Source organism: Chromobacterium haemolyticum DSM 19808 (genome assembly GCF_000711885.1).
In the GTDB taxonomy this organism is placed as follows: domain Bacteria; phylum Pseudomonadota; class Gammaproteobacteria; order Burkholderiales; family Chromobacteriaceae; genus Chromobacterium; species Chromobacterium haemolyticum.
Genome location: NZ_JONK01000017.1, coordinates 57,022 through 114,692, shown reverse-complemented (window position 1 = coordinate 114,692; position 57,671 = coordinate 57,022). Strand labels below are relative to the sequence as shown.

Annotated in this window: 45 protein-coding genes (2 of these 45 only partly in view); 29 read left to right on the top strand and 16 right to left on the bottom strand. The window is 64.1% G+C overall.

Features of this window, described 5'->3' with window-relative positions; translation table 11 throughout:
* On the top strand, positions 1–223 hold part of the coding region annotated (locus BR71_RS11890) for a transposase (RefSeq protein ID WP_043637446.1) (this coding region is incomplete at its 5' end). 55 nt of the annotated region lie to the left of the window's left edge; 223 of 278 annotated nt are visible.
* Between the two features lie 23 nt (positions 224–246).
* Here BR71_RS11890 and BR71_RS11885 read toward each other — a convergent pair.
* Entirely contained in the window at positions 247–1,161 is a 915-nt protein-coding gene (locus tag BR71_RS11885; protein WP_043637443.1) for a LysR family transcriptional regulator, read from the bottom strand.
* A gap of 154 nt (positions 1,162–1,315) precedes the next feature.
* Here BR71_RS11885 and BR71_RS11880 point away from each other — a divergent pair, with 154 nt between their 5' ends.
* Together BR71_RS11880 and BR71_RS11875 are read left to right on the top strand one after the other, a co-directional pair.
* Positions 1,316–2,722, top strand: coding sequence for an MFS transporter (locus BR71_RS11880; protein ID WP_043637440.1), 1,407 nt, complete (start codon positions 1,316–1,318; stop codon positions 2,720–2,722).
* Between the two features lie 83 nt (positions 2,723–2,805).
* Positions 2,806–3,177 (top strand): VOC family protein, encoded by a 372-nt coding sequence (locus BR71_RS11875; protein ID WP_043637437.1) that lies wholly within the window; start codon positions 2,806–2,808, stop codon positions 3,175–3,177.
* 169 nt (positions 3,178–3,346) lie between these two features.
* On the opposite strand, the gene BR71_RS11870 is transcribed toward BR71_RS11875, so the two are convergent.
* From BR71_RS11870 to BR71_RS11850, 5 genes are all read right to left on the bottom strand, one after another.
* Positions 3,347–3,712: a VOC family protein gene (locus BR71_RS11870; RefSeq protein WP_043637422.1), complete on the bottom strand. Its 366-nt coding sequence runs from the start codon at positions 3,710–3,712 to the stop codon at positions 3,347–3,349.
* Between the two features lie 67 nt (positions 3,713–3,779).
* Positions 3,780–4,364, bottom strand: coding sequence for a HutD/Ves family protein (locus BR71_RS11865; protein ID WP_043637421.1), 585 nt, complete (start codon positions 4,362–4,364; stop codon positions 3,780–3,782).
* An 8-nt stretch (positions 4,365–4,372) separates the two neighbouring features.
* Positions 4,373–5,578 carry a sodium/glutamate symporter gene (gene gltS, locus BR71_RS11860; protein WP_043637418.1) on the bottom strand — a complete coding sequence of 402 codons (1,206 nt, stop codon included), beginning with the start codon at positions 5,576–5,578 and terminating at the stop codon, positions 4,373–4,375.
* Positions 5,579–5,800: 222 nt separating this feature from the next.
* Complete coding sequence (gene hutG, locus BR71_RS11855) at positions 5,801–6,742, bottom strand: formimidoylglutamase (RefSeq protein ID WP_043637417.1); 942 nt, start codon at positions 6,740–6,742, stop codon at positions 5,801–5,803.
* A gap of 25 nt (positions 6,743–6,767) precedes the next feature.
* Positions 6,768–7,496, bottom strand: coding sequence for an IclR family transcriptional regulator (locus BR71_RS11850; RefSeq protein WP_043637415.1), 729 nt, complete (start codon positions 7,494–7,496; stop codon positions 6,768–6,770).
* 510 nt (positions 7,497–8,006) lie between these two features.
* On the opposite strand from BR71_RS11850, the gene BR71_RS11845 reads away from it, so the two are divergent.
* The 5 genes from BR71_RS11845 (at position 8,007) to BR71_RS11825 (ending at position 12,431) form a co-directional block, all read left to right on the top strand.
* Complete coding sequence (locus BR71_RS11845) at positions 8,007–9,722, top strand: ABC-F family ATP-binding cassette domain-containing protein (RefSeq protein WP_043637413.1); 1,716 nt, start codon at positions 8,007–8,009, stop codon at positions 9,720–9,722.
* A gap of 153 nt (positions 9,723–9,875) precedes the next feature.
* Positions 9,876–10,178: a hypothetical protein gene (locus BR71_RS11840; RefSeq protein ID WP_043637411.1), complete on the top strand. Its 303-nt coding sequence runs from the start codon at positions 9,876–9,878 to the stop codon at positions 10,176–10,178.
* The gene (locus tag BR71_RS11835; protein WP_019103695.1) at positions 10,171–11,076 is read left to right on the top strand and encodes a sensor histidine kinase; all 906 of its coding nucleotides are present in this window, start codon (positions 10,171–10,173) and stop codon (positions 11,074–11,076) included. The genes BR71_RS11840 and BR71_RS11835 overlap by 8 nt, the downstream gene beginning before the upstream one ends.
* A 29-nt stretch (positions 11,077–11,105) precedes the next feature.
* Positions 11,106–11,858 (top strand): LytR/AlgR family response regulator transcription factor, encoded by a 753-nt coding sequence (locus BR71_RS11830; protein ID WP_043637408.1) that lies wholly within the window; start codon positions 11,106–11,108, stop codon positions 11,856–11,858.
* Between the two features lie 63 nt (positions 11,859–11,921).
* Positions 11,922–12,431 (top strand): GNAT family N-acetyltransferase, encoded by a 510-nt coding sequence (locus BR71_RS11825; protein ID WP_143330261.1) that lies wholly within the window; start codon positions 11,922–11,924, stop codon positions 12,429–12,431.
* Between the two features lie 43 nt (positions 12,432–12,474).
* Here the strand turns inward: BR71_RS11825 and BR71_RS11820 are convergent, their stop codons facing one another.
* Positions 12,475–13,236 (bottom strand): alpha/beta fold hydrolase, encoded by a 762-nt coding sequence (locus BR71_RS11820; protein WP_043637406.1) that lies wholly within the window; start codon positions 13,234–13,236, stop codon positions 12,475–12,477.
* Between the two features lie 61 nt (positions 13,237–13,297).
* A complete protein-coding gene (locus BR71_RS24625) occupies positions 13,298–13,519 on the bottom strand; it encodes a hypothetical protein (protein WP_043637404.1) in 222 nt (73 codons plus the stop codon).
* A 17-nt stretch (positions 13,520–13,536) separates the two neighbouring features.
* Here BR71_RS24625 and BR71_RS11810 point away from each other — a divergent pair, with 17 nt between their 5' ends.
* Entirely contained in the window at positions 13,537–14,754 is a 1,218-nt protein-coding gene (locus BR71_RS11810) for a 6-phosphofructokinase (RefSeq protein WP_081555686.1), read from the top strand.
* A gap of 239 nt (positions 14,755–14,993) precedes the next feature.
* Here BR71_RS11810 and BR71_RS11805 read toward each other — a convergent pair whose 3' ends face one another.
* The 3 genes from BR71_RS11805 to BR71_RS11795 form a co-directional block, all read right to left on the bottom strand.
* Positions 14,994–16,301 carry an MFS transporter gene (locus BR71_RS11805; RefSeq protein ID WP_043637391.1) on the bottom strand — a complete coding sequence of 436 codons (1,308 nt, stop codon included), beginning with the start codon at positions 16,299–16,301 and terminating at the stop codon, positions 14,994–14,996.
* A 75-nt stretch (positions 16,302–16,376) separates the two neighbouring features.
* Entirely contained in the window at positions 16,377–17,555 is a 1,179-nt protein-coding gene (locus BR71_RS11800) for a porin (protein WP_052370523.1), read from the bottom strand.
* A 79-nt stretch (positions 17,556–17,634) separates the two neighbouring features.
* Positions 17,635–18,825, bottom strand: a complete 1,191-nt coding sequence (locus tag BR71_RS11795; RefSeq protein ID WP_043637388.1) for a M20 aminoacylase family protein — start codon at positions 18,823–18,825, stop codon at positions 17,635–17,637.
* 95 nt (positions 18,826–18,920) lie between these two features.
* Here BR71_RS11795 and BR71_RS11790 point away from each other — a divergent pair, with 95 nt between their 5' ends.
* Positions 18,921–19,817 (top strand): LysR substrate-binding domain-containing protein, encoded by an 897-nt coding sequence (locus tag BR71_RS11790; RefSeq protein WP_052370522.1) that lies wholly within the window; start codon positions 18,921–18,923, stop codon positions 19,815–19,817.
* Positions 19,818–19,863: 46 nt separating this feature from the next.
* Here the strand turns inward: BR71_RS11790 and BR71_RS11785 are convergent, their stop codons facing one another.
* Both BR71_RS11785 and rlmD read right to left on the bottom strand, forming a co-directional pair.
* A complete protein-coding gene (locus BR71_RS11785; protein ID WP_043637385.1) occupies positions 19,864–21,048 on the bottom strand; it encodes a NupC/NupG family nucleoside CNT transporter in 1,185 nt (394 codons plus the stop codon).
* Between the two features lie 258 nt (positions 21,049–21,306).
* Entirely contained in the window at positions 21,307–22,845 is a 1,539-nt protein-coding gene (gene rlmD, locus BR71_RS11780) for a 23S rRNA (uracil(1939)-C(5))-methyltransferase RlmD (protein ID WP_043637381.1), read from the bottom strand.
* Positions 22,846–23,344: 499 nt separating this feature from the next.
* Here rlmD and BR71_RS11775 point away from each other — a divergent pair, with 499 nt between their 5' ends.
* Entirely contained in the window at positions 23,345–24,319 is a 975-nt protein-coding gene (locus tag BR71_RS11775) for a L,D-transpeptidase (protein WP_081862635.1), read from the top strand.
* Here BR71_RS11775 and BR71_RS11770 read toward each other — a convergent pair whose 3' ends face one another.
* Entirely contained in the window at positions 24,320–25,741 is a 1,422-nt protein-coding gene (locus BR71_RS11770) for an aminotransferase-like domain-containing protein (RefSeq protein WP_043637378.1), read from the bottom strand.
* 208 nt (positions 25,742–25,949) lie between these two features.
* Between BR71_RS11770 and BR71_RS11765 the strand changes: the two genes are divergently transcribed.
* Positions 25,950–26,579: a LysE family translocator gene (locus BR71_RS11765; RefSeq protein ID WP_043637376.1), complete on the top strand. Its 630-nt coding sequence runs from the start codon at positions 25,950–25,952 to the stop codon at positions 26,577–26,579.
* Between the two features lie 148 nt (positions 26,580–26,727).
* A complete protein-coding gene (locus BR71_RS11760) occupies positions 26,728–27,360 on the top strand; it encodes a class I SAM-dependent methyltransferase (protein ID WP_081862634.1) in 633 nt (210 codons plus the stop codon).
* 183 nt (positions 27,361–27,543) lie between these two features.
* Here the strand turns inward: BR71_RS11760 and BR71_RS11755 are convergent, their stop codons facing one another.
* Together BR71_RS11755 and aroA are read right to left on the bottom strand one after the other, a co-directional pair.
* Positions 27,544–27,930 (bottom strand): nucleoside triphosphate pyrophosphohydrolase family protein, encoded by a 387-nt coding sequence (locus BR71_RS11755; RefSeq protein ID WP_019104290.1) that lies wholly within the window; start codon positions 27,928–27,930, stop codon positions 27,544–27,546.
* A gap of 151 nt (positions 27,931–28,081) precedes the next feature.
* On the bottom strand, positions 28,082–29,374 hold the full coding sequence (aroA, locus tag BR71_RS11750; protein WP_043637370.1) for a 3-phosphoshikimate 1-carboxyvinyltransferase: 1,293 nt from the start codon (positions 29,372–29,374) through the stop codon (positions 28,082–28,084).
* A gap of 229 nt (positions 29,375–29,603) precedes the next feature.
* Here aroA and cmk point away from each other — a divergent pair, with 229 nt between their 5' ends.
* From cmk to yfcF, 16 genes are all read left to right on the top strand, one after another.
* Positions 29,604–30,272 carry a (d)CMP kinase gene (cmk, locus tag BR71_RS11745; protein ID WP_043637369.1) on the top strand — a complete coding sequence of 223 codons (669 nt, stop codon included), beginning with the start codon at positions 29,604–29,606 and terminating at the stop codon, positions 30,270–30,272.
* 92 nt (positions 30,273–30,364) lie between these two features.
* Positions 30,365–32,056, top strand: a complete 1,692-nt coding sequence (gene rpsA / locus BR71_RS11740; protein WP_085951937.1) for a 30S ribosomal protein S1 — start codon at positions 30,365–30,367, stop codon at positions 32,054–32,056.
* 7 nt (positions 32,057–32,063) lie between these two features.
* Positions 32,064–32,378 carry an integration host factor subunit beta gene (locus BR71_RS11735; RefSeq protein WP_019104286.1) on the top strand — a complete coding sequence of 105 codons (315 nt, stop codon included), beginning with the start codon at positions 32,064–32,066 and terminating at the stop codon, positions 32,376–32,378.
* Positions 32,379–32,513: 135 nt separating this feature from the next.
* The gene (locus tag BR71_RS11730) at positions 32,514–32,807 is read left to right on the top strand and encodes a LapA family protein (RefSeq protein WP_019104285.1); all 294 of its coding nucleotides are present in this window, start codon (positions 32,514–32,516) and stop codon (positions 32,805–32,807) included.
* A 120-nt stretch (positions 32,808–32,927) separates the two neighbouring features.
* Positions 32,928–34,088 (top strand): lipopolysaccharide assembly protein LapB, encoded by a 1,161-nt coding sequence (gene lapB, locus BR71_RS11725; RefSeq protein ID WP_043637474.1) that lies wholly within the window; start codon positions 32,928–32,930, stop codon positions 34,086–34,088.
* A gap of 286 nt (positions 34,089–34,374) precedes the next feature.
* The gene (pyrF, locus tag BR71_RS11720; RefSeq protein ID WP_043637366.1) at positions 34,375–35,112 is read left to right on the top strand and encodes an orotidine-5'-phosphate decarboxylase; all 738 of its coding nucleotides are present in this window, start codon (positions 34,375–34,377) and stop codon (positions 35,110–35,112) included.
* Between the two features lie 3 nt (positions 35,113–35,115).
* Entirely contained in the window at positions 35,116–36,435 is a 1,320-nt protein-coding gene (locus BR71_RS11715) for a UDP-glucose dehydrogenase family protein (protein WP_043637364.1), read from the top strand.
* 8 nt (positions 36,436–36,443) lie between these two features.
* Entirely contained in the window at positions 36,444–37,406 is a 963-nt protein-coding gene (gene rfaE1 / locus BR71_RS11710) for a D-glycero-beta-D-manno-heptose-7-phosphate kinase (RefSeq protein WP_052370521.1), read from the top strand.
* Positions 37,407–37,427: 21 nt separating this feature from the next.
* A complete protein-coding gene (locus BR71_RS11705; RefSeq protein WP_043637471.1) occupies positions 37,428–38,006 on the top strand; it encodes a DUF924 family protein in 579 nt (192 codons plus the stop codon).
* Between the two features lie 54 nt (positions 38,007–38,060).
* A complete protein-coding gene (gene rfaD / locus BR71_RS11700; RefSeq protein WP_043637361.1) occupies positions 38,061–39,056 on the top strand; it encodes an ADP-glyceromanno-heptose 6-epimerase in 996 nt (331 codons plus the stop codon).
* A 385-nt stretch (positions 39,057–39,441) separates the two neighbouring features.
* Entirely contained in the window at positions 39,442–40,143 is a 702-nt protein-coding gene (locus BR71_RS11695; RefSeq protein WP_043637358.1) for a hypothetical protein, read from the top strand.
* Positions 40,144–40,235: 92 nt separating this feature from the next.
* A complete protein-coding gene (locus BR71_RS11690; RefSeq protein WP_043637355.1) occupies positions 40,236–40,925 on the top strand; it encodes a hypothetical protein in 690 nt (229 codons plus the stop codon).
* Entirely contained in the window at positions 40,922–44,464 is a 3,543-nt protein-coding gene (locus tag BR71_RS11685) for a hypothetical protein (RefSeq protein WP_043637352.1), read from the top strand. Before BR71_RS11690 ends, BR71_RS11685 begins: the two co-directional genes overlap by 4 nt.
* A 14-nt stretch (positions 44,465–44,478) precedes the next feature.
* Positions 44,479–56,172, top strand: a complete 11,694-nt coding sequence (locus tag BR71_RS11680; protein WP_156038964.1) for a LysM peptidoglycan-binding domain-containing protein — start codon at positions 44,479–44,481, stop codon at positions 56,170–56,172.
* Between the two features lie 167 nt (positions 56,173–56,339).
* A complete protein-coding gene (cysM, locus tag BR71_RS11675; protein ID WP_043637334.1) occupies positions 56,340–57,224 on the top strand; it encodes a cysteine synthase CysM in 885 nt (294 codons plus the stop codon).
* 291 nt (positions 57,225–57,515) lie between these two features.
* Positions 57,516–57,671, top strand: the 5' end (the start) of a protein-coding gene (yfcF, locus tag BR71_RS11670) for a glutathione transferase (protein WP_043637320.1). The gene runs 468 nt beyond the window's last position; the window shows 156 of its 624 coding nt (coding positions 1–156); it begins with the start codon at positions 57,516–57,518; the stop codon falls past the right edge of the window.

Here is a 57,671-nt window from a genome sequence, read left to right as displayed (position 1 = left end):
GCAGGGAGTGCGGGAGATTCTGGGCGGGTATGTGACGGTACAGATCGCGAAGAGAAGCGAGCTGCATACGTTCAAGGTGATGCCAAAACGATGGATTGTGGAGCGCAGCTTCGCTTGGTTGGAAAAGAGCAGAAGGCTGTGGAAGAACTGTGAGCGGAAACTCAATACCAGCTTGCAGTTCATCCACTTGGCTTTCCTGGCTCTATTGCTCCGGAGATCGTAAACAGGTTCTTAGAGCGGCGGGCTTCAAACGGCGGCTTCCGCCGCCAGCTGCTCATCGCACACTGCCTTGACGCAGGCGCGCAGCCATTGCTGCGCAGGGTCCGCGTCCAGACGCGGATGCCAGATCATGGAGATGGTGATCTCCGCCACCGTCAGCGGCAACGCGAAACTGTGTAGGCCGGCGCGCAGACGGCCGGTATGACGTTCCGGCACGGTGGCGATCAGGTCGCTGGCGCTGGCCAGCGCCAGCGCGGTGGCGAAGCCGCCCACGGTAACCGCGACATCGCGGCTCAGACCTTGCGCGCTCAGCGCTTCGTCCACCGGCCCAAGCAGTCCGCCGCGGCGGGCCACCATCACATGGCGGCCGGCGGCGTAGCGGGCGGCGTCGATGGCGCCGGTCGCCAGCGGGTGGCCGGCGCGTACCGCGCCGACGAAGCGGTCGCGGAACAGCATGCGTACCCGCAACTCCGGCCCGGCTTCGTGGCCCACCACTCCAGTGTCCAGATCCACCGCGCCGTCGCGCAGCGGCGCGTTGTCCTTGTCGCGCTTGGGCAGAAAGTGCAGCCGCACGCCCGGCGCCTCGCCTTGCAGCCGCTCCAATAGCCGCGGTCCGAAGTTCTCGGCGAAACCGTCGCTGCAGCGCAGCGTGAAGCTGCGTTGCAAACTGTCCAGCCGCAGCGTCCCGGCCGGGCGCAGCGCGCTTTCGGCGTCCAGCACCAGGGCATGCACCCGCTCGCGCAGCTCCAGCGCGCGCGGCGTCGGCGTCAGGCCCCGCCCGGCGCGCACCAGCAGCGGGTCGCCGGTGACGTCGCGCAGCCGCGCCAGCGCCCGGCTCATCGCGGAGGGGCTGAGCCGCAGGCGTTGCGCGGCGCGGGCCACGCTGCCTTCGCTCAGCAGCGCGTCCAGGGTGATCAGCAGATTGAGGTCGGGCATGGACATGGCCTCACCTTAGCACAAGGATATATGGCGTCAAACGCAACTATTCAGTGCAAACCATGCGTCTTCCGCCCGCTATGGCGGCGGCGTAGCCTGTGTCGAGTCCGTGTTGACGGCCCCGGCGTTTCGGGGCCGGACGCGGCGGGGAGTCGTCGTCATGCCTGTTTCCACATCTTCCACATCTTCCGCCGCGCTGGCCGGCCTGGCGCTGGCGATTCTGCTGGCGTCTCTGGGCGGCAGCGTCGCCAATGTCGGCCTGCCGGCGCTGGCCGCTGCTTTCCGGGTCAGTTTCCAGCAGGCGCAATGGGTGGTGCTGGCGTATCTGTTGCTGATCACGCTGGCCAGCGTCAACGCAGGCCGGCTGGGTGATCAATTCGGTCGTCGACGCGCGTTGTTGGCGGGCATCTGCCTGTTCGTCGCGGCTTCGGCCGGCTGCGGCGCGGCCACGGCGTTTTGGGCGCTGATCGCCGGGCGGGCCTTGCAGGGCGTCGGCGCGGCGTTGATGTTGGCTCTAGGCATGGCTTTTGTCGCGGACATCGCGCCTGGCGACAAAGTGGGACGGGCGATGGGGCTATTGGGCGCCATGTCCGCCGTCGGCACCGCGCTGGGGCCGTCGCTGGGCGGCGCGCTGATCGCGGGTTTTGGCTGGCGCGCGATGTTCTGGCTCATGCTTCCGCTGGGAGCGCTGGCTTTCGCGCTGGCCTGGCGCGCGCTGCCGTCGGAGCGCGGCTCCGTTGCCGAGCGCGCCGGTTTCGACATTGCCGGCAGCGGCTGGCTGGCGCTGACCCTGGCCGCTTGCGCGCTGGCCATGACTCTGAAGTTCGGCCAGGGGCTCGGGCATTTCGGCGTGTTCAATATCGCCTTGTTGCTGGCTGCCGCCGTCGGTTGCGGGGGCTTTGTCCGGGCCGAGTCCAAGGCCGCCGCACCCTTGCTGAACCTGGCCCTGCTGCGCGATCCGGCGTTGGCCGCCGGCTTGTTTAGCAACGCCTTGGTGTCCACGGTGATGATGGCCTCTCTGGTGGTGGGCCCCTTCTATTTGACGCGCGGCCTGGGGTTGGACACCGCAGGCGTCGGTTTGGCGATGTCGGCGGGGCCGATGGTGGCGGCCTTGAGCGGTGTGCCGGCCGGACGGATGGTGGATCGATATGGCTCGGGCACCGCGGCGCGCTGCGGTTTGGCGGGCATGGGCGCCGGCGCGTTGGCGCTGGCTCTGCAACCGTCCGGCCTGGGCCTGGCCGGTTATTTATTGCCGCTGATGCTGATGACCGCGGCCTACGCCGTATTCCAGGCCGCCAACAATACCCAGGCGTTGACCGGCGCGGCGGCGCGGCAGCGCGGCCTGGTGTCCGGCTTGCTCAATCTGTCGCGCAATTTGGGTCTGATTACCGGCGCGTCCTTGATGGGGGCGGTGTTTGCCGCGGCTTGCGGAGCTGCGGACATCGCCGCCGCCGCGCCGCCGCAAGTGACCGCCGGCACGCGCGCCGCCTTCGGCCTGGCGGCGGCACTGATGCTGGCCGCGTTGTTGGCGTCGGCGCGCGGGCGCGGAAAGACCGCGCCCTGCTGACGGCACGTTGTCAGCAGGGGGGTTTTAGACTGGCGTGGTCCGGCGGCGAGGACCGCGGCCGGCACCCATTTCAGGAGAAAGACATGAGCCTGGCCCCCAAGCCCAATCTGCAATTGATCTATGTTGCCGACATCCTGCGCTCCACCGCGCTGTACCGACGCCTGTTCGCTGCCGAGCCGGTGTTTGTTAGTCCGCGTTACGTCGCCTTTGATGCCGGCGGCGAGGCCTTGTTCGCGTTGTGGAGCGGCGCAGGCGAGCCGGATGCCGATGTCCCGAGATTTGTTGAAACCGGTATCATGCTGGCATCCGGCGCGGAGGTGGACCAGCTCTATCAAGCCTGGCGCGACGATCCCGATTTGCGCATCGCGCAGCCGCCGAGCACCGAAGTCTTTGGCCGCACCTTTGTGGCGCTGGACCCGGACGGGCATCAGATCCGGGTGTGCCAACGGGATTGAAGGCTGCCGGGAACGGCCCCGTTTCAGAACGTTTTTACGATCTCGCGAGCAAGAGCGAGACAAGGCGAAAACGGCTGAGAAAGCGGAATGTACGCGTGGTACATGAGCATTTCGAAGTGGTACTCACCGTGGCAAGTTTCACGAAGCGCAGCAGATCGTAAACAGGTTCTTAGCTTGAACTGGACGCCGTGGAGGAGGCCTCGGGCTGATGCAGGCCAAAGCTCAGGCCGCCCGGCGCATGGCATTGTGCGAACTTGCCGAAGCCCGGCTCTTCCGCTATGCCCCCGTCGACTTGGCCGCCCAAGGCCCGCACCCGCTCAACGGCCGCAGCCAGGTCCGGCACCTGAAAAAAGAGATCGATCCGTGGCGCGGCTTCGCCTCCATGCAGGCCGGCTTTGATCGAGCCGGCTTGAAACCAGCCATCGCCCTCCGTGCCCATGGGGTGGAAGCTCCAGCCGAAGAGTTCGGCGAAGAAGACCCCGACAGAGCTGGCGTCTGCGGCGCCGATCTCAATGTAGGAAACAGGTGATGCCATAAGAATCTCCTTAGGAGTTAAAAAGCCTATCGGCCTATTTCAACAACCTAAATGATTATAGATCGCATCAGCTTGGGGCGATGGCTTCCAACTCCACTTGCAATAGCGCGAGCGGCCGCGCGGCGTGCAGCCGCAGCGTTTCGCCGCGGCGGGCGACGGCGGCGTCCCAGGCCGCCAGCGGCATCAGATGGCCGTTTTGCAGGATTTGCGCGCCATCCTCAAGCGCCAGCAGCAAAATCAGCTCGGCATCGGCTCGCAGCTCCAACGCGTCGTCCACTGTCAGATAGTCCAGTCGCGATTGGTAGCGACCGCGCCGCGTCATCACGTTGAAATCAGTCAGCGGGCCGTCCAGCAGCCGGCTTTGCGCCGGAGTTTCCCCTGCGAAGGCCAGCGGCGCGTCGCCGGGCGTAAGCCGCAGGCTGTCCCGCCCGTCCAGTTTCAGTTCCAGCCCCGCGCCTTGCAGGATCAACAGCTGGCGGTCCACCCCGTCGAAGCGCGAGAACGGCCCGTCGCTGGCCACGCTGGCCAGGCTGACGCGGTAGTCGAAATCGTCCAGGCCGGCCCCGGCGGGGGAGATCAATAATTGCCGAGTGCTGCCGCCGCCGTTTTTCCATGGGCTGGGCGGGCAGTCTTGCAGGCGGATGAGCGTCATGGCGGGCCTCAATGCAGGTAGTTGATGATCCAGGCGTGGAAGGGAATCGCCACCAAGTCTATCAGCACCGCGCCGCACAGCGGGATGATCAGGAAAGCCTTGTACGAGGTGGCGCCGTGCCTTTGGCACACCGCGCTCATATTGGCCACCGCGTTGGGCGTGGCGCCCAGGCCGTGCCCCATCAGGCCGGCGCACATCACCGCCGCGTCGTAGTTCTTGCCCAGCAGGCGGAAGGCGATGAAGACGCTGATCGCCGTCAGCGCGACCACCTGCAAGGACAGCACGCCCAGGAGCGGCAGGGCCAGGTCGTACAGCTCCCAGATCTTCAAACTCATCATCGCCATGGTCAGGAAGACGCCCAGAGAAATGTCCGCGATGGCGTCAATGGCGGCGGCATTGAGCCGGACCAGCCGCACGCGGTCGTTCAGATTGCGAAACACGATGGCGGCGAACATGGCGCCTACATAGGCGGGCAGCACGAAGTCCCAGCGCTGCTGCACCTGGCTGGCGATCAGCGTGCCGGCGGTCATCAAAACCAGTATCAGGCCCATGGAGGAGATCAGGGAGTCGCTGTTGACGGTAATGTTGGCTTCGTGATCGTGATAAGCCGGCGCTTGCATGGCGCTGGCCTCGGCTTGTATCGGCAATTGGTGACGGCGGATCAGCCAGCTGGCCAGCGGTCCGCCCAACACGCCGCCGGCGATCAGGCCGAAGGTGGCGGAGGCCAGCGCCACCGCGGTGGCGCCCTGGGTGCCGAGTTGTTCCGCCATCGGGCCGAAGGCCGCCGCCGCGCCGTGGCCGCCTTCCAGCGACACCCCGCCCGCCATCACGCCCAGCGTGGGGTCCAGGCCGAACATGGCCGCCGCTCCGGCGCCGAACACGTTCTGAAACACCGCCAGCGCCCAACAGATGCCCAGATAGATCAGCAGGGCGCTGCCGCCGGTGCGCAGCAGCGCCAGGCTGCCGCCTATGCCCACCGTGGTGAAGAAGGCCACCATGAAGGGCGTTTGCAAGGTGGTGTCAAAGCTGACGGCGGCGATGCCGCTCTCGCGCAGCAGCAAGACGGCGATGGAGACGGCGAATCCGCCTATCACCGGAGCCGGGATGCAGAAGCGTTCGAAAAAGCGCACATGGCGCTTGAGCCAGTAGCCGGCCAGCAGGGCCGTCACCGCCAGCGCGGTGGTGGCGATCAAATCCAGTTTCCATTGCTGCATGGTTTCTCCTTTGCAAAGGTGCGGTTTGCCGCTGTGCCGCGGCTTGTTGCGCCAAGCCTTGGGCCTGGCGGATCTTTTAGAGCCTGTTCACGATCTCGCGAGCAAGAGCGGGACAAGATGAAAACGAGCAAAAAAGCGGAATGGTCGAGTGGTACATGAGCAATTTGAGCTTGTACTCACCGTGCAACGCTTCACGAAGCGCAGCAGATCGTGAACAGGTTCTTAGAGGGGCCTCGTCAGCCGGTGTATAAGCCGCGCGGCGGTCCGCGCGGTCAGTTGGTCCTGGTCCAGCTCCGGGTTGAGTTCGGCGATATCGGCCAGCCGCAATTTGCCGCTGGCGCGGATGACGTCGATCAGCGTTTCCAGCGTGGCCAAGGGCACGCCCAGCGCCGCCGGCGCGCTGACGCCGGGCGCTTGCGCCGCCGGCAGCGCGTCCAGGTCTATGGTCAGGTACAGGTCGTCGCAGGGCGCGATGAAGTCCCGCAGCGTTTGCAGCGGCTGTTCCAGCCGCCACGGTTGCAGCTCTTCGTCGAACAGCAGTTGGGCGTCCAATTGTTGGGCGGTGGCGAACAGCGCGGCGGTATTGGCGGTTTCCGCCACGCCGGCGCACAAGTAATGAAAGGACCAGCCGCGTTGCTCGCAGTCGGCGGCGATCTGGGCGAAGGGGGTGCCGGAGGAGGCGCGCGGGCTTTGGCGCAGGTCCAAGTGAGCGTCGATGTTGACGATGCCAATGCGGGGCGCACGGCCGGCGGTTTCCAGGTGACGGGCTAGCCCAAGAAAGCTGCCGTAAGCCACCTCGTGGCCGCCGCCGAGCACGATGGGGAACTGGCCGGCGTCCAAGAGGCCGGCCACCTGTCGGCCCAATTCGGCCTGAGCGGCTTCCAGTTCGTCGTTCAAGCAATGGACGTCGCCGGCGTCGTAGGCGGTTTGCTGCTGATGCCAGGCCAGGTTGGCCAGCGCCCGGCGGATGGCGCGCGGCGCGGCGGCCGCGCCCGGACGGCCCTGGTTGCGGCGCACGCCGGCATCGCAGGCAAAGCCCAGCAGGGCGAAGCCGGCGGCGGCGCCGGGCTGCCATGGGCGCACGCGTTGATGCCAGCGGCGAGCCAGTTCGCCTTCGGCGTCGATGCGGCCGCTCCAGGCCGCGGGAGGAGTGTATTGCGTCATGCTCGGTCTTTCGGTTTGGGGCCGCTCAGTCGCAGCCCAGATAAGCGCTGATGTTGCGCGCGGCCTGCCGGGTTTGCTCCACCAATTGGGCGCGGCGTTGGGCGCGTCCGGAGGGCGCCATCAGCGTCAAGGCGCCCAGCAGCTTGCGGCGGCCCTGCAGCAAGGGGGCGCTGACGCCCCAGATGCCGGGGTCGATGGCGCTGTCGCTGGTGGCGTAGCCTTGGCGGCGCACCTCGGCCAGCGTCTGGCGCAAGGTTTCGTGTTCCTCCGGCGGCAGCATGCTGTCCAGGGAGGCCTGGCTTTGCGCTGCCGGCATGAAGGCCAACAAGGTCAGCGCCGACGCTCCGCGCGCCAGCGGCTGCCCCTTGCCGGCGGCGAAGGCGCAACGCAGCGTCTGCTGGCTTTCCATCATCTCGATGCAAATCACCTGCTGGCGGGTGGCCACCATCAAGGCCACTGTTTCATTGCTTAGCCGCGCCAGACGCTGCATTTCCGGACGCGCTTGCGCCGCCAGCGTGTTGTGCTGCTGAAACCCCATCGCCAACTGCAGGCCCAGCGGGCCGGCGTGGTAGGCGCCGTCCTCGCCGGGCTGCAGCAGTCCCCACTGGCTCAAATGGGTTAGCTGGCGGTATAGCGTGGACGGCGGCAAGGCCAGTCTCCGCGCCATTTCCTTGGCGCTCAGCGGCTGGGGCGAGGCCGCCACCAGTTGCAGGGTTTGCAGCAGACGATCGGAGGAAGAACTGAGGGTGGGCATGTCTGGTCCTTATTAGGATTTTCTAACCTTATCTATTGCGACTGTCGCGAAGAAGCCTGGTTTCTCATGTGGCGGTAATTGCCTGGAGATTTTTGTTTTTCATTCCCGTATTGCGGGAAATGCGGCTTTGGACGGAGGGCGGGGACGGCTGGCGCGGACTGGCGGCCATGGTTTACACTGCCGGCCTATATCCGCTATGGATGAAAGAGAAGCCGTTCCCTCTAGGCGAAGCGGCGACGACGCGGAACGCGCCGACTGTGGAACGGTTCCGCGCCATCATTAAAGAAAGGAGGTAAATATGGTTCAGTTTGCGCGCCCAGAAATGTTGGCTCGCTTGTATGGCACATTTGCCGGCTCTTGCCCGAGTTCCATCGCGCTGCGATAACCGGGTCGGAGCAAAGCCACTCTTCATTTCGAGTTTTACTCGCCGAGTCTTTTCCGACTCTCATGTTGTCGCCAGCGCTCCTGTTGACAGGGACTTTCACGTCCCAAAGAAACGAGAGCAAGAGCATGACAACCCTGATTTCCGCGCAATCCTTGCAACTGGACGCCGGCCACGGCCCGCTGTTCCAGGACCTTTCCTTTACCGTAAAACTGGGCGACCGCATCGGCCTGCTGGGCCATAACGGCTGCGGCAAGAGCAGCTTGCTCGGCGTGTTGGCCGGCCAGCGAGAAGCCAATGCCGGCATGGTGCAATACGCCGGCCTGTGCCGGCTGCAATATGTGGAGCAACACCTGCCGGCGCGGCTGGCGGCCTTAAGCGCGCGCGCGGCGCTGCTGGAGGCGGTGGATCGCCAGCCGGAGCAGCATTGGCGGGTGGACAGCCTGCTGGACGAACTGGAGTTGTCGGCCGCGGCCGATACCCCGGCCGCCAGCCTCAGCGGTGGTCAGCACACCCGGCTGCTGCTGGGGCGCGCGGTGCTGCGCCAGCCCAATCTATTGCTGCTGGACGAGCCCAGCAACCACCTGGACCTGCCGTCGCTGCTGTGGCTGGAAGACTTTCTGCGCCGCTGGCAGGGCGGCTTCATCTTGGTGTCCCACGACGCGCGGCTGCTGGACGCCGTGACTTCGCACAGCTGGATTCTTCGCGACCAGCGCTTGTACCGCTTTGAACTGCCGTGCAGCCAGGCGCGGGCCGCGCTGGCGGAGGCCGACGACGCCGCTCGCGCGCGGCGCGCCGGCGAGCAAAAAGAAATCGACCGCCTGACCGTCAGCAGCAAGCGCCTGGCGGTCTGGGGCCGCGAGCACGACAATGAAAAACTGGTGCGCAAGGCCAAGTCCATGCAGAAGCGGGTGGAGAGGCTGAAGGAGGAGCAAGCCTTCGTCAGCCGCGGCAGCCCATGGCGCTTGCGGCTGCAAGGCCTGCCCTTGGCGGCGGACCGCTTGCAGGTCTTCGAAGGCCTGCGGGTGCGCGCCGCGCCGGGCCTTCCAGCGCTGCTCGAGGCCGACGAGTTGAGCTTGCGCAGCGGTGACAAAGTCGCCCTGCTCGGCGCCAACGGCGCGGGCAAGTCGTCTTTGCTGCGCCAGTGTTGGCGGGACTGGCTGCAAGGCGAGGCCGGCGCTGGTTGGAGGCCGCACCCGGCGGCGCGCATCGCTTATTACGACCAGTCGCTGCGCCGGCTGGACGACGCGGCTACGCTGCCGGACGCGCTGTATTCGTTCGCGCCGCTGAGCGACGCGGAGCGGAGGCAGGCGCTGATTTCCGCCGGTTTCGCCTATGCGCGCCACGGCCAGACCGTGGCCACCCTCAGCGGCGGGGAGCGCGCGCGGCTGTTGTTCCTGGCGCTGTCGCTGGCCAGCTACCACCTGTTGTGGCTGGACGAGCCGACCAACCATCTTGATCTGGACGGCAAGCGCGAGCTGGCCGAGGAGCTGGCTGGTTTTGCCGGCGGTTTCCTCTTGGTGTCGCACGACCGCGAGCTGATCGAGCAATCGTGCAACCGCTTCTGGGTGGTCAGCGACGGCCGGCTGCGAGAGTGGCCGGACGCCGCCGGCGCCTACGCCCAGCTGTTCAGCCCGCCGGCTGTCGCGGCCGCGACCGAGCCGCCGCCGACAGTGGGAGAAGCGCCCGCCCCAAGCGGAGCGGAGCGGCAGTTGGAGCGCTTGTATCAGCTGGAGGCGCTGTTGAGCGCGGACCTGGCGCGCAAGCCCAAGCATCAGAAGCCGCAATTGCAGCAGCAATGGCGGCGGGAGATGGGCGCCTTGGAACGGGAGCTAGGCTTGTAACGCGAAGGGCGGCGTTAAAAACGCCGCCCGTTCGTCGCCCGTTCGGCCGTTTCGTCCATCGCCCCGGGCGTTTCGTCGCAAGCCGCTATCGGCCGCGTTTGGCGCTGGCTACAGTGAGCAGCGTTAACCACAACGCATCACTAGGAGCTAGACATGGACCGGGAAAAACACGCGGAAGCTTTGGATGGACTGAGCGGCGTCAAGCACAAGATCACCATTTACTGGCGGCTTTATGTAGACTGGCTGGCCGGGCTTGGCTGGGGGCGGCTGGCGCTGATCTCCCTGCTGGCCTTGATTTTGAGCGGCGTGCTGGCGCTGAGCGGTGCCGTGGTTTTTTTGATACTGATGTCCTTCCTGGTCAAGGCCTGCGTTGCGCCGAAACCGTCGAAGCCGGCGGCGCTGACGGAGAGGACCGAGGAAGAAATGAAGCAAGACCGGGGGGCGTATCATGGATAGGCAAAGACATGCGGAGGCGCTGGCGGGCATTGACCTCGTCAGCCACAAGGCCTCCATCTACTGGTGGCTGTTTTTCGATTGGCTGGCCATCGTCGGCTGGGGGCGGCTGCTGTTGATCTGCTTCTTGGGACTGATCATGGGCGGCATCATCGGAGTGCCGGTGCTGGCCTTTTTCCTGGGCGTGGCTGTCTGCGTTGTCAAGATCGTGGCCGGCGGCAAGCGTCGGGCGGAGCTGCGCGCGGACGAGGCGGTGGTTCGCAGCCAGCAAGCGGAGGAACTGGCCGAGGTGGAGGCGCTGCAACGCCAGTTGGCGGAAGCGCGGATGGGAGCGCTGCAGGCGCAGATCGAGCCGCACTTCCTGTTCAACACTTTGTCCTCGGTGTGCCAATTGATGGAAACCGCGCCGGAGCGCGCCTTGCTGATGCAGAAGGCGCTGATCCGCTACCTGCGCTCCTCGCTGCCGGAATGGCGGGATTCTCCAGCGGAAACCAGCCTTGGCCAGCAACTGGAGTTGTCGCGCGCTTACCTGGACATCATGCAGTTGCGCATGGAGGACCGGCTGCGGGTGAGGCTGGAGGTGCCGGAGTCGCTGCTGGATGCGCGCTTTCCGGTGATGATGCTGCAAACTTTGGTGGAAAACGCCATCAAGCACGGCCTGGAGCCCAAGGCCGAGGGCGGCGACATCGTCATTGGGGCCAAGGTGCTGACCGGCGAATTATTAGTGACGGTGAGCGACAGCGGCGTCGGTTTTCCGGAGCAGCCTGGGCAGGGCATGGGTTTGAGCAATATCCGTGAACGGCTGGCCATGCTGCACGGCGAGCGCGCGCAATTGCAGTTGGAAGTGTTGCCGGAGGGCGGCACCCGCGCCACCATAGCCCTGCCGTTCGCGCTGGTGTGAGCGGCTAGCCTGGCGGAGGACAGCGATTGATGACGAAACTAAGCGCGGTGATCGCCGACGACGAGCGCCTGATGCGAGAGCAACTGCGCATGGCCTTGCAGAGAGTGTGGCCGGAGTTGAGGATAGTGGCGGAGGCCCATGACGGCGCCGAGGCGGTGGAACGGGTGCGCGAGCACCGGCCCGACCTCGCCTTCCTGGATATCACCATGCCGGTGCAGAACGGCATCGCCGCCGCGATGGAGATCGACGGACTGTGTCCGGTGGTGTTTGTCACCGCCTACGATCAGTACGCGATCAAGGCCTTCGAGGAAGGCGCGGTGGACTATCTGCTCAAGCCGGTGGAGGACGAGCGGCTGCTACGCACGCGTCAGCGCTGGGAGCAGCGGCAATTGGCGCTGCCGTCGCACTGGCAGGCCTCCTTGCAGCAACTGAGCCGCCAGTTGGCGCGGCCGGACTACCTCCGCTGGATCAAAGCCTCGGTGGGCAACAGCCTGCGCATGATCAGCACCAGCGAGGTGTTATTCTTTCAGTCCGACGAAAAATATACCCGGGTGCAGACCGCCGGTTGCGAGGCCTTGATCCGCATGCCGATCAAGGAGCTGTTGCAGGCGCTGGACCCGGACGAATTCTGGCAGATTCACCGCTCCACCCTGGTGCGGGTGGACGCCATCGAACAGATCAAGCGCGACGACGGCCAGCGCGGCCTGTTGCTGCAATTGCGCGGCTATGCGGAGCCGCTGGAAGTCAGTCGCAGCTACGCCCATCTATTCCAGCGTATGTGAACGGTCCGCCGCAGCCGGCATGAAAGCTGCTTGTCCATGCCCATGATCCAATGGGAGACAGAAATGATGCGTATCAGACTCGCACCGGCGCTGGCGGCCGGCGATTACTCGCGCTTAAGCGCTTTGTTGGCGGACAGCGTGGCCGGCGGCGCTTCAGTGGGTTTTCTCGCGCCCTTGCGGGTATCGGAGGCCGCCGCCTATTGGGCGCAGGTGGACGCGCTGCTGGGCGCGGGCTTGCAATTATGGCTGGCGGAGGAGGACGAGGCGTTGTTGGGCTGTGTGCAGCTGGCGCCTTGTCAGCGCGGCAACGGCCGTCACCGCGCCGAGGTGCAGAAACTGCTGGTGCATTCCGCATGCCGCGGCCGCGGCGTGGCGCGCCAATTGATGGCGACGCTGGAAGATCATGCACACAAACAGGGCATCCGCCTGTTGGTATTGGATACCGAGGCCGGCTCCGGCGCGGAAGAGGTCTACCGCAAACTGGGCTGGAGCAAGAGCGGGGAGATCCCGGATTACGCCGTCAGCCCGGACGGGCGTCTGCATCCCACCGCTTATTACTTCAAGTGCTTGTGACGCGTTGACGGACCGCTCGCAGAGGCGGCCACGGTGCGGTTTTTCAGCTTGCGGCGATGGCGGCCAGCGCGTCGTGCACCGCGGAGACAACCCGCTCTGGCTCGGAGAGCTGCGGAAAATGGCCGCTGCGGGCGGCGATGACGTGGCGGCCGCGCGGCGACAATGCCGCCAGCCGGCGCTGGCCTTCGGCGCGCGCGTCCAGCACCGCTCTGGGGGTTAGCCAGGACAAGCTTGGCGCGCCGCCGCTGATCACGCACAGGGGGATGTCGGGGAAGGGCGGCGCTTCGGCGATCTGCTCCGCGCTGCGTCTGAGGTGCCCGGTTTCGTTCAGGGTATCGCGGTCCTGAGCCAAGTCCAAGGCCCGGCGCATCAACTGGCCCAGCCGCCCCCGGCGCGCGTCCAGCGCGCTGATGTCTTCCGGCGCCGCGGCGTCCAGCAATACGGCGGCGGCCACTTCGCCGGCGTAGCTGCGGGCGAACAGATTGGCGATCAGGCTGCCCAGCGCATGGGCCACCAGCACATAGGGCGGGGTCAGGCCGGCCTTGAACAGCAGCGCGCGCAAGGTTTCCATCATCGCGGCGCTGGTCTGAGCTTCGCGAGTGTTGCCGCTGTTGCCGATGCCGCAGCGGTTGTAGGCGAACACGCCGCTGAGCGCTTCCAGCCCCGGCAGCACTTTGTACCAGCTTTCCATCGGCGCGCCGGCATCGTTGATCAACACGATGGGCGGCGTCGCGTCGCCGACGGCGATGTACTCCATGGCGACGCCGTCGATGGCGGCGATGAGCTTTGGGGGCAGGGTGGTCATGGTGCAAGCCGGCGGCGGTCGCCGAAAAATAGTCTATCCAATTGTTTTTGTAAGTGAAAAATTAATTCAGTTCCTGAAAGTCATTATGGAATCGAATTTTCCGGCGCCAAAGGAAGCGGAGCCCGCCCGCCGTCTGTAGCGTGGCGGCAACTTGCGCGCGGATTTGCCGTTGGTCAAGGAAATGGAGAATGGCGGCGCCGTCCCGCTTGAGGCGGCTTTCCGGCCAGTGGTATGTTTGTGGTATTCCCGGCCCGGCCGCGCGCCGCGCCGTTTGATTCTCCATTTCTCCAGGTGGCGATGATGTCCAAACCCCGTGCCGTATATTTGCAGTCGGGCGGTCCGACTGCGGTGTTGAACGCTTCCGCGCAGGGCGCGATTGAAACCGCGCGCAAGCGCGGCCTGTCGATGTACGGCGCTTTCGACGGTCTGGCCGGCTTGCTGGAGGACCGTTTGTGCGATACCGACGCGGTATCGGACGAGGCCATCGCCCAACTGGCCTTCATGCCCGGCGGCAGCTTCGGCGTCAGCCGGCGGATGATAGGGAGCTTCGCCGAGGCCGGCGACGACTGGAGACGGCTGCGCGAGGTTCTGGCCCGGCACGACATCCATTATCTGCTGGTCAACGGCGGCAACGGCTCGTTGGGCTGCGCCGAACGGCTGGCGGAATTTGAACGCCACATGGGCTACCCGCTCAAGGTGGTGGGCATTCCCAAAACCATAGACAACGACCTGGTGGGCACAGACAACAGTCCCGGCTACGGCTCCTCCGCCAAATTCCTGGCCAGCGCGATGCGTGAAGTGGGCCTGGATATGACCAGCATGGGCTGGGGCCGGGTGTTCATCATGGAAACCATGGGCCGTCACACTGGCTGGCTGGCGGCGGCCTGCGCGGCGGCGGCGCGCAACGAACGCGAAGCGCCGCATTTGCTGCTGCTGCCGGAAGTGGCTTTCGACGCCGAGCGTTTCCTCGCCGCGGTGGACGACAGGTTGGCGCGCTTCGGTCAATGCGCGATCGCTGTGGCGGAGGGCATCACCGACGCCGACGGCCGCTTTGTCGCCGAAGCCAAGAAATCAGAGGTCTACGGCCATGAGCAATTGGGCGGCGCCGGTCACTGGATCGCCCAGCTGCTGTTGCGCGAACGCGGCATTTCCGCGCATGTGGCGCAGGTGGATTATCTGCAGCGAGCCGGCGGCCATTTGGGGTCCAGCATGGATGTGCGCCAGGCCTACATCATGGGCGAGCGGGCGGTGGAGTGGCTGCTGGCCGGCAAAAGCGGGGTGATGGCCGGCATCAAGCGCATCCAGAACCATCCCTATTGCTGGGATGTGGAGGAGGTGCCGCTGGCGGTGGTGGGGGATCAGGAGAAGCGGCTGCCGCCGGAGTTCATCGGCGCCGACGGTTTCAGCGTGACGCCCGCCTTTCTCGATTATGTGCGCCCCTTGATGGAGGGAGAGCGGATTCCACCGTTCAAGGACGGATTGCCGGACTACCGGCCCATTGCCTGGCCCAAGGTGTGAGCGTGATTGAGAAAAACCCGGCGGAAGCCGGGTTTTTTATTGCCGGGACGCCGTCGTCGCGCGCCTGTTCGCCTTAGACCAGCTGCCTGAACGGCGTGGGTGTTGTTTACCGAATCTTTGTTGCCCCAGCGGTTTCTTGATGGGGAGCGTGCGGGCAGCGGCCGGAGAGTTGAGCGGTTCAAACTTGGCGGAGCGTGGCATTAAAACCGCTTTGAAATGCTCATGCGTCAGCGTCACGTTCAGTCTGGTTGCTCATGCTCGTGGAAGGCGAGCAGAGCCAACAGGCTGATACTGGTGCAAAACATCAGATACCAGGAAGGGGCCAGCGCGCTGCCGCTGACGCTGATCAGCCAGGTGACGATGAATTGGGCGAAGCCGCCGAACAGGGTGACGCCGCTGGCGTAGATGATGGCTAGCCCCGTGGCCCGATTGCGGCGCGGAAAGGCTTCCATGATCAACAGGAGGCCGGCCGGGCCGCTGAGTGTCAGCAAGCTGGTGAGCAGGACGACGGTGAGCAGAGCGCTGGGTAGGCCGGGTTGGGCCTGGATCAAGGCGAAGCAGGGCCACACCGCTAGCAGGCTGAGCAGGTTGAAGCCAAGCAGCAGCGGTTTGCGGCGGCGCAAGCGGTCGGCCAAGCGGCCGGCCAGAGGGGACAGCAGCATGAGGGCCAAGCCGGCGCTGCAGCCGGTGATCAGCGCGTTGGCCGGCGGCAGGCCCAGCACCTTGATCATGTAGGACGGCATATAGTGCGCCACGATATACATATTGGCGGTTCCGCCCAGGATGAGCAGGCCGCCCAGCAGCAGCGTGCGGCGCTGGGCGCGGATCAAGGAACCCAGGCTTTGTTGCGGCGCCGCGTCCTGGTGATGGGTTTCATCCAGATGGCGACGGATGTACAGACCGACCGGGGCAATCAACAGCCCTAACAGAAAGGGCAAGCGCCAGCCCCAGCTTTCCAACGCCTCCTGGCTGAGAAAGTGGTTCAGCAGTGCGCCGCTGAGCGCGCCGGCCAGCACGGCCGCGCCCTGGCTGGCCATTTGCCAACTCACCATAAAGCCGCGCCGCCGGCTGGGGCCGGATTCCATCAAGAAACTGGTGGCGGCGCCGACTTCGCCGCCGGCGGAAAAGCCCTGCAGCAGGCGGCCGACGACGATCAGCAGTGGGGCGGTGGGTCCGATGTCGGCGTAGGTGGGAGCCAGGCCTATCAGCGAGGTGCCGGCCGCCATGAGCCAGATGGTCAATGTCAACGCCGGCTTGCGGCCTTTTCGGTCCGCCAGCCTGCCAATCACCACGCTGCCCAGCGGCCGCATTACGAAGCCGATGCCAAAGGTGGCCAGCGCCATCAACAAGGAGCCGTACTGGCTGCTGGATGGAAAAAACAGTTTGCCGATCAGCACGGCGAAGAAGCTGAAGACGGTGAAGTCGTACAACTCCAGCCAGTTGCCCAGCGAGACGGCAACGATGGCGCGGCGCGGTGAATGGCCGCGTTCGTGCGTTGAAACGGCGGAGTCTGGGGGCGCGCCGTGAGTGGTTGCGGCTTTATTCATCTATTGCTCTCCTCTGGTGTTTTATTTTCAAGCCGTGCGATTCGCTTATGCATGGCCGTGCTGGCGGCGTCGCGTCTAAAAGTAGTTGTGAAACATCCCGATGGAGAGGCCCATAGGGCTGGCACCGGTGGCTGGATTGCCGGCCGGATCGGCGGGCAGCGGCTGGCCGTTGAGCACGAGGGTGGAGCCGCCGTAATTGCGAATGCCGCCGGCGCGCAGGTAAAGCGCGCTGCGCTTGGACAGGTCGTAGTCGTAGCCCAGCATCAGGCCTAGGGCGGAGCTGTCCATCGCTTGCCGCTGCGCGTTGAGCGCGCCGGAGGTGTCGCGGTAGACGATGGAGAGGCGGTAGACGTGACGCTGGGACGGCACGATGGCGCCCAAGGTGTAGACCCTGGCGATGCCGTTTTCCCGGCGGCGCGGCAGGTCCAGCTTGAACGAACTGGACAGCACCAGGCTGCCGCTGTCGTAGACCGCGCCTAGGCCGTAGAAGTCGTTGCGCACGTTGTCCGGGCCGCCGCGGTCCAGCGGCTGCCAGGTCTGGTTGTAACTGGCGGCCAGATAGCGGGGGCCGCTTATGTGCGACAGCACCATGCCGCGGCTGGAGAGCGCGGGGCGGTCGCTGCGTTCGGCGGCGGCGTGCAGTACGTCGATGTTGAAACCGCGCCAGCGCGGCGATATCCATTTAATGGCGTTGCCGACCCGGGGCTCCGCTTGGGTGGAGCCGGCGCCAAGGTCGCCGTTGAACCGCAAGCCGCCGGGGGTTTGCACCGCGCCCATGCCGGCCCAGGAGTAGGCGGAATTGGTGCCCACCGCTCCAAACACATCGACGAATAGCGGCAGGCCGGCGGCCAGTTGCCGGCCTAGCCGCACTGCGCCCAGGCCGGGAACCTCCAGGCCCAGCCAGGATTCGCGGTTGAAGGCGACGCCGGGCAATTGCGGTTCGCCGGTGCCGGCATTGAAGCCGGCCTCCAGGTTGAATTCCGCCTTCCAGCCATTGCCCAGCAATTCGCGACCGAAGATGCCGATCTTGGAGGTCCATTCGCCGCCGCTTTGCACTTGCCACTTGCGATGGCCGCCGGCCTGCTGATAGTTGATGCCCAGATCCATGGAGCCGTACATGGCCACGCCGCCGTTTTTCAGCATGCCGTTATATTGAGGCAGGCCGTAGAGACGAGACATCAGGAAGGGCTCCGCGCAGGCAACGGGCAGGAACAAGCTTGCCGCCAGGCCTGGCAGCAGAGGAAGTCTTGGCATCGCGTTTCTCCCTGGTTAGGGTGTGCTACGGCGGCCTCGGTCGGGAACGATAGGGACCCCGGCGCCGGCGGCGGGGCTGTTATCCGGCCCGCAGATAACTTTCGGTCAGCCGCGCCCACAGCGAGGCGCCGATAGGCAAGGCTTCATCGTTGAAGTCATAGCCGGGGTTGTGCACCATGCAGCCGCCGCGGCTGTCGACGCCGTTGCCCAGCAGCACGTAGCAGCCGGGCGCTCTTTCCAGCATCCAGGCAAAGTCTTCGCTGCCCATCATGCCTTGCGGCGGTTGGTGCAGGCTCGCCGCGCCGGCCTGCTCGCGAATCAAATCCGCCAGCATCTCGGTTTCACGCGGCGTGTTCACCAGCACCGGAGAGATGCGGCGATAGTCGATGTCGGCGCGAACCCCCAGACTCTGGGCTTGCAACTGAACCAGCTCGTGCAGGCGTTGCTGCAAGATGTGCCGTGTGTCATGGCTGAGCGCCCGCACGCTTAGTTTCAGGTCGGCATACTCTGGAATCACGTTGTGAGCATGGCCGGCATGCAGGGCGCCGATGCTGACCACCCCGGCTTCGGAGGCGGGTATGTCGCGTGATACCAGTGTTTGCAAGGCCATGGCGATGGCGGCGGCGGCAATGATGGGGTCGCGGCCGAAATGAGGCATGGCGCCGTGGGCGCCTTTGCCGGAAAGACGGATGTCCACGCTGTCGGAGGACGCGGCCATGGGGCCTTCTTTCAGCGCGAAGCAGCCCACGGGCAAGCCCGGAGCGTTATGGAGCGCGAAGATGGCGTCGCAGGGAAAGCGTTGGAACAGGCCGTCCTCCAGCATGCCCAGCGCTCCGCCCAAGCCTTCTTCCGCCGGCTGGAAAATCAGGTTTAGCGTGCCGTTGAACTTGCGGCTGCGCGCCAGGTAATGGGCCGCGGCCAGCAGGATGGCGGTATGGCCGTCGTGGCCACAGGCGTGCATTTTGCCGGCATGGAGGCTGGCGTAGCTCAAGCCCGTGGCCTCCTGGATGGGCAACGCATCCATGTCCGCGCGTATGCCCAGCGAGCGCGGGCCGTCGCCAACGCGCAATTGCCCAACGACGCCGGTCTTGCCGATGCCGCTTGTGACTTGGTAACCCCACTCGCGTAGCCGCGCGGCGACCAGTTCGCTGGTTCGTTGCTCCTCAAAGCCCAGCTCGGGATGGGCGTGGATCTGACGGCGGATGTCGATGAAGGCATCTTTGTGTTGCAGGATTTCCGGGAGGATGAAACGGGAGGATGCGTGAGCCATGACGAACTCCTGAGTGGGAACGCACTCGATCCTAAGCAAAACTTTCTCGCGTGTATAAGCACGAATCTTGATGGTTATAAATAGGGGTTATTGCCATGAGTCTGTTGAAGCAACATCAATTGCGAGCTTTGGCCGCCGTGGCGGACCAGGGCAGCATCAACGCGGCGGCGCGGGCTTTGTGCGTCAGCCAGCCCGCCATCACCAAGGCCTTGCGCGAGCTGGAAATGGAGCAAGGGGTGCCCTTGTTGCTGCGCAGCGCTCAAGGCGCGGCGCTGACCGACGCCGGCCAGTTGTTGCTGGGGTATGCGCGGCTGGTGATTCGAGAGCTGGAACGGGCGCAGCAGGAGATGGAGCGCTTGCGTTTTGGGCGTGAGAGAAGTTTGCGGATAGGGATGACGCCATTGGCGGGGCTGGAGCTGTTGCCGGCGGCCTTCCTCGCTTTTCGCCGCTTCCATCCGGATGTGCAGGTGAGCTTCCTGGAGCTGGACACCGTGCAAATGTTGGACGGCCTGCGCAGCGGCCAGTTGGATTTCGCGTTGGGGGCTTTTGTCGATCCGCCGGAGAGCGCCCATGTGCTGAGCACCTCGCTTTACGAGTTTGCCACCACCTTCGCGGTGCGCAGCGAAAGCCCGCTGAGCCAGGCGCGCAGCCTGTCGGAGCTGCAAGGCGCGGAATGGATGCACGCCGACGCCAGCGGAATGTATCCGCGTTTTGTCCAGTCGCTGTTTGCGCAGGCGGGGCTGCCGCCGCCGGAGCGCATCACTTGCTGCACGTCCAATGTGCTTTTTTGCGGTTTGCTGATGGGGATGGACATGGTAGTGCCGATGTCTTCCCTGGGCATGCGCGCCACCTTGACCGCTCAGCGCTTCTCGGAGCTGAATTTGGAGGTGAGCCCGCCGGGCTTGACCTTGATGCTTTTGGAGCGGGAGGGGGCGATCATGAGCCGGGCGGCCGAGCGCATGATGGACTGCATTCGCGCGGCGCTTGCATGAAAAAGGCCCGGCATTGGCCGGGCCTGCTGGCGGAGTACGGTTGGGCTTACAGTACCAGGCCGCCGATCAGCGCGGACAGAATGCTGACCAGGGTGGAGCCGTACACCAGTTTCAGGCCAAAGCGGGACACCATATTGCCGCGCTCCTCGTCCAGGCCCTTGACCGCGCCGGCGATGATGCCGATGGAGCTGAAGTTGGCGAAGGACACCAGGAAGATGGAAATCACGCCGATGGTGTATTCCGACAGCTGGGCGGTGAGCTTTTTCAATTCCATCATCGCCACGAATTCATTGGTCACCAATTTGGTGGCCATGATGCTGCTGGCCGGCATGATGTCGGCGGCCGGGATGCCCATCAGCCAGGCGAAGGGGTAGAACACATAGCCCAGCACGTATTGGAAGTTCACGCCGAACACAGCATCGAAGATGTGGTTGACGGTGGTGATCAGCGCGATGAAGCCGATCAGCATCGCGCCGACGATCACGGCGATCTTGAAGCCGGCCATGATGTAGTCGCCCAGCATTTCGAAGAAGGACATGCGGTGGGCGGCTTCCGCGCTGATCAGTTCGTCGTCGTCGCGGCTGGCGTCGTAGGGGTTGATCAGCGACAGGATGACGAAGGTGCTGAACAGGTTGAGGATCAGCGCGGTAACCACGAAGCGCGGTTGGATGATCTGCATATAGGAGCCGACGATGGACATCGACACCGTGGACATCGCGGTGGCGGCCAGCGTGTACATGCGCTTTTCCGAGAAGCTGCCGATGATGTTCTTGTAGGCGATGAAGTTCTCGGATTGACCCACGATCATGGAACCCACGGCGTTGAAGGATTCGATCTTGCCCATGCCGCTGATCTTGGCCAGCACCCAGCCGATGCCGCGTATCACCCAGGGCAGCACGCGGATGTGCTGCAGGATGCCGATCAGCACCGAGATGTAGACGATGGGCATCAGCACCTTGAGGAAGAAGCTGAATTCGCCCTGATTGAGCAGGCCGCCAAACACGAAGTTGGTGCCTTCGCCTGCGTAGCTCATCAATTTGTCGAACACGCCGGCCACGCCGCCCACCAGGCTCAGGCCATAGCTGGAGTGCAACAGGAAGTAGGCCAGCGCCAGCTCCACCACGATCAGTTGCAGCACGTAGCGGATCTTGATGTTTTTGCGATCGCGCGCCACCACTTGGGTCAGCAGGAAGACAACCAGCAGTCCGAAGACGAATTGAAGTATGTGCATATTTATTGCCTTGATGGGCCGTCCTTCAGGCAGGAACGGCGACGTTTGGCGGGCGCGCCCGCTGTGTGTGCTTGGTGTTAACGACTAGGCGAACGATGAATTTTGACATGAAGCCATTTTCGCTTCCATGTAAAAAGCATTCGTCCGCCACTGTGCGCTTATCCGTCGTCGCAAACCAGCCGGTTTGATCAAACAAGCTGCGCGGCGACGGCAAAAATAAAGCCCCCGGCCATGGCCGGAGGCTTGTTTCATGCCACGCTACTGCGCTTGCTGTTCCGCTTCGCGACGAGCTTGCTCGGCAAAATAATAATCGCGGCGAGCTTGCTTGGCCGCCGCCTTTTCCGCCAGTTCGCGCTCTTTCTTGGCGGCTTCCGCCGCCGCCTCCGCGCGCTGGGCGGCCTTCACCGCTTCGCGCTCGGCTTCCTCGGCGGCCTCGATCGCGGCGATTTCGCTGCGGCTCTTGCACGGACCGGTTTTTTCGAACCAGGCCACGGATTCCACATGGGCGGTGTGCGGGAACATATTGATGATGCCGGCGGCTTTCAGCGTGTAGCCCTTGGTGTGCACCAGCACATTGGCGTCGCGCGCCAGCGTGGCCGGGTTACAGGACACGTAGACGATGCGCTTGGGCGCGGTGTCCTCTGTGATGGCTTTCAGCAACTGCACCGCGCCGTCGCGCGGCGGGTCCACCAGCATCTTGTCGAACTTGCCGAGCGCGGCGAAGGATTCCTCGGTGACTTCGAACAAATTGGCCATTTCATAGCTGACCTTGTCCTGCAGGCCGTTGTGGGTGGCGTTTTCCACCGCGCGCTTGACCAGGGCCTGGCTGCCTTCCATGCCGTGCACCTGGGCGCCGGAGCGGGCGATGGGCAGGGTGAAGTTGCCGATGCCGCAGAACATGTCGGCGATGCGTTCGTCCGGCTGCGGGTCCAGGAATTTCAGCGCGCGCGCCACCATCACCGCGTTGATATCCGGGTTCACCTGGGTGAACTCGGTGGGATAGTAGGGCATTTCCACGCGGTATTCCGGCAGGCTGTAAGTCAGCTTGGGCGCGTCCAGCGGGTAGACCGGGTAGCAGGTATCCGGGCCCTTGGGCTGCAGCCACATCTGCAGCGGACGCTCCTTGCTGCCGTGGGTGTCGGAGAAGGCGCGCAGCAGCGCGTGATCGGCGTCGTTGATGGCTTCCATATTGCGGAACACCAGGATATCCACCCTGTCGCCCACCGCTAGCTCCACCTGAGGCATGCGGTTGTTGATCGACAGCTTGTAGATCATCTCGCGCAGCGGCACGATCAGGTCCGAGATATGACGCGGCAGGATGTGGCATTCGCTCATGTCGGTGATGTAGGTGGAGCGCTTCTCGTGGAAGCCCACCAGCACGCCGCCCTTTTTCTCCACCAGCCGCGCCGACATCCGCGCGCGGTGGCGGTAATGCCAGGCGGGGCCGGCGATGGGCGTCAGCACCTGTTGCGGCTTGACCCGGCCGATGCGGGCCAGATTGTCTTCCAGCACCCTTTGTTTGACCGCCACTTGGGCGGAGAACTCCACATGTTGCATCGAACAGCCGCCGCAGGTGCCGTAATGCGGACAGCGCGGCTGCGTGCGCAGGAAGCTTTCCTTCAGCACTTGGCTGGTGTTGGCGTTTTCGTAGGACGACTTCTTGCGATAGGCGCTGTAGACCACGGTTTCATACGGCAGCGCGCCATCGATGAAGATGGTCTTGCCGTCGACGTGGGCGACTCCCCGGCCTTCGTGGTCCAGCGATTCGACCTGAGCGATAGTCTGTTTGTGCGTCATGGTGTTGCTTGGAAAATCAAACGGAAAGCGGCGATTTTCTCAAATTATCCGGCCGCGCGCAGGGGTTTTTTGTCGGCGCCGGCCGTCGCGCCGGTTTCCACCTCCAGCCCGGCGGCCTTCCATTGCGGAAAGCGGCTGGGAAAGCGGAATGTCCATGTGGCATGAGCATGTCGAAGACGGCACCACCACACAATGCCTCAATCGGCGCGCAGCAGATCGTAAACAGGTTCCCAGGCCGCGAGCTCGCAAGGCGGCCATCGCCTAGGGCGGGGGGCGTCGCAGCCTTGTGGCGCATGCGAGTTTTGGTTTTGGTCTGTACGCGGCGGCCTGGACCTTGGCGTATTGGCCGGAACTTTGAGCCAAAGCCGACTATGCTGGCGTAACACCGGCAATATCAGCGACGGCCCGGGTGGCGCTAGGCGCTTGGTAATAGTCAGAATCTTGCTTTTCCCCGCTTTCTGTTAGAATCGAACAATAGTGATTTCAAATATGGTGCGGTATGTTGAAGCGATGTTTTGGGCTGTTGGGTGTGTTGGGATTGAGCGCGGCGACGGGTGTCGGCGCGGCGGTGATTCCCGAGCCTGATGTGCAAGTCAGCCCCACCGGTCTGCATTTGGTGCTCAATTTGCCGCAAGCCAGGTTGTTCCAGTATCAGGACGGCAGGCTGTCCAAAATCTATCCGGTGGCGGTGGGCAAGATGCTGACTCAGACCCCCACCGGCAGCTTCGACATTACCGGCATTTACAAGGCGCCGGCCTGGCATGTGCCGCGTTCCATTCAGGAAGAAATGCGCCGCAACGGCAAGGAAGTGCAGACCGTGGTGCCGCCGGGGCCCAATAACCCGCTGGGGCCGGTTTTCATTCGTTTTGGCGAGGCCAAGTTGGGCCTGGGATTTCACGGCACCAACGCGCCCGGTTCGGTGCCGGGTTTTCGCAGCCATGGCTGCGTGCGCATGAAAAACGATGACGCCTTGTCCTTGTCCAAAACCGTTACCCGAGGCGACGCGGTCACGGTGGCTTATCAGACCGTATTGCTGAATCAGGACGCCGCCGGCGAACTGTGGCTGACTGCTTACCGCAACCACTACAAGCAGGACGATCCTTCTTTCCCGATGCTGGCCGAAACCCTGCTGGCCTGGCAGAAGCAGAAATCCTCGGTGGTGTACGGCGCGCGGGTGGATCAGGCCTTGAAGGCGCGCAAGGGCGTGCCGGTGTGCCTGACTTGCAAGGATCAGGCCAAGGCCAAGGTGGACGGAGACTTGACCGCGGTGCGCTGGTTATCGCCGGGCAAGACCGACGACACCCAGTTTGCGCGTGAACCGGCCGGCCGAGAGCCGGGCGGCCCGCTGCCGACGCAGGCCGCGCCGCCGGCGTCCTCGCCGCTGCATGCGCCGGCGGTCGCTCCGTCCTCGGCGCCGTCCTCCTCGCGCGCCGCCGTGCGGGGCCAGCCGCCGCGGAGCGGCCGCCCAGCTTGATTAATCGGCCATCTCTCCCGCCAATTCCCCCACGCGCCGCAAGGCGCGTTCGTATGCCGGGTTCCACGGATAGCAGCAGGACAGGCGCACGCAGTTGCGGTAACGGCCCTTGGCCGAGTACAGCGTGCCGGGCGCGACGGTGATGCGTTCGGCCAGCGCCGTCTGGAACAGCTCCATGGTGTCCACTCCGCTGGGCAACTCCACCCACAGCAGGCAGCCGCCGGACGGTGAGGTGGCTCTTGTCTGGGCCGGAAAACAGCTGGCGACGGTGCCGCGCAGCCGCTCCATCTGGCTCATGAAATGGCGACGGATCAGCCGCAGGTGGTGGTCGTAGCCGCCGGTTTCCAGGTATTCCGCCAGCGTTTCCTCCAATAGCCGCGGCTGGGCCAGCGAACTGGCGAACTTCAGCCGCGTCACTTCGCGCAAAAAGCGCCCGGGGGCGATCCAGCCGATGCGAAAGCCCGGCGCCAGAGTCTTGCTGTAGCTGGAGCACAGCAACACCCAGCCGTCGCGGTCGTAGGCCTTGACCGCGTCCGGGGTGGCGCCGTCGTAGTGCAGGTCGGCGTGCGGCACGTCCTCGATCAAGGGCACTTGATGTTCATTGACCAGCGCCGCCAGCCTTTGTTTGGCCTCGGCCGGCATGGTGCAGCCCAGCGGGTTGTGCACGGTGGGCATGGCCACGACGGCGTTCAGCCGTTTCTCCGATAACAGCAATTCCAGCGCGTCCAGCGACAGGCCGGTGGCCGGATGGGTGGGAATCTCGATCACGCTCAAGCCCAGGTTTTTCAGCGTGGGAAGCAGCGCGAAATAGGTGGGCGATTCCAGCCCCACGGTATCGCCCGACTTGCAGCAGGCGCGTAGCGCCAGTTGCAGCGCCTCGGTGCAGCCATTGGTGATCACCAGGTCCTCGGCCGCCAGCACGCAGCCCCAACTGACCGCGCGCTGGGCGATCTGGCGGCGCAAGCGTTCCGAGCCGGGCGGGAAGGGGTAATCGGTGGTCAGTTCCGGATGCTGGCGCAGCAGCCGTCCCATGATGTGCTTGAAGCGGGTGGTGGGGTAGAAATCGCTGCCGCGCGGGCTGGCCAGCGACAGGTCGATGAAGTCTTCCCGGGTTTGCGCCGTCATCACCGCTTCGATTTGATCCACCACTTCGCCGGCGTGATGGGCGGCGCTTTGCCGGCGCATGCGCGGCAAGGGCAGGGTGGCGGCGGATTTGACGTAGAAGCCGGATTGCGGCCGCGCCTCAATCAGACCGCGGTCCTCCAGGGTGCGGTAAGTCAGCAGGATGGTGGACGGGCTGACCTTGTGCATTTCACAGGCCTTGCGTACCGAGGGCAGCCGTTCGCCGGGCTGCACCACGCCGGTCTGGATCAGGGTGATCCACTCGTTGACTAGCTGCTGATATAGGGGTTCGTCGCTCATGCAGAGGCCTCGCTGACAGATGTGAAGATCGCCATCGGTACAATTTTCCGTAAAAACGACCATAACAGTTTTGAAATTGTAAAACTGTTATGGTTCCAATTCAATTTTTCTGAATCTGTATTCAGCGCCGGCCCGGCGTTATCATGGCCACCATTGAAAACAAACCGCGTCCGGATTGTCCGGCTGCTGGTTATGGCTTGGAGCCGTAATGAACTTTGTTGCGTTGGTGACTTATCTGTTGGTGATGTCGATCACGCCGGGGCCAAACAATCTGGTATTGGCCTCGTCCGGGGTCAATCATGGCTTTTCCCGCACGGTGCCGGCATTGCTGGGCATGTCGTTGGGCTTGTCGGTGCAGGTGGGCTTGTTGACGGTGTTCCTGGGCAGCTTGATCTCCGTTATCGCCTCGGTGCAGCTTTACCTGGCGATGGCCGGTTGTCTCTACCTGTTGTGGCTGTCTTGGGGCATGGCGCGCTCGGCGCCAGCCAGCGGGGAGGCTGGCGGCGCGCCGATGGGCTTTTGGGGTGGGGTGCTGTTCAACTGGTTGAATCCCAAGGTGTGGCTGATGGGCTTCAATATCGCGATGGTGTTTTTGCCGGCCAAGATGAACGCCTGGCATGCCGGCCTGCTGTTTGCGGCTCTGACTTTCATCATCGGCCTGCCGTGCATTGCCTTGTGGGCGGGCTCCGGCGTGGCTGCCCGCCGCTTCCTGGCTTCGCCCCGTCGCTTGCGGGCTTTCAATTGCAGCATGGCGGCGATGCTGGCGGTGACGGCGATCTGGCTGCTGCTGGAAATGCTGCCGGCGCAATCGTTGCATGCGCTGCCGCAAATGATCTGATGAATAACTAAATCGATAGCGATGTTCTTGCTGCGGACATTGTCTATGCTGTCCAAAAGGATAGGTGGCCTATCGTACAGGCAGTCCGAACGACAGATTCGGCCGCGATGGGCTGATCAGGCGGGCAGCCGAGAGCGGGGGCAGCATCATGACAGCAGCGGGATTCGACGGCGTGTATCGTTCGAGCACGTCTTTTTACGGGGACAAGCCGTCTCCGTCCTTGGTCCAGTATCTGGATAAATATCATGTGACGGGCGGCGGCGAGGGCTTGGACCTAGGCTGCGGTCAGGGCCGCAACGCCTTGTATCTGGCCCAGCGAGGCTTCGCGATGACGGCGGTGGATGGTTCCGCGGAAGCGATAGCGAGTCTGGGCGAGGCGGCGGACGGGCGCAGGCTGAACGTAGGGGGGCGAGTGGCGGATCTGGCCGGGCTGGAATTGGAGCCGGGGCGTTACCGGCTGATCGTGGCCAATACCTCGCTGGATCACCTGAGCGCGGACGAGGGCGAGGCGTTGGCGCGCCAGATGACCGCCGCGTTGGAGCCGGGCGGCTATCTGTTCGTGTCGGTGTTCATGGTGGACGATCCGGGCTGTGACGCCCAGGGCCGGGTGGCCAGCGAGACGGCTTCCTACGTCAAGCATTACTACCAATCGGGAGAGCTGCGCCGTCAGTTTTCCGCGCTGAGCCTGTTGGCTTATCAGGAGGAGTATGCGCTGGACGTCGGTCATGGCCAGCCGCATTACCACGGCATCGCCAGGCTGTTCGCGCGCCGCGATTGCTGAACGTGGTAGCGCTGAGGCGCAGCGGATCGTAAGCAGGTTCTCAGAACCTGTTCATTGTCTGCTGCGCGTCGGCGATACCACGTTGAAAACCCCTTCGAAATACTGATGTACCACTCGACCATTCCGTTTTCTCAGCCGGTTTCGCCTGGTCTCGCTCTTGCTCGCGTGACTTTGAGCCAGTTCTCAGGACTCCAGCGCTCGGCGTATCACCCCCTCCTTGTCGGCCGGCCGCCAGCCGTCTGGCTTCAGCACCTTGCCGTCCTCGCGGCGCACAATCTTGCCGTCCACGCATTTGCGCATATTGGCGGCGTGGATTTCCCGTGCCATGTCCTCCAGCGGCAGGCCTTGCGACATCAATAGGCCGCTGAGCACATTGAGCACGTCCACGCCTTCGGCCAGCAACTCCGCCATTCGCCGAGCGCGCTCCGCTTCGTCGCCGTCCTGGCGTTTGTAATCGGCCAGCGCCTGTTGGAACTCCGCCAGTTCTTCGTCCAGCATGGTTTCCCACATTGCCAATTGTTGCGGCTGCCATTGCGGTCGCTGCGGGCTGGGAATGTCGAACTGGCTCATGAAGTGGCGGCGAAGAGCGAAGAAATTTTCCATTATGTAGATAATTTGTGTGTTTTTGATCTATATATTGTGTTTTATCGGTGGGCAAGACGCAAGCGACGAACAAAACAAAGCCCCGCTGGGGCGGGGCTGGGTCAGGGCGCTGCGGCGTTTATTCCTGGCCGCGCAGCGCGGCCAGCGCGTCAAAATAATCAGGGAAGGTCTTGGCCACGCACTTGGGGTCGTTGATGGTTACGGGGGCGCCCAACAGCGAAATCAGCGAGAAGCACATCGCCATCCGGTGATCGTCGTAAGTGTCGATTTCGGCGTTCGGCGTCAAGGAAGCAGGCGGGGTGATGCGGATGTAGTCCTGCCCTTCCTCCACCACGGCGCCCACTTTGCGTAGCTCGGCGGCCATCGCGCTCAGACGGTCGGTTTCCTTGACGCGCCAGCTCTCGATATTGCGCAGCGTGCTGGTGCCGTCGGCGGCCAGCGCGGCCACCGCCAAGGTCATCGCCGCGTCCGGAATGTGGTTGAAGTCGGCGTCTATCGCCTTGAGCGGGAGACTGGCGCTGGCCTCTATCCAGTTGGGCCCCATGTTGACTTCTGCGCCCATCAGACGCAGCGCGTCGGCGAACTTGACGTCGCCCTGAATGCTGTCCGCGCCCACGCCCTCCACTCGTACCGGGCCGCCCGCCAGCGCGCCAGCGGCGAGGAAGTAGGACGCGCTGGAAGCGTCGCCTTCCACGTGAACTTCGCCCGGGGAGATGTAAGTCTGTCCGCCGGGGATGGTGAAGCGCCGCCAGCCGTCGCGCTCAACCCGCACGCCGAAGCGCGCCATCAGGTTGAGGGTGATTTCGATATAAGGCTTGGAGATCAGTTCGCCGCTGACTTCGATGACCGCGGTTTCCCCGGTCAGCGGCAGCGCCATCAACAGGGCGGTGAGGAACTGGCTGGACACATTGCCCTTGACCGGAATCGGGCGGCCGGCTTCCAGCCGCGCCGGAGCGATGGCCAGCGGCGGATAGCCGGGCTGGCCCTGATATTGGATCTGGGCGCCGGCCACGCACAGCGCGTCCACCAAGTCGCCGATCGGCCGCTCATGCATGCGCGGCACGCCGCTGAGTTGATAATTCCCCTGCATCAGCGCCAGCGCGGCGGTCAGGGGGCGGAAAGCGGTGCCGGCGTTGCCGAGGAACAGGTCCGCGCTTTTGACCGGAAATTCGCCGCCCACGCCCTGTACGCGGAAATCGCGGCTGTCGCCTATTTGCTCGATCTCCACCCCCAGCAGTTTCAGCGCCGCCAGCATGTGACGGATATCGTCCGAATCCAGCAGGTCGCGCACCAAGGTGCTCCCGCTGCCCAGCGCGGCCAGCAGTAGGGTGCGGTTGGAGATGCTTTTGGAGCCGGGCAGCTTGATGGCGCCGGACAGGCGTCGGACGGGGGCGAGGTGCAGTTGTTCCATGGCGGTTCGGGATCTTGTGTTCTTGGGATTGGCGGAGGGCGCCGCGGCGCCCGTCGGACAATGTAACCGCCAGCAAGGCCTTTGCGCAAACCCCGCGTTGCCGCGCGGCTACGGCGCGCAAGCCGTAGAATCTTGCTGTGCCGGCCCGCGGCTTGAGATAAAATCGCCAGTTTGGCTGGTTGCCCGTCGCGGCGGCCTGCGAGAATTTCTGCAAGGACATTGTCTGTACATGACCGCACCTGTCATCGCCATCGACGGCCCGTCCGCCTCGGGCAAGGGCACCGTCGCCGCCCTGGTCGCCGCGCGGCTGGGTTTTCATTATCTGGATTCGGGCTCGCTCTACCGCCTGCTGGCCTTGTTCGCGCAGCGCCACAACATAGCCTGGGACGACGAGCCTGGCCTGGCCGCCGCCGCCGCGGGGCTGCCGGTGGAGTTCGCCGACGGGGCGGTGTGGCTGGAGAGCAACGACGCCAGCGCGGCGATCCGCAGCGAGGAAATTGGCATCGGCGCGTCCAAGGTGGGCGCGCTGCCGGCGGTGCGCGCCGCGCTGTTGCAGCGCCAGCGTGATTTCTGTCAATTGCCCGGCCTGGTGACGGACGGCCGCGACATGGGTTCGGTGGTGTTTCCCGCCGCCACCTTGAAGGTGTTTTTGACGGCCAGCGCCGAGGAACGGGCTGATCGCCGCTATAAGCAGTTGATCGGCAAGGGAGATTCTGCTAATCTCCCACGGATTCTGCAGGACATTATCGATCGGGACGCGCGCGATGCCGCCCGGCCGGTAGCGCCGCTGCGCCAGGAGCCGGACGCCTTTTTGCTCGACACCACGGAGCTGACCATCGACCAGGTGGTCGCACAGGTTCTGCGCTGGTTCGAGGAAAAACAGGTCTCCGGCCTATGATTTTTTTGTCGGGTGAAAATGCTGCAAGGCAATAAACCCGGTTGTGCAACCCTAACCCGCACGCCGCAAGGCGCGCACCGAGAGTACGCTTGATGACTACCCTCTCCATGGAAAACTTCGCTCAGCTGTTTGAGGAAAGCCTGACCCTTCACGACATGCGCGTGGGCGAGGTGATCACTGCCGAAGTGGTGGCAGTTGATTCCAACTTTGTAACCGTGAACGCAGGCCTCAAGTCCGAGTCCCTGATCCCGGCTGAAGAATTCAAGAACGACCAAGGCGTGGTCGAAGTAGCCATCGGCGACTTCGTTACCGTTGCCATTGATGCGCTGGAAAACGGCTTTGGCGAAACCAAGCTGTCCCGCGAAAAAGCCAAGCGCCTGGCCGCTTGGGTGGAGCTGGAAGAGGCTCTGGAAACCGGCAAGATCCTGTCCGGTCTGATCAGCGGCAAGGTCAAAGGCGGCCTGACCGTTATGGTCAACGGCATCCGCGCCTTCCTGCCGGGTTCTCTGGTTGACGTGCGTCCGGTGAAAGACACCACCCCGTACGAAAACAAACAGATCGAATTCAAGGTCATCAAGCTGGATCGCAAGCGCAACAACGTGGTTGTGTCCCGTCGCTCCGTGCTGGAAGAAACCCTGGGCGAAGAGCGCAAAGCTCTGCTGGAAACCCTGAAAGAGGGCGCCATCATCAAGGGTATCGTCAAGAACATCACCGACTACGGTGCGTTCGTTGACCTGGGCGGCATCGATGGCCTGCTGCACATCACCGACCTGGCATGGCGCCGCGTGAAGCACCCGTCCGAAGTTCTGGCCGTGGGCGACGAAGTGGAAGCCAAGGTACTGAAGTTCGACCAAGAGAAGAACCGCGTATCCCTGGGTCTGAAGCAACTGGGCGAAGATCCGTGGGTGGGCCTGTCCCGCCGCTACCCGTCCGGCACCCGTCTGTTCGGCAAGGTGACCAACCTGACCGACTACGGCGCGTTCGTGGAAATCGAACAAGGCATCGAAGGCCTGGTGCACGTGTCCGAAATGGACTGGACCAACAAGAACGTACACCCGTCCAAGGTTGTTCAGGTTGGCGACGAAGTGGAAGTCATGATCCTGGAAATCGACGAAGACCGTCGTCGTATCTCCCTGGGCATGAAGCAGTGCCTGGCCAACCCGTGGAACGAGTTTGCCGACAACTTCCACAAAGGCGACAAGCTGAAGGGCGCGATCAAGTCCATCACCGACTTCGGCGTGTTCGTTGGCCTGCCGGGCGGCATCGACGGCCTGGTTCACCTGTCCGACCTGTCTTGGAACGAAGCCGGCGAAGAAGCCGTGCGCAAGTTCAAGAAGGGCGACGAGGTTGAAGCCGTTGTTCTGTCCATCGACGTTGAAAAAGAACGCATCTCCCTGGGCATCAAGCAGATGGAAGGCGATCCGTTCAACAACTTCGTTGCGATGAACGACAAGGGCGCTCTGGTTAAGGGCACCGTGAAGTCCGTTGACGCCAAAGGCGCCGTCGTGACTCTGGACACCGATGTTGAAGGCTACCTGCGCGCTTCCGAACTGTCCCGCGACCGCGTGGAAGACGCTCGCTCCGTTCTGAAGGACGGCGAGGAAGTGGAAGCCGTGATCATTGCCGTGGACCGCAAGTCCCGCAATATCAGCCTGTCCATCAAGGCTAAAGACGCTCAGGAAGACAACGTTGCTCTGAAGAGCCTGTCCGTTGACAGCGCTTCCGCTGGCACCACCAATCTGGGTGCCCTGCTGAAGGCAAAACTGTCCGGCTCCAACGAGTAATTGAGACATGACCAAATCTGAGCTGATCGCTAGGCTGTCGGAACGACTCGCCGAGCGCAATTCTCAGTTGGTCTACAAAGACGCTGAGTTGGCCGTCAAAACCATTTTGGATGCGATGGCCAATAACCTGGCGCAGGGAAACCGGATTGAAATCCGCGGTTTCGGCAGTTTCGATTTGAACTACCGTCCGCCGCGGATTGGCCGCAACCCCAAGTCGGGCACCAGCGTCTCGGTTCCTGAGAAATATGTGCCGCATTTCAAGGCGGGCAAAGAATTGCGCGAACGCGTCGACCTGTCCCTGTTGGAGCAGAGCGAAGCCTAGGCGTATGAGCCCTGTCTAGCGAATCCAAAGCGCCGCTTTTTGCGGCGCTTTTTCTTTGCGCGGCTGAAATTCCAGCTTGGGTTGCGCCGGGCTATCGTTTAAACTTGCACTCCGGCAAACAAATCGAGCGAGATCATGCGTTACCTGCTTCGTATCGTTGAATTGGCCCTGTTGGTATTCCTGATCGCGGTCACCGTGCAAAACAGCCATGCGGTTGAATTCAAATTGTTCTTCGGCCAGTCCTGGTCCGCGCCGCTGATTGTGTTTCTGCTGTTGTTTTTCGTGGTTGGCGCCCTGGTGGGTCTGCTCGCCACGCTCGGCTATTATCTGCGTAGCCGAAAAGAGCTGTCTCAATTGAAAAAAGAATTACGCAACCGTCCCCCCGCCAGCAAGGTGATCAGCGACCCCAGCGACGCGATCGCCGATTAAGCCTAGCGCGAGCGGCGGAGCGAGCCGGCGCCGCGTTTAGGCGCCGCTGTGATTCCATTCGCCGTTCTTGATGATGCCGCCCGGGAGCGGCTGTTGTTGTTTGTCCGGAAAGGATTGCTGTTGGAACTGGATTTGTGGTGGTTGCTATTGTTTCCGGCCTTTTTCGGCCTGGGTTGGTTTGCCGCGCGCGTGGACATGCGCACGGTGCTGAAACAGGCGAAAGCGGTGCCGACCGGCTTTTTCCGCGGCCTGGACGCGCTGGTGGAGGACAAGACCGATATCGCGGCCTCGGCCCTGGCCGAAGTGGCCCGCCAGCAAGGGTCGGCGCTGGAGTTGCAGCATACCTTGGGCAAACTGTACCGCAAGCGCGGCGAGAACGACCGCGCCATCCGCCTGCATCAGCGCATGCTGGACGCGCCGGATCTGCCGGCCGAGCACCGCGACGCGGTGCGTTTCGAGCTGGCCCAGGATTTTCGCAAGGCCGGCCTAGTGGACCGGGCGGAAGAAATATTGATCAAGCTGCAAGACGGCAATATGGGCCTGGCGGCGCGCCGCCAGCTGCTGGACATCTACCAGCAGGACCGCGATTGGCACAAGGCCATCGCCACCGCCAAGGAGTTGCGCAGCGACGCGCACTCCTTCCAGCATGAAGTGGCGCAGTTCTACTGCGAACTGGCTCAGGGCGAGCTGTATAAATCCAATAGCGAGCAGGCCCGCCGCTACGTGGAGGAGGCGTTCGCCGCCAACCGCAAATGCGTGCGCGCCAGCCTGATCCTGGGCGACATCGAGTTTGCCGGAGGCCATGTGGAAGCGGCGATCTCGGCTTGGCAGAACATCGAGAAACAGAACTACGAATACCTGTCGATGGCTGCCGAGCGCTTGTTCGACGCTTACGAACGGATGGACAAGCCGCTGGAAGGCATCGCCTTGCTGCGCGGCTATCAGAAGACCTTCCCGCAATTGGAGCTGACCGATCTGCTGTACCAGAAGATCGCCACCTACGAGGGCGAGGAGAAGGCGCTGGAAGTGGCGCGAGAGGGCGTGCACGCTCGTCCCAGCCTCTCCGGCGTGTACCGGCTGATCGAGGCGCAGATGGACGAGTTGAGCCCGGAAGGGCGGATGGACGCGGAAGTGGCGCGCGCGCTGGTGCTCAAGCACGCGCAGCGCCTGAGCGTGCATCGCTGCAAATGCTGCAATTTCCGCTCGCGCGCCTTCTTCTGGCATTGCCCGGCTTGCGGCGAGTGGGAGGGGTTCACCGCCAACCGCACGGAATCGCAGTAACTTCTGTTTTAGTTAGAACTGATGACCTGTTCACGATCTCGTGAGCTAAGGCGAGACAAGGCGAAATCGAGCGAAAAAGCGGAATGGTCAAGTGGTGCATGAGCATTTTGACGGTGTTTTCAGCGCCGTATCGCCGACGCGCAACAGATCGTCAACGGGTTCTTAGGTTCGCCGCGCGGTTGTGTCGCCGGCTTGGACATCGAGATAGTTGTGCAGCCGCCCTGAGCGGCTGCGCTGATTTGAATACAGGCCGCCGGCAGCTTCCGGCGGCAAGAATGGAGCAAGCATGAACCCTTTGATCGCAGCCGACGCGGCTCGGCCGACTTCGCCTGTTGTCGTGGCCTTGGACTTTGCCGACGCGGATAGCGCCTTGCGCTTCGCCAGCCGTCTGGACCCAAGCGAGTGCCGGCTCAAGGTGGGCAAGGAGTTGTTCACGTCCTCCGGCCGCAGCTTGGTGGAAAGCCTGGTGGCCAGGGGATTTCAGGTGTTCCTGGACTTGAAGTTCCATGATATTCCCAACACCGTGGCCCATGCGTGCAAGGCGGCGGCGGAAGCCGGGGTCTGGATGGTCAATGTGCACGCCTCCGGCGGCCGCCGGATGATGGAAGCGGCGCGCGAGGCGCTGGCGCCGTACAGCCAACGGCCGCTGCTGATCGCGGTGACGGTGCTGACCAGCATGGAAGCCGCCGATCTGGCCGAAATCGGCATCGCCGTCTCGCCGCAAGAGCATGTGCTGCGGCTGGCGGCGCTGACCCGCGATTGCGGCCTGGACGGCGTGGTGTGCTCGGCTCAGGAGGCCGGCGAACTGAAAGCCGCGCTGGGCCGCGACTTCAAATTGGTGACGCCGGGCATTCGCCTCGCGGATAGCGAAGCCGACGATCAGCGCCGGGTGATGACCCCGACGACCGCGTTGGCGGCGGGCTCCGACTATCTTGTGATCGGCCGGCCCATCACCCGCGCCGCCGACCCGCTGGCCGTGTTGCGCGCCATCAACCAAGACATTCAGCACTATCAGGCTCAATAAAATATGAAAATCACAGTTATCGGTACGGGGTATGTCGGTTTGGTGACCGGCACTTGTCTGGCGGAAACCGGCTATCACGTGTGCTGCCTGGATGTGGATCCCAATAAGATCGCCATCCTGAAGCAGGGCGGCATTCCGATTTTCGAGCCCGGCCTTGAGGACATGGTGCGGCGCAATGTGGCCGCCGGCCGGCTCAGTTTCACCACCGACATCGCCGAGTCTGTGGCCTTTGGCGACGTGCAGTTCATCGCCGTCGGCACCCCGCCGGACGAGGACGGCTCGGCTGATCTGCAATACGTGCTGGCCGCCGCTCGCAATATCGGCCGTCACATGACGGACTACAAAGTCATTGTCGACAAGTCCACCGTGCCGGTGGGCACCGCGGACCTGGTCAAGGCCGCGGTGGCGGACACCCTGGCCGAGCGCGGCGAAGCCCTGGAATTCAGCGTGGTGTCCAACCCGGAGTTCCTGAAGGAAGGCGCGGCCATAGACGACTTCATGCGTCCGGACCGCGTGGTGATCGGCGTGGACGACGAGCGCGCGGCTGCGATGATGCGCCGGCTATACGCGCCGTTTCAGCGCAATCACGAACGCGTGTTGCTGATGGACGTGCGCTCCGCGGAGCTGACCAAGTACGCGGCCAACGCCATGCTGGCGACGCGCATCTCCTTTATGAACGAGCTGGCCAATCTGGCCGAGAGCCTGGGCGCGGACATCGAGCAGGTGCGCCTGGGCATGGGCTCCGATCCGCGCATCGGCTACCACTTCCTGTATCCGGGCGTGGGCTACGGCGGCTCCTGCTTCCCCAAGGACGTCAAGGCTCTGGTGCAGACCGCCAAGGAAAACGGCCATGAACTGCGGGTGCTGACGGCGGTGGAGGAGGCCAACGATCTGCAGAAGCTGCGTTTGGTGGACAAGGTGCTGGCGCGTTTCGGCCAGGATCTGAGCGGCCGCCGTTTCGCGATGTGGGGCCTGGCCTTCAAGCCCAATACCGACGATATGCGCGAAGCGCCCAGCCGCGTGATCGCGGCGGAACTGAGCCGCCGCGGCGCGGAAGTGGTGGCTTTCGATCCGGTGGCGACCCATGAAGCGCAGCGGGTGATGGGCGACATCGCCGGCCTGAGTTTCGCCGACGACATGATGGCGGCGCTGCAGCAGGCGGACGCCTTGTTGATTGTCACCGAATGGAAAATGTTCCGCGCGCCGGACCTGGGCGCGGTCAAGCGGGCGCTGAAGCTGCCGCTGGTGTTTGACGGCCGCAATATGTACGACCCGGCCTGGATGCGCGAGCAGGGTTTCGACTACTTCGCGATCGGCCGCTGAGGATTGCCATGGGCCTGATGCAAGACCTGGGGCTGGATAGCTCCAAACTGGCCGCCGAACTGGCGAAAGCGAAAGTTCTGGTGGTGGGCGATGTGATGCTGGACCGTTACTGGTTTGGCGACGCCACCCGTATTTCGCCGGAAGCGCCGGTGCCGGTGGCTAAGATCGAGCGCATTGAAGAACGCGCCGGCGGCGCCGCCAACGTGGCGCGCAACATCGCCGGCTTGGGCGGCCAGGCCACCCTGTTGTCGGTGGTGGGCGACGATGAAGCCGCCTCGGCGCTGGAACGCCTGCTGGCGGCGGACGGCATCGCCACCTCGCTGAAACGCGATCCCGGCATCGCCACCACCATCAAGTTGCGCGTGGTGGCAAGGCAGCAGCAGCTGATCCGCCTTGATTTCGAGGACTCGCCCAGCCATGAGATTCTGGCGGGCAAGCTGGAAGAGTATCAGCAGATCCTGGCCAGTCATGATGTGGTGATTCTGTCCGACTACGGCAAGGGCGGCCTGACTCACGTCAGCAAGATGATCGAGCTGGCGCGTCAGGCCGGCAAGCCGGTGTTGATCGACCCCAAGGGCGACGACTACAGCAAATACGCCGGCGCCACGCTGCTGACGCCGAACCGCAGCGAATTCCGCCAAGTGGCCGGCCGCTGGGCTTCCGAGAGCGAGTTGACCGCCAAGGCGCAGGCCTTGCGCGCGACTTTGTCGCTGGACGCCTTGCTGGTGACGCGCAGCGAGGAGGGCATGACCTTGTTCCGCGACGAGGGCGTGGTGCATCAGCCCACCTTCGCGCGCGAGGTGTACGATGTGTCCGGCGCAGGCGACACCGTGATCGGCACGCTGGGGCTGGGGTTGGCCGCCGGCCAGCCGCTGCCGGTGGCGATGAGCCTGGCCAACGCCGCCGCCGGCGTGGTGGTGGGCAAGCTGGGCACCGCGGTGTGCAGCCAGCGCGAACTTTTCGCCGTGTGAACTGAATCCTGAGGAGACCGCATGCAGCATTACACCGACGCGATTCTGGAGTTTTGGTTCGGCGGCGCCGACGACAGCTTCCTGTCGGTGCCGCGCAGCGCCTGGTTCAAGAAGGACGACGTGTTCGACGGCGTCATCCGTGAACGCTTTCTGGAGACATGGCGGCAGGCGCGCGCAGGCGAACTGCCGCCGGACGCCGATGACGCCCGGCGCGGCCTGGCCTGGCTGATTCTGACCGATCAATTCCCGCGCAACCTGTTCCGCGGCTCCGCCGAGGCCTTCGCCACCGATGGCTTGGCGCTGGCTTGGGCCCGCCGCATGGTGGAGCTGGGCCTGGACCGGCAACTGCCCCATATCGCCCGCACCTTTGTTTATCTGCCGTTTGAGCACAGCGAGTCGCTGGCGGATCAGGACGAAGCCGTGCGTTTGTTTGAAACCATGGCGGAGGATGCCGCCATGGCCCGTTTCATTGATTACGCGCATCGTCACCGGGACGTGATCGTCCGCTTCGGGCGCTTCCCGCATCGCAACGCCGCGCTGGGTCGGGTGGATACGCCGGACGAGCGGACCTATCTGGCAGAGCCCGGCGCCGGTTTTTAAACGCGCACCCCTATTCTCGCGCCGTGGGCGATGGCCGGCGGCGGAAAGGAAAACATGACTATCGTCGTTACCGGCGCAGCCGGTTTTATCGGTTCCAACCTGGTCAAAGCGCTGAACGAGCGCGGCGTCACCGACATCATCGCCGTGGATAATCTGTCCAGCGGCGACAAATTCCGCAATCTGGTGGATTGCGAAATCGCCCATTACATGGACAAGCACGACTTCCTGGCCCTGTTGCTGGAGGGCGAGTTCGAAGGCGAACTGTCCGCCATCCTGCACCAGGGCGCGTGTTCCGACACCATGAATCACGACGGCAAGTACATGATGGACAACAACTATCAGTACACGCTGGCCCTGTTCGACTACTGTCAGCACGAGGAAATCCAGTTCCTCTACGCCTCCAGCGCGGCCACCTACGGCAAGGGCACCGTGTTCAAGGAAGAGCGCCAGTACGAAGGCCCGCTCAATGTCTACGGCTACTCCAAATTCCTGTTCGACCAAGTGCTGCGCCAACGTATGAAGGAAGGACTGAGCGCGCAGGCGGTGGGTTTCCGTTATTTCAACGTCTACGGCCCGCGCGAACAACACAAGGGCCGCATGGCCTCTGTGGCCTTCCACCATTTCAATCAGTACCGCGAGCATGGCAAGGTCAAGCTGTTCGGCGGCTGGGACGGTTGGGGCAACGGCATGCAAAGCCGCGATTTCGTGTCGGTGGAGGATGTGGCCAAGATCAATCTTTATTTCCTGGATCACCCGGAAAAGAGCGGCATCTTCAACCTGGGCTCCGGCCGCTCGCAGCCGTTCAACGACGTGGCCGTGGCCACCGTCAACGCCTGCCGCCGCCATGAGGGCCAGCCGGGGCTGAGCCTGGACGAGATGGTGGCTCAGGGCATCGTCGAATACGTGGACTTCCCGGACGCGCTCAAGGGCAAGTACCAGAGCTTCACCCAGGCCGATATCGCCAAGCTGCGCAGCGCCGGCTACGACGCCGAACTGTTTAGCGTTGAGCAGGGCGTGGACCGTTACGTGGATTGGCTGATCCAGCAATGACGCTGCGGGTCCGCCGTGGAGCGGCCGGACTTCTTGATGTAATTTGATACTTAAACAGCCTCCTGTCATTTTTGACGGGAGGCTGTTTTGTTTTGGGCGGCCGATGTTGCGAAGGTGCCTGCTTATTGTTTTTTAAGGCAATGATTTTTATGCGTTTTTAGATTTAATGTCATCAGTGGATAAGGCAAGAACAGCTTAGTTCTAGATCAAAAACATCAAGAATGACAAATAATTTATTTTTTGAGTCGGATTGAGTCGGATGCTATCAAAAGAAGCAGACCGGACCGCCCGCGATCCAATCGCACGGCGGTCCGGTCGCGAGCTAAGGTTCCGATCAATCGCAAGCGCCGCATTGGCTGCCTTGCACCATAGAGAGTTGAAAAACATGGGCGATCTCAAGGATCTCAAGGACGCTGAAACCAAACTGCTGCTGACCGCAAACGATGGCTCCACCGTGACCATCCATTTCGTAGGCGAGCCGTCGGCCATCGGTGCGATTGTCAATTACGTGACCAATACCGCCAATCAGCCGAAGAAATATGGCAACCACATCTATGTTTGGCAGACCACCAGCAATATCGTGCCTTGGGCCAAGTCTCCGGACGGCTACACCGCCATTGACACCGACAGCTCCACCAGCACCCAACCCGTCGATTTTCCCTTCGAGGACAAAGGCTACATCCTGGGATATGCCGTGGCCGCCACGCCCAATGCGGTGTGCTCCACCATCTATGTGCCGCAAGGTTCGCTAGATAACCCGCAGGCCTGGCAGTACGCCAACAACTCGGTGAAAACGCTGTATGTCGGCACCAACCTGGTGCAGGCGCGCTACCAGGTGCTGCAGTCCTATGACGCGGTGGCGAATAAAAACTGGCTGGGCTTGTGGCAGGGCTCCACCGTGCCTTATAGCGGCGATCCGCTGAAAAAAGTCAGCGTCACCCAGGGCGGTGACAGCGGCACAGTGAACTTCACCGGCGTCAAGCTGACCATCAACACCACCTATTCGATCGGCTACTTCATGGTGGACCAGATATCCGGCCGCACCTCGTTGGCCGCCACCTCCACTTTCACCGTCGGCAAGGCCTGATCCGCCCGCGCTTGAAGCGGCCGTCGCGCCTGTCGAGTAGAGGGCGCGCCGGCCGATGAAGGCTTTTCCGGTCAACCACCATCCAGGGCCTCATGTCGAATTTGCTGCTGCTGAGCAACGATGCCGGTCGCCAGGTCTTCATCACTGTGGTGGGCGTGCCGATGCCGGATGGCGTGCTGGCCAACTACATCACCAATACCGCCAATCAGCCGCAAACATTCGACAACCGCTTGTACGCCTGGGAGAGCAGCGCCAATCAGGTGCCATGGGACAAGGCGCCGGTCGGGCAGGCCGCTTTGCTGAGCGATAGTTCCACGTCCACTCGGGTGCTGAATTTCGATTACGAGCCCAAGGGCTATGTCATCGCCTACGCGGTGGCGGGCGCGGCGCAGGCGGTGTGTTCCAGCGTCTACCTGCCCGCCGGCGAGCAGGACAATCCGCAAGCCTGGGCCTATGACAGCGTGTCGCTGCAGACGGTCTACGTGGACAGCAATGTATTGCAGCTCAAGTACAAGGTGCTGACGGCGTATCAGCCGAAAGCCGCCGGCAACTGGGTGGGCATCTGGCAGGGCTCCACCGTGCCTTACAGCGGCGATCCTATCCGCAGCCTGCCCGTGCCGCGCGACGACGACTCAGGCTACCTGGCTATCGACGGTCTGAAACTGACCATCAACACCAGCTACGCGGTCGGCTATTTCATGCAGGCGCTGCCGCAGGGGCGTACCTCGCTGGCCGCGACGACGACGTTCACGATAGGCGCTTATCAAGGAGAAAAAACATGATCGCATTCGAGCGCCTGGCGGGTAGCCGGCTGTATATCGATCAGGCAAACCAGGAGGGTGCCGGCTGGTGGGGCTGGCTGCTGGCCGCCGGCGCTCAAGCGCCGGCCGGCCCGGTGCCCTTGACGGAAGCGCTGGAGAATGCGGATTGGGCCGGCAGCTTTGTCTACTGCGCCGTCGCGCCGGATCTGAGCGGCGACAAGGCCGCCGTCTTCATCGCGGCGCTGGATGCGATTCTGGCCACGGTCATCGGCGGGCGCGCGCTGCTGTGGCTGCGGCAGGCGGAGCGGCCGCAGCAAGCGCTGGAACAGGGCTGGGTCTTGTCCTTCGCCTCTGTTGCCGGCGTTTTGCGCACCAGCAATGGGCTGGATCTGAGCCTGACCGGCGACGGCAGCATCGGCGTCGCCATCGCCTCCGGCGCGGTACTGAGCGTCGCGGAATCCGGCGACGCGCTGACGCTGACCGGTCGCAATGCGCCGGCGGCCACCTTGAGCGGCGGCATGGCGCCCATTTTGTATCAGGATGATTACAGCGCCAGCTTGGCGTTTGACGGCACGGCGCTGGGCAGCTGGCGCTTTGGCTTCAAGACCGCGCGCCAGGCCTTGGCGCGCAACTTCGCCTGCGGCTTCCAATTGCTGGTGCCCAATACGGTGGCGGACAGCGCCGGCTCGGACCAGCCGGTGAAGAACTTGAGCGCTTATCTGCCGCTGGTGAACGGCGGCGAGCCTAACCCCACCGACCTGTTCGCTTTCACCGCCGAGTTCAACCCTGTCAATCCCAACAATATCTTGCCGGCGACGCCCACCGTGTTTTGGTTTGCCGCCGGCGCCAGCCAGGATCTGGTGTCTTACTACCGCACCGTCTACGGCATGACAGTGACTCTGCGGCCGGTGCTGGACGCGGCGGCTGGACGGCCAGCGGGCCTGGTGGTCAATCCCGGCTCCGGCAGGACGCCGCTGTATCTGGGTTACAGCTTTGCGCCGGTAGGGGACTTCGAACTACGGGTGGTGGGAGCGGAGGACGGTCAGCCGCAGCAATTGCTGGCCGGTTTGTCCGGTTCGGAAAACATCGGCTTCGTCAGCGGCGCTGCGTACTTGCGCGCCAGCGGCGGGCAGCCGGCCTATGCGCCGGTTTTTCCCCTGGAGCCCAGCTCGCCGGTGGGGCCGCCCTTGGACCCGCTGGCCTTGTTGCTGAATCGGGACTTCCGCACCTCTTGGTGCACGGTGACGGCCAAGGGCGAAGGCGCCAGCGCTCACTACGCGGCCGCGCCCAAGGGCGCCGATCTGTTTGGCCTGCCGGACGCCGCCAAAGCGGACGGCGGCGATCTGCTGGAACCCAAAGACCCCGGCTTGGCCTTGCCCAACAGCGGCGAACTGAGCTTCCCCCTGTTGCCGTTCGCGGCGTTTCGCTCCGGCGCCGGGGACCAAGATTTGCAGGCAGGCCAGATGGAGTTGCTGGAGAGCCAGATCGTCAGCCCCACTCGGCGCAATCGCATCAACGCCGCCTCCGCTCAGGCGTCGCGCTCGGCGCGCGCCAGCCTGGGCCTGGACTTGGCGCGCAACGTCGCCGGCTACAACGCGGCCACGCCGGCAGGCTTCATCGCCCGCGTCGCGGAGCGGGGCTGGAGCCGTCTGCTGCTGGCGCAGATCATGGCGGGCGGGCAGCCGCAATGGCAGCTGGGCTTTACCGCGCCGTCCAGCGCCTTGCAGGCGGCGTTCCAGACCGACAACCTGTTTCTGCCGGTGGCCAATCCCCTCCAGTTGGGGGTTGAGGCCAGCGGCGTGATGCCTGAGGATCCGCCGGCCAGCCCGTCCCGCTTCTACAACCAGTTGGAGATCGATCGCTGGCGCTTCAAGGCGGCGGTGGGCAAGGGCAACCGCTACGGCGACTATCGCAATGTAATGGTGGTCAAGGGCGTGCCCGGCAGCCTGCTTGAATTGGTGACCCGGCCGACGCAATGGACGCAGAAGAATCTGTTCGCCGCGCCGCTGGGGCCGGATGGACTGCCGGACGCGTCGCAGTTGACCCCGCTGGCCGATTGGCTGAGCGCATACTTCGCCAGCGCGCTGAAGCAGCAGGACAATCCCTATTTCCAGAACTTCTGCCGCATCATCCGGGATCCTAACTGGCAGGGCGTTTTGCTGCTGCGGGTGGATATCGAGAAAGTGCCGGCGGAGTTGCTGGGTTTGTTGGCGGGGGTGACTCAGCCGGAGGCCTTCGCCGCACATCATATCGGCGTCGAACTGAGCCAGATCGACGGCAAGACCGTGACCCAGAGCGACTCCAGCTCCTTGTTCGGGTTGATCTACTACCTGGATCCGGACTACGAAGACGAGCCGCAGGCGCATGCGATTCCGCCGCAGGACGCCGACGCCACCTATGAATTCCGCCTGCTGACCTTGAAGGCCTTGTTCCAGAACACCGCGGTGCAGCGTTTTGAAAGCGTGGCCCAGGTGGTGCTGAATCAATTGTTCGGCAGCCGGGTGGATAGCATGGTCGAGGATCAGGGGCAGGCCAATATCTACAACGCCGTGTTGCTGCAAGGCGGTTTCCAGACCAACGGCGGCGCGCCGGTGTACTCCTTGTCTTCCGCCCAGCCGGCCTTGTTCAAGCTGCGCAACAATGTGCTCACCAGCGTGGAGATCGCCACGGCGGCCTTGTCCACGCGTGATGACGGTGCGGGCGGCAGCGCGGTGTCCTGGCTGGACATGTCCGGTTTCATGCAGTTCGCCGTGCTCAAGGACGAGGCGGGGGAACTGCCGCCTTTCGATCTGTTTTCCTTCGGCGCCGACGGTGATGAGCCCGTGGCCGGCCAAGGCTTGCGTTTCAGCGGCCTGGGCCTGCGCATCGCCTTCCCGCTGAGCGGTCCGGACAGCGGGCCCACCGTGATCTCCATGCTGGAAAACGAGCTGTCCTTCAATCCGGCGGCTAGCCGCTCGCGAGCGCAGGGTCTGTATCGCGATTTCCAACTGGAATTAAATGGCCTCTTGTCCGGCGCCGCAAACAGCACGCCGGCGGCCAAGGGGTTTTTGGCGGTGGCGACCAGCTATGGCCTGCAAGGCGTGGCCGACCGCGCCTGGCACGGCCTGTCGCTGCGCGTCAACCTGGGCACCTTGGGCGCGCTGGCGTCCAAGGTCAATCTCAACACCACCTTGTTGCTGGCCTGGGCCGACGACAGCGGCGCGGCGGACGACGGCTCCGGCTATCAGGCTCATGTCGGGATGGCCTTGCCGGGCGCGGGGCCCGGCGGCGAACTGTTCAGCCTGCAAACCGTGATCAAGCTGTCCATCGGCGCGATCCGTCTGTTGTACAACGCCGAGCAGAAAGGCTATTTGTTGCTGCTCAACGAGATCGCGCTCAAGTTCCTCGGTTTGCTGCGCATTCCGCCCAACGGGGCCACCTCGTTCTTTCTTTTCGGCAACCCCGGTGCGGAGACGCCCACCGGTCTGGGATGGTACGCGATTTACAACCAGGACCAGCCGCCTCCGGCCGCCGCCCCCGATGCCGACCCGACGGCGCTTACCCACCAGTCTCAATCTTGAAGGACGGCGCGATCATGACGTGGCCTTTCTCCCTGTTCGACAACGCCAACTCGGCCAGCCGCAATACTTCCGCCCGGATCAACAAGGAACAGATCGCCGCGTTCCGGAGCCTGCTGGAACAGCAGGCCGCGATCCGTCTATTGGTGGGCACCGGGGGCAGCTTCGGCAACCAGTCCGCCACGGTCAATCTGTTGCGGCGCTTGACCGATCCCTTGACCGCGGCGGGGCTGACTTACGCCTACGCCGGCAAGGCCGAAGTCTATTACCAGGGCGGCGAGGACACGCTGGCCAAGCTGTACGAGTTGCTGCCGGAACTGGAGCATCAGCCCAGCGGCAAGCTGAACCAGGCCACGGTGGAGCTGAAGGCTTATCCGCAAGCGCCGCCGGCGGACAAGGCGCTGTTCGGCTTCACCGGAGCGGTGGACGACAGCGCAGGCAACTACGCCACCGGGCTGAACGTCGAGTATTTTCTGCAGTTGCAGCCCTATAACTACAATTACGCGGAAAAAATAGATTTCGTCGGCGCCAGGCGGCCGGCCATTGATTTGCTGCAAGTGCCGGAGCTGAACAATCCCAGTTTCCGACGCCGGGTGTCCTATGTGCCGGAATCCAGCTATGCGGCGCCGGACTGGGCGGATTACGCGGATAATCCGCGCGCGGCGATCCTGCGTTATCTGACCGGCGACGCCTTGCTCAAGCAAGTGCGGCTGGTGGTGTCCTACGCCATCATGCCCAGCGCTCAAAACGTGGTGAACAGCAGCCCGGAAGCCGCTGCGGCGGTTCTGTGCGGGGGCCTGCTTGATTACCAGGACAACGGCGACCACAGGCTGGCCGCGCCGGTGGTGGTGTTGAACCTCAATCGCTTCGGCAGTATGGAGAGCGAGGCGCCGTTGCAGGCGGTGGCGGGCTTGCTGCGCGGGGACATGACCCGCGACGAGGTGGTGGTGCTGACCGGCACGGACCCGAAAAACGCCAGCCGGCGGCAGGCTGCGCGGCAGGTGCATGAGGCGCGCCGCCGCTATATGGCTTCGCTGAACGCGGTGCAACGTTTCAGCTGGCTCAACTATCCCACTTCGACGGCGGCGGTGGATGCCGCGGTCAACGCGATTGTCGGCAAACCCAACCAGGTTCTGTTCATCCAGTTGGGGCCGGTGCCGCAGCCCTTGTTCTACTACGCCCTGTTCAAGACCAATACCCTGTCCTTGTTCGAGGGCGCCAACAGCATGATGGCGGCGATCAATATGGGGTGTCCGTTCCTGGCCTTGCCGCGCAAGGGCCTGGGCGTGCAGCCGGCCTTGTACCCCAGCGTCAACCGAGGCCTGTTCAGCGCCTCGCCGCCGATCAACGAGCTGGCGGCCGCCGCCAACCAGCTCAATTTCTCGCTGGACAGCTGGCCCACCGGCAACCAGAGCGGCAACCCCTGCCGGCAACTCGGCGCCTTCATCCAAAGTCTGTGCGCCCAGACCGCGACGGACGATCCGATTCCGCGTTATTTCCGTGAGCTGAAGGCGTTCTACGCCACGTCCAGCGCAGACAAGCTCAATGTCGCCGTCGCCTATCTGATGAACGTTTTCCAGGCCGAGCACGCCTTGCAAGCCGCGGCCGCGCGGCGGGCGCGTCGCGCCGATGGCGAGGAGGGCGAAGACGAACCGGCCGAGAATCCGCTGAACGCGCTTTATCTGGAGCTTAAGGAAAAGCTGGGCGAGGACGGCGAGATCCAGCCGCCCAAACGGCTGGACTTGGTGCCGGGCATCCTGGCTGGCGGCAATATCAACGAGGCGGTGCTGGCCCTGTTGCAGGGCTTCAGCGCCAGCCTGTGGCTGGAGGTGTCCCAGTTCAAGCACGAGGGAGAGGAAGACGACATCGCCTCCATCCGCTTGGAGGGCATGACCGGCATCTTCGCCAGTCTGCAAATCAGCAACCGCATCGCGGTGATCTTCGATGCGCCGGAACAGCAGTTGCGGATGAACCTGGAGCTATCCGCCGAGGGCACTTGGTCGCTGCCCGGCGTGCCCTGGATACAGATGAGCGGCCCCTTCCTGCGCCTGTCCAGCTCCGATGGCCAAATACCCGTCACCGCCGCGTTGGGCGGCCGCTATCAGCCGCTGGGCGCGGAGCTGCAATTGCTGGCGCCGTCGGCCGGCGAGCAGGCCTTGCTCACCGTCAAGTTCGACGCGCCCTATCCCGGCATAGACCGCGCCTTCCAGATGGCGGCGGCGGTCAACCTGGTGGCGGTGCTGCCGCCGCCGCTGAACGTGCTGGCGGACCTCGGCCTCAGCCAGCTGGACCTGTACTACCTCAGCAAGGAAGAGGACGCCTCCGCGCTCGGCTTCATCATCCGCTCCAACAGCGCCAAGCCGGTGCCGCTGGTCGGCAAAGTGGCCTTGAGCAACGTGGAGGCCCAAGTGGCGTTGATCGACCCGGTCAAAACGCGCCAGGTACGGGCCAGCGCCAACGGCAATTTCATCATTGGCAGCGGCGAGCAGGCCGGCGTGGTGGCGGTGGGCGTGCAATATCCGGATTGGCAGTTCCGCGGCACGTTGGAGTCCGGCGTGATCCGCATGGAGGACCTGCTGTCGCTGTTCCTGCCCGGCGTTGACCTGACCTTGCCGTCGTTGCCGGTGATAGACAGCTTCGTGTTCAACTACGCCCAGGCCGCCGACAATCTGCAAGTGTCGCTGAACCTTGTGTTCCAGCCGGCCTGGACTTTCGAGTTTTTCGGCAAGCCGCTGTTCAAGCTGGACAACGTCGGCTTCTCGGTCAGCCGCGCCAAGCTGGAAAACCAGGGCAATATCACCGCCAACACCACCTTGCTGCCGGACATGGCCCATCCCTTGGTGGTGGGCATAGGCGCGAGCTACGCCGGCGGCGGAGATTGGGCATTTTCCATCCAGCAGCAGGACGACACCGTTTTCAGCATTAATGAATTGCTGGAACAGTATCTGGGCCGGGATTGGCGCACCGTTTTGTCGTTCCCGGACGTGAGCAAGCTGACGCTGCAACTGGACTGGGGTAAGCAGAAAGCCACTTCCTTTGAATTCAGCGCCGCCACCGCAAGCGCCTGGGTGCCGATTTCCGCCTTGCCCGACGTCAGCGTCACCGGCCGGCTGAAGCTGGGCTATCTGGGCAAGAAGGCCGCCGAGCGGCTGGGGCTGGCTCCGCTGAACACCGAGGGCGACGATCCGCCGCAGGTGCCGGGCACCTATGGCGAGATCGGCGCCGACCTGACCCTGTGGAACATCAAGCTGGGGGTCAGTTATAACTTCGCTCCCGGCAAACAGGAATTGAGCTTGCGCTGGCTGACCCTGCTCGCCACCGTAACGACCGACAAACAGGGCGATACCGTCGCCACCTTCAAACTGGACAACAAGTCCATCGGCGAAATGGTGGAGACCTTCGTGTCTTGGGCCACCGGCGCCGAGTTCGGCCTGGCCGCGCCCTGGAACGTGCTCAACTCCTTCAGCCTGAGCGGTCTTGAGCTGGTGTACAACTTCAGCAAGAAACAGGTGGGCTTCAATATCGGCATCGGTCCGGTGGATTTCGGCTTCTTCACGCTCAAGGGCGTGGCGTTGAAATACGATCCGCAGGTCAAGGACGCCAAGGTGGAAATCACCGTGCAGGGCAGTTTCGTCTGGCAATCCGGCGACGCCCTCAGCTGGGACCCCTCCAAGCCGGAAACCACGCCGGCGCCTCCGGGCGGCGGCAACAAATATCTGGACCTGCGCCTGCTGGCGCTGGGACAGCACGTCACCGTGCCGGGCCTGGTGGAGGAGACCTCGGTGCAGGGCGTGATCGCCAAGCTGCGCAGCCTGGAAGTGCCGAACCCGCCGGAGGTGCCGGTGGGAGGCAAAGGGCAGCCGGTGTTCGCTCCCGACAACTCCTGGTTCATCGCCTTCGACTTCGGCGTGTTGAAAACCCAGAAAGACAAGGAAGCGCCAGCGGCCAAGGGCAGCCAGCAGTTGATCACCGCCCGCGAGGCGGCCGCGGCCGACGAGGAGGCCGACGAATACCTGTTGCAGCTGTCCATGGTGTTCAACGACCCCACGCTGTACGCGCTGCGCGTGGCGCTGGCCGGGCCGATGGCCAAGATTTTCGCCGGCCTGGATTTCCAGATACTTTATCGCCAGGTATCGGAAACCGTGGGTTGCTATTCCGCCAATATCGCCTTGCCCAATCTGATGCGCAAATTCCAGATCGGGGTGGCCACGATCACCCTGCCGGAGTTTGGCATCAATCTGTACACCAACGGCGATTTCCAGGTGGACATCGGTTTCCCGTGGCGGCAGGACTTCGCCCGTTCCTTCACCATAGAGCTGATCGTGGCGCCGGGCATCCCGGTGCTGGGTTCGGCCGGTTTTTATTTCGGCAAGCTCAGCAGCGCCACCACCAATCTGGTGCCGGTATCGGAACGGGGGTGGTTCAATCCGGTGCTGGTGTTCGGCTTCGGCGCTCAACTTGGTCTGGGCAAATCCATAGAGCTGGGGATTTTGCGCGCCGGGTTCAGCCTGACGGTGTTCGGCGTGATCGAAGGCGTGCTGGCGCGCTGGCTGCCTTACCGCGAGGCCACGCCCAGCCAGGGCCGCGACCAATTGCAGGACGGCTATTATTTCTCGCTGATCGGCACCGCCGGGGTGCAGGGCCGCCTGTACGGCAGCATAGACTTCGCCATCATCCGCGCCGACGTCAATATCGCCATCAAGATCTACGTGCGGCTCAGCTACATCGCCTATCAGGACATCCCCATCAGCGCCAATGCCTCGGTGGAGGTCAGCGTAGACGTCAAGATCAATCTGGGTCTGTTCACCATCACCATAGGCCTGTCGTTCTCGGCCTCGGTGCAAGCCACTTTTGTGCTGAAAAACCCGGCCGGCAACAATCCGCCCTGGGGCCGCACCTTGCCTGGCAACGGCATGCGGACGCTGGCCTTGGCCGGCGGCTTGCCCGCGCGTCATGCGGCGGCTGAACTGGAAGCGCGCCGGCTGCGCCGCGCGCTGGGGCAGAGCGGCGGAGCCGGCCCGCGGCTGGCCGCCAACGCCGCCGGCTATCAGCCGGCCTGGGGCAATCTGCAAGCGGGGCAGCTCTTGCAACTGACGGGTTGGACCGTGCCGGTGCTGACCGTGGCAGGCGATCAGGCCAAGACCGCGGCCGAGCAATTGCCATGCTATGTGGCGGCTTTCTTCCTCGCCACGCCGGAGCCGGTCAAGGCCGGCGGCGCCTTGGCGGCCGCCCGCAACGGCGGCTCCGAGCAAGGCCGGCTGGCGCATGCCGCGCTGGCGCGCGCGCGCCAGCGCCCGGCGCTGAACGCCCGGTTGGCCGCCAATGGCGGCGAGGACGGTTTTGAAGACCTGGCCGTGCGGGTGCTGCAATGGGTATTGGCCGCCGGCATGAGCGGCGCGATGAGCCCGGACCAGCTCAACCAGCAAGTGGTCAGCGCCGATTTCCTGAACCAGGCGCTGCAGTACTTTTCCAATCCGGATCAACCGCTGCCGATTCCGGCCGATCAGGTGGAGGCCTTCCTGGCGCGGCAGGCGACGATCTGCTTCGCCGCCACGGCGGCGGCCAACGCCCACGGCGTGTTCTTCCCGGCGCCTCCCGGCGTGCGCCTGAACGTGCCGAGTTATGCCGGCGCGCCCGGCTACGATTATGCGTTCGGCCAATACAACAGCAGCCAGACCGACTATCTGCTGTTGCTGCGCCAGTATTTCCAGCAACTGCAGGTACAAGTGGAAGGCGGCGGCGCGCCGACGGCCGGTGCCGTCCGGATGCAGTCCGGCACCGGCGCCTCCATCGCCAGCTACATCTTTGGCGACTACTTCTGCCTGCTGGCGCGCCAGGCCTTGCAGGCGCTGCGCGATGGCCTGGGCAACTTCAAGCTGGTGATTCAGCCGGCGCAGACGGTGGCCGAGATCGTCGACTGGGTCAACGCCACCGGCCAACTGTCCGGCGACGACGCTTTCAGCGCCGGACAACTGTTCGTCGCCAACCAGGAGCATCCGCTGGCGGCGGGAGCCCAGCCGTTGACGGTGGAGGGCATGCGCTGGCAAACCCCGGGAGGCCTCAGTTTCGAACAAGTAGCCGCGCAGTCCTTGTTTGGCGGCGGCTTCAACGGCGAGCAACTGGCGCGGGCCAACGCCGACGAGGCGCGCATCCTGGCCGCCAATCAACGCATCGTGTTGGGCGATAAGGTCTACCTGACTCAGGACGGCGATTCGCTGACCGGCATTGTCGCCGGGCTGGGCGTATCGCTGGACACGCTACTGCAAGGCAGCGACGTGCTGCGGCGCGCGGACCTGTTGTCGTCGCTGGCGATACTGGCGTTGCCGGCCTTCTCGCAGCCGGTGGCCGCTGGAGACACCCTGGCCGGCATTTCCGCGCGCTTGGGCGTGAGCCTGGATCTGCTGGCCGGCGCCAACGGCGCGGCCGCCGGTTTGTTCGATCATGACAGCGATCCCAATCTGAATATCCCGGAACTGGCGCAGTTCCAGGTGGGCGAGTTGATCGACGAAGCGCTGCGCACGCTGGCGTTCCAGAACCTGGGCGCGATGGCTTCGCGTTACTACCTCAACGGTTTGCGGCTGCCCACCGCCGGCCTGACGGCGAAATCGCCCGGCTTGTTCGTCAAGCCCAACGGCCAGGGCGGCTACGACTACCCGGCGCAGCTGGGTCTGTTCGCGCTGACTGGGCAGGCCTTCCCGCTGCCCGCGCTGCAAGACCCGGCGCAGGGGGCGAAGTTCAGCTTCACGCTGAGCCGCGGCGCTGCCGAAACCTGGCTCAGCCTGGGCGCGCCGGGCAGCGCCAGCGCCAGTTTCGAAGTGAGCCAGGACGATTACCTGCGCTATGTGAAAGTGCGCGCCACAGCCACCGGGCAGCCTTTGCGCACGGATACGCGGGCGATCCGGCCCTTGCTGGACGCCGAGGCCCAGGCCTCGCGCTTCCCGCTGTCCAGCTCCCAGCCCTGGCAGTGCGCGGCGCCGGTGGCGCTGCCGCGCCAGGCCCGCGCGCCGGAGGTGGCCGAACCGCGTTTGTGGAGCCTGCCGGATTCGCTGATCAACACCCCGCTGGAGCAAGGCGTGTTGCCGCGTTTCGCGCCGCAGCTGGCGCGCACCGACGCCGCCACCGGCAGCGTCAGCGAGCAGCCCTTGCTCAATTACGGCTTTGGCATGCTGATCCCCTTCGGTGTGCGTCGTACTCAGCCGCTGGCGAACAATCCCAGCAGTCAGCGGCTGTATGAAATCATCGGCGCGCCGGACAAGGAAATCGTGTTGCTGGAGCGCGTGCTCAGCCAATTGCAGGGGCCGGGCGCGGGCTTGAGCCAACTGCTGGTGCTGTACCGGCCGGCCGCCACCGGCAGCGAGGTGGCCGGTTGGCAGATGGAAAACCCGGCCGCCAGCCTGGCCGGCATCGCCAAGGTCAATCTGTCCACCGAGACCCGTCCTCCGGCGCAGAACGGCTTGCGCGCGCTGGCGCTGACCGAGAACGCCTTCCCCAATCTGATCGGCGCGCCGGACGATTTTCTGCGGCTGTTGTGGGAAGCCAGCATCACCCGTCAGGGGGGCTTTTTCCTCAGCTACAGCCAGGGCTTGCAAGCCGGCGGCACGCTGTCCGGTTTGCCGGACCATGTGTTCAACGACAGCGGCGAAGCCGAACTGGCGGTGCTGGCGCTGTTCGCCGCGGACGAGGGCGAAGGGCAGGCGGTGGGCAACTGGATGAACGTGCTGGCCACCAATGAGTCCTTCGACGCCAGCGCCGCGGCGCTGGTGGCGACCGCGGTGCTGCGGCGGGAACAGACCGCGCCGTTGGCTGACGCGGCCACGCTGGACGGCGTCGCCGCCGGCTATTACAGCCGGGTCGATAGTCTGGCCCGGCTTAACGCCGGGCGGCCGTTGCGCGACGGCGCCGTGTTGCGAGTGCATGGCGGCGTTTATCAAGTCGCGCCGACTGGCGCGGCCCCTGGCGGCGACCTGACGCGCATCGCCGAGCATTTCTTCACCACCGAAGACGCGATCAAGCAGGCCAACCCGTATCGCGCCAGCTGGAGCGGCCCGTTGGTCAGCTATACCGCTTTGCGTCTGCCCGAGGTCGATGTGACCGTGGGCCGGCGCTACGCCAACGGCGCTGTGTTCTCCACGCTGGACGATGTCTCGGCCTATTTCCAGGCGCCCTTGGCCGGCCTGGCCGCAGCCAATGCGCGCACGCCCGGCCTGTTCCCGGCCCAAACCGCGCTGGAGGTCGAGTTGGGGCCGTTCGATGTGTCGGCCACGACTCAGGCCGGCGTGGCCGGCATCGAACTGGAGCGCAAGGCCGCCCCGCCCGTGCCGGACAGGGCCGACGGCGCCGATTGGGGCTGGATCTATCTGGCCAATCTGTTCAATCTGCTCGGCTACCGCAACAGCCTGACCGACGATTTCAAAGAGAGCAATTTCGGCGTGGCCACCGGTCCGGGCAATATCGACGGCAACGGCCCTGCCGACAAAGTGCGCGCGCCGCGCGCCGCGAACGAGGACGAGCCGTGGCGTTATGTCCGCACCGTGCCGTATCCCGGTTTGTACCGGCATCCGCCGGTGCAGCGCCAGGCCTCGCCTGCGGTGAGCGGCAGCCCATACCTGGGCGTGGGCGGTTTGTTGCAAATTGAACTGGCCTGGCTGGATTTGTTCGGCAACCGCATCCTCAGCGACCTGGACGCGCCGCCGGCCGAGGCGCGCGTATACAACTTCCCGCCGCAGCTGACCGGCTATACCGACAGCGTGTTGGGCATCGGTCAATGGCCGTCTGTGGCCAACGACTACCTGTTCGCCACCTTGCAAGACGGCAAGGCGGGGCTCAAGGTGTCGCTGGCCTTTGACCAGCAGCCCTATTTGGACGCGGCCAAGGCGCTGGACGCCGGTGGTCGGCAGCGCATCGAACAGGCCATCGCCATCTACGCCAAGGTCTTGTATCAGTTGCAAGACCCCAACGGCCTCGGCATCGAGCTGAGCAGCAGCGTCTGCCCGGAGACCGCGCTGTTGGAGCCCTCGCAGCAGGCGGCGCTGGTCAATTGGGCGGTGGACATCTACGCCTGGCTCAACAGCTTGCTGCCCAACAGCAGCGGCAGCCATCAAGAGCGAGCCGCCGGCTTCCAGCCGCTGTTGGAGTTGAGCGCGCCGCTGCAGGCTGGCCAGATCAACGACGACCAGATCTTCCGCTTGGACGCCAGCCTGACCTTGAGCCGCAAACCGCAGTTGGTGAGCGGCGCGCTGGCGGCGGTGTCCGGCGTGGCCGAAGCGGGCACGCTGTTGTCGCCGTCCACCGGCCCGCTGCAAGGCGACCAGGCCGCGGCGAGCGCCCAGCGCGATCTCAAGCAGTTTGCGGCCCGCTTCGAGCAAGCGCTGTCCACTCCGCAGGGGCCGCGCTACCAAGTGGCCACCGGCAGCGATCGCAACGCCTTCACCGGCGGCTCCGGCATGACCTTGTGGGCGGTGCAGTTGGGACGGGACGCCGCGCAGGGCATCTCCTACCGTCTGCTCAATCCGGGCCAACCCAAGCAGTTCGCGCCCAGGCCGGTATCCAATCAATTGGCGTCCAAGATGGACGCGGCCATCATTCCCTACCGCACGGGCAAGGTGATCAGCCTGCAGGACCCGGCCGAGCCGCGCGCTTTCACCGACGTGGATCTGGATCAATGGCTGCAATCCTCGTTGGCTCGCATTGACCAATTGCTGTCGCCGGCCTATGTCGCGCCGGCGCAGATCTTGCGCAGCCTGACCGGCAACAACGCGATGCAGGGACTGCTGGACGCGAAAGAAGCGCTGGCCCAAGCCTTGAAGAGCGCGATGATTCCGGTGTTCCGCGACGAGAGCGCGGACCAGAGGGAACTGGACGCGATCCGCGAAGCCTTCTTCCAGAGGATGCTGGGCACGCTGAGCGAGTTCTACGCGGTGCGCGCCGGTCTGCAGTTCCAGGCCGAGGTCAATGCCGCGATCCAACCCTCGGGCGCGGAACTGACGCCGCGGCTATACGGCAATATTGTGAGCCAGCCGGGCGGCAGCGGCATCATGGGCCGCGGCAACCTGTCTCTGACCGCGCCCAAGCTGGGATTGAAGCTGGCCGGCGACGGCGGCGGCAATACTCGCCTGCTGAGCTTCCTGCTCTCCAGCGCGGGCCTGGAGGCCAAGAAAGTGGACCTGGACCTGGTGTTCGAAGGACAGAACATTGAACACCAGATCGGCGCGCTGGCCGGCATCCGCGGCTACCAGCCGTCGTCCTGGCTCAGTTTCGTGGCGGACACCGCCGGCGAGAGCTGGCCGCTGCGCCAGGCGTTGGGCGCTTTCAGCACCCCCATCGTGCTGCGCGCCTTCCCGGAAACGCCGACCCTGACCCTGCAGGAGGCGGCGGCCAACGCCGACATCGCTTGCCCGTGCCGTCTGCCTGCGGATGAAGTCATGGCGGCGCGGCTTACGGCCGCCGGGGACCCGGCTTGCAGCCGGCCCGGCGACTACAATCCGCTGGCCGCGCTGAGTCGTTGGAATTATCGGCTGCGCTATGCGCTGCAACGCCATTTCGAGCAGGACGCGATCAACGGCCAGATTGATTTCAATCTGGGCGGACAATCCGGTTTGAGGGCGATGGCGCTCAGCCGGGATCTGTTCGACAACCTGGCGGAAATGACCCAGGTCTTTCCCAAGGTGGTGGAGGATCTGAACCGCTTCTTGCTGCCGCTGGACATCAACAGCAAGGACCCGGCTCAGATCCAGAACGCCGAGGCGGCGCTGCTGTCCGCCGGCGAGATGGTGCAGTGGCTGGCGGACAGCGCCGGCGGCGGGGGCTTGTTGCAAGCGAACAGCCGGCTGCTGGCGCAGGCGGAACCGATACGCTTCGTCATTGAGGAGGACGCGGTGGAGCGCGTCAACCCGGATGGAGGCAAGGTGAGCGCGCTGCGAGTGACGCTGACGCTGGCGCAGCCGCTGCCCGAGCGCGCCGGCCAACCTTTCGTGCAGGTGGAGCCGGAGCGATACGAGTGCGAGCCGGAGGAGGGAGAAGGCCTGAGCCGTTCCTTCACTTATCTTGATCGGAGCACCGGCGCCTATCTGGCCGCGTCCGAAGGCAAGGGCATCGCCGCGCGCATGGTGGTATTGCCGGACCTGGATATCCTGGAGCGGCAGGACGCCAACGCTCAGGTCTTCCTGCGGCGCAACGAGGAGTTGGTGCCGGGCAAGCCGACGGCGGAGCCGTTCGTCTATCAGACGCCGACGGTGTCCCTGTCCGCGCCGCTGCGTCCCACCGTGGATTCGGATCAGCCGGTGAACATGGCTGTCATCTACGCCCAGGGCGCGGACCAGCCGGTGAGCCGGTCGCTGGAGTGCCAGCTTGGCTTGTTCTATCAGGCTTTGTTCGGCCATGCCGGCAGCGACAGCGCCATCCTCAGCCTGACGGTATATTACGAGTACCGGCTGAACGATGCGTTGAGCAAGGTGCGCTTGCCGGTCTACCTGATGCCGCCTACCGAGGTGGCCTTGCAAGAGGGCGGCGGCGGTCTGCCGCTGGCCGACGTCGTTGTCCAGCAAGCCCGGGGTTGCGTGGACTGGTTCGCCGCGCACGAACCGGAGCAAAAAGGCGGCAGCTTGTGGTTCGACCTGACCGTCAGCTCCAATTTGACTGAACAAGCTCAGCCCTTGTTGCGCTTGCGCAATGTGTTCCTGGAGCTCACCAGAATCGAGCCGCCCATGGTTTGATCAACCGCCCAGGCTCCGCCGCGCGCCGGAGGGCGGCCTCCCTCTGGCGCAAGACCCGCTCCCTCGCCGCCGCGAGGGAGCGTAACGGTTATTTGCTTAGACATAAGGATTCCGTCTTTGCTGATAGCCAATCGGTATAATGACCGTTCCCCGTTGGAGAACGCGTCGTGTACAAGCATCTGGAAGATTTCGTCGGCCACACCCCGCTGGTCAGACTCAAGCGCCTGCCCGGCGTCACCAGCAACACCGTGCTGGTCAAGCTGGAAGGCAACAACCCGGCGGGCTCGGTCAAGGACCGGCCGGCCCTGTCCATGATCCGTCGCGCCGAAGAACGCGGCGAGATCAAGTCGGGTGATACTCTGATCGAACCCACCAGCGGCAATACCGGCATTGCGCTGGCGATGGCGGCGGCGATGATGGGGTACAAGATGATCCTCATCATGCCGGAGAACTCCAGCGCCGAGCGGGTGCAGGCGATGCGCGCCTACGGCGCGGAAGTGGTCCTGACGCCCAAGGAGGCCTCGATGCCGGGTTCCATCGACCTGGCGCGCAAGATGGAAGCCGCCGGCCAGGGCCGCATCCTGGACCAGTTCTCCAATCCGGACAATCCGCTGGCCCACTATGAAAGCACCGGGCCGGAAATCTGGCAGGACACCCGGGGCGGCATCACTCACTTCGTGTCCAGCATGGGCACCACCGGCACCATCATGGGCACCGGCAGCTACCTGAAGCGGCAAAACCCGGCCATCCAGATTGTGGGCGTGCATCCGGAGCCAGGCAGTCAGATTGCCGGCATCCGTAAATGGGAAGACCCCTACGTGCCCAAGATCTGCGATTTCTCGCAGCTGGACGATTTGCAGCATGTCAGCCAGCAGGAGGCGGAGGATATGGCGCGGCTGCTGGCGCGCGAGGAGGGCATTCTGGCCGGGCCTTCGTCCGGCGGCGCGCTGGCGGTGGCCTTGCGCCTGTCGAGCCAGCTGGAAAACGCGGTCATTGTCTCCATTGTCTGCGACCGCGGCGATCGCTACCTGTCCACCGGCCTGTTTGGTTGAGAACCGGTTCACGATCTGCTGCGCGTTGTGAGGCGTGACACGGTGGCTACCGCTTCGAAATGCTCATGTACCACTTGTACACTCCGCTTTCTCAGCGGTTTTCGCCTTGTTTCGCCTTGGCTTGCAAGATCGTGAACAGGCTCTGAGAGTCCGTTCAACGTCCGCTGGGTGTCGGTCGGCGGCCAGGACGGACGGCGCGCCGGGAAACGCAGTGTTCGCGTTTTGGCGCTGGCGCCGGGCGCCGCATGTCTTTAGCATCTGAGATCCTATGTTCCCGTCCCGGAGGCCCTTATGCTGCTGCATGTCGATTCCCGTTTCCTCAGCCCCTACGCCTTGTCCGCCTTCGTCGCCTTGAAAGAAAAAGGGCTGACCTTCGAACTGGCGACCTTGAGCCTTGCCGCGCAAGCCAATCTGGCCCCGGCCTATCAACGTCAATCGCTGACCGCC

Bases quoted from the DNA above. Each gene is read 5' to 3' on its own strand.
- BR71_RS11835 (WP_019103695.1), top strand. From the start codon at position 10,171: ATGGATAGGCAAAGACATGCGGAGGCGCTGGCGGGCATTGACCTCGTC.
- BR71_RS11825 (WP_143330261.1), top strand. From the start codon at position 11,922: ATGATGCGTATCAGACTCGCACCGGCGCTGGCGGCCGGCGATTACTCG.
- BR71_RS11785 (WP_043637385.1), bottom strand. From the start codon at position 21,048: ATGCACATACTTCAATTCGTCTTCGGACTGCTGGTTGTCTTCCTGCTG.
- hutG (WP_043637417.1), bottom strand. From the start codon at position 6,742: ATGACGCAATACACTCCTCCCGCGGCCTGGAGCGGCCGCATCGACGCC.
- rpsA (WP_085951937.1), top strand. From the start codon at position 30,365: ATGACTACCCTCTCCATGGAAAACTTCGCTCAGCTGTTTGAGGAAAGC.
- BR71_RS11755 (WP_019104290.1), bottom strand. From the start codon at position 27,930: ATGAGCCAGTTCGACATTCCCAGCCCGCAGCGACCGCAATGGCAGCCG.
- BR71_RS11850 (WP_043637415.1), bottom strand. From the start codon at position 7,496: ATGCCCACCCTCAGTTCTTCCTCCGATCGTCTGCTGCAAACCCTGCAA.
- BR71_RS11800 (WP_052370523.1), bottom strand. From the start codon at position 17,555: ATGCCAAGACTTCCTCTGCTGCCAGGCCTGGCGGCAAGCTTGTTCCTG.
- BR71_RS11695 (WP_043637358.1), top strand. From the start codon at position 39,442: ATGGGCGATCTCAAGGATCTCAAGGACGCTGAAACCAAACTGCTGCTG.
- cmk (WP_043637369.1), top strand. From the start codon at position 29,604: ATGACCGCACCTGTCATCGCCATCGACGGCCCGTCCGCCTCGGGCAAG.
- BR71_RS11790 (WP_052370522.1), top strand. From the start codon at position 18,921: ATGAGTCTGTTGAAGCAACATCAATTGCGAGCTTTGGCCGCCGTGGCG.
- pyrF (WP_043637366.1), top strand. From the start codon at position 34,375: ATGAACCCTTTGATCGCAGCCGACGCGGCTCGGCCGACTTCGCCTGTT.
- BR71_RS11870 (WP_043637422.1), bottom strand. From the start codon at position 3,712: ATGGCATCACCTGTTTCCTACATTGAGATCGGCGCCGCAGACGCCAGC.
- BR71_RS11830 (WP_043637408.1), top strand. From the start codon at position 11,106: ATGACGAAACTAAGCGCGGTGATCGCCGACGACGAGCGCCTGATGCGA.
- BR71_RS11705 (WP_043637471.1), top strand. From the start codon at position 37,428: ATGCAGCATTACACCGACGCGATTCTGGAGTTTTGGTTCGGCGGCGCC.
- rfaE1 (WP_052370521.1), top strand. From the start codon at position 36,444: ATGGGCCTGATGCAAGACCTGGGGCTGGATAGCTCCAAACTGGCCGCC.
- BR71_RS11760 (WP_081862634.1), top strand. From the start codon at position 26,728: ATGACAGCAGCGGGATTCGACGGCGTGTATCGTTCGAGCACGTCTTTT.
- BR71_RS11805 (WP_043637391.1), bottom strand. From the start codon at position 16,301: ATGAATAAAGCCGCAACCACTCACGGCGCGCCCCCAGACTCCGCCGTT.
- BR71_RS11875 (WP_043637437.1), top strand. From the start codon at position 2,806: ATGAGCCTGGCCCCCAAGCCCAATCTGCAATTGATCTATGTTGCCGAC.
- BR71_RS11820 (WP_043637406.1), bottom strand. From the start codon at position 13,236: ATGACCACCCTGCCCCCAAAGCTCATCGCCGCCATCGACGGCGTCGCC.
- BR71_RS11690 (WP_043637355.1), top strand. From the start codon at position 40,236: ATGTCGAATTTGCTGCTGCTGAGCAACGATGCCGGTCGCCAGGTCTTC.
- BR71_RS11795 (WP_043637388.1), bottom strand. From the start codon at position 18,825: ATGGCTCACGCATCCTCCCGTTTCATCCTCCCGGAAATCCTGCAACAC.
- BR71_RS24625 (WP_043637404.1), bottom strand. From the start codon at position 13,519: ATGGAGAATCAAACGGCGCGGCGCGCGGCCGGGCCGGGAATACCACAA.
- BR71_RS11810 (WP_081555686.1), top strand. From the start codon at position 13,537: ATGTCCAAACCCCGTGCCGTATATTTGCAGTCGGGCGGTCCGACTGCG.
- BR71_RS11770 (WP_043637378.1), bottom strand. From the start codon at position 25,741: ATGAGCGACGAACCCCTATATCAGCAGCTAGTCAACGAGTGGATCACC.
- BR71_RS11730 (WP_019104285.1), top strand. From the start codon at position 32,514: ATGCGTTACCTGCTTCGTATCGTTGAATTGGCCCTGTTGGTATTCCTG.
- aroA (WP_043637370.1), bottom strand. From the start codon at position 29,374: ATGGAACAACTGCACCTCGCCCCCGTCCGACGCCTGTCCGGCGCCATC.
- rfaD (WP_043637361.1), top strand. From the start codon at position 38,061: ATGACTATCGTCGTTACCGGCGCAGCCGGTTTTATCGGTTCCAACCTG.
- rlmD (WP_043637381.1), bottom strand. From the start codon at position 22,845: ATGACGCACAAACAGACTATCGCTCAGGTCGAATCGCTGGACCACGAA.
- BR71_RS11765 (WP_043637376.1), top strand. From the start codon at position 25,950: ATGAACTTTGTTGCGTTGGTGACTTATCTGTTGGTGATGTCGATCACG.
- BR71_RS11685 (WP_043637352.1), top strand. From the start codon at position 40,922: ATGATCGCATTCGAGCGCCTGGCGGGTAGCCGGCTGTATATCGATCAG.
- BR71_RS11840 (WP_043637411.1), top strand. From the start codon at position 9,876: ATGGACCGGGAAAAACACGCGGAAGCTTTGGATGGACTGAGCGGCGTC.
- BR71_RS11880 (WP_043637440.1), top strand. From the start codon at position 1,316: ATGCCTGTTTCCACATCTTCCACATCTTCCGCCGCGCTGGCCGGCCTG.
- BR71_RS11735 (WP_019104286.1), top strand. From the start codon at position 32,064: ATGACCAAATCTGAGCTGATCGCTAGGCTGTCGGAACGACTCGCCGAG.
- gltS (WP_043637418.1), bottom strand. From the start codon at position 5,578: ATGCAGCAATGGAAACTGGATTTGATCGCCACCACCGCGCTGGCGGTG.
- BR71_RS11775 (WP_081862635.1), top strand. From the start codon at position 23,345: ATGTTGAAGCGATGTTTTGGGCTGTTGGGTGTGTTGGGATTGAGCGCG.
- BR71_RS11715 (WP_043637364.1), top strand. From the start codon at position 35,116: ATGAAAATCACAGTTATCGGTACGGGGTATGTCGGTTTGGTGACCGGC.
- BR71_RS11680 (WP_156038964.1), top strand. From the start codon at position 44,479: ATGACGTGGCCTTTCTCCCTGTTCGACAACGCCAACTCGGCCAGCCGC.
- BR71_RS11865 (WP_043637421.1), bottom strand. From the start codon at position 4,364: ATGACGCTCATCCGCCTGCAAGACTGCCCGCCCAGCCCATGGAAAAAC.
- BR71_RS11885 (WP_043637443.1), bottom strand. From the start codon at position 1,161: ATGTCCATGCCCGACCTCAATCTGCTGATCACCCTGGACGCGCTGCTG.
- BR71_RS11845 (WP_043637413.1), top strand. From the start codon at position 8,007: ATGACAACCCTGATTTCCGCGCAATCCTTGCAACTGGACGCCGGCCAC.